General features: G+C 64.6%; 50 protein-coding genes and 5 pseudogenes (1 of these 55 running past the window's edge). 26 read left to right on the top strand and 29 right to left on the bottom strand.

All coding sequences use genetic code 11. The features are described 5' to 3' along the window. On the bottom strand, nt 1-42 hold the beginning of the coding sequence (locus tag AC3A6X_RS19565; protein ID WP_487843758.1) for a GntR family transcriptional regulator. It extends 681 nt beyond the left edge of the window; the window shows 42 of its 723 coding nt (coding positions 1-42); its start codon is at nt 40-42; its stop codon lies off the left edge, out of view. Nucleotides 43-307: 265 nt separating this feature from the next. Between AC3A6X_RS19565 and AC3A6X_RS19560 the strand changes: the two genes are divergently transcribed. From AC3A6X_RS19560 to AC3A6X_RS19525, 8 genes and pseudogenes are all read left to right on the top strand, one after another. Further along, the gene (locus AC3A6X_RS19560) at nt 308-1555 is read left to right on the top strand and encodes an enolase C-terminal domain-like protein (RefSeq protein WP_487844074.1); all 1248 of its coding nucleotides are present in this window, start codon (nt 308-310) and stop codon (nt 1553-1555) included. Nucleotides 1556-1566: 11 nt separating this feature from the next. Further along, nucleotides 1567-2334 (top strand): SDR family oxidoreductase, encoded by a 768-nt coding sequence (locus AC3A6X_RS19555; RefSeq protein WP_487843757.1) that lies wholly within the window; start codon nt 1567-1569, stop codon nt 2332-2334. A 27-nt stretch (nt 2335-2361) separates the two neighbouring features. After that, on the top strand, nt 2362-3384 hold the full coding sequence (locus AC3A6X_RS19550; protein ID WP_487843756.1) for a TRAP transporter substrate-binding protein: 1023 nt from the start codon (nt 2362-2364) through the stop codon (nt 3382-3384). An 11-nt stretch (nt 3385-3395) separates the two neighbouring features. Beyond that, a complete protein-coding gene (locus AC3A6X_RS19545; RefSeq protein ID WP_487843755.1) occupies nt 3396-4355 on the top strand; it encodes a tripartite tricarboxylate transporter substrate binding protein in 960 nt (319 codons plus the stop codon). Nucleotides 4356-4364: 9 nt separating this feature from the next. Next, nucleotides 4365-5399 (top strand): L-idonate 5-dehydrogenase, encoded by a 1035-nt coding sequence (locus AC3A6X_RS19540; RefSeq protein ID WP_487843754.1) that lies wholly within the window; start codon nt 4365-4367, stop codon nt 5397-5399. 36 nt (nt 5400-5435) lie between these two features. Further along, the gene (locus AC3A6X_RS19535; protein ID WP_487843753.1) at nt 5436-6032 is read left to right on the top strand and encodes a TRAP transporter small permease; all 597 of its coding nucleotides are present in this window, start codon (nt 5436-5438) and stop codon (nt 6030-6032) included. Next, the gene (locus AC3A6X_RS19530; RefSeq protein ID WP_487843752.1) at nt 6029-7309 is read left to right on the top strand and encodes a TRAP transporter large permease subunit; all 1281 of its coding nucleotides are present in this window, start codon (nt 6029-6031) and stop codon (nt 7307-7309) included. Before AC3A6X_RS19535 ends, AC3A6X_RS19530 begins: the two co-directional genes overlap by 4 nt. 116 nt (nt 7310-7425) lie before the next feature. Then, nucleotides 7426-7575: pseudogene (locus AC3A6X_RS19525) on the top strand (IS30 family transposase); the annotation flags it as partial. Here the strand turns inward: AC3A6X_RS19525 and AC3A6X_RS19520 are convergent. The 10 genes from AC3A6X_RS19520 to AC3A6X_RS19475 all read right to left on the bottom strand — a co-directional run bounded on the left by AC3A6X_RS19520 (nt 7576) and on the right by AC3A6X_RS19475 (nt 16595). Further along, nucleotides 7576-8202, bottom strand: coding sequence for a type II toxin-antitoxin system RelE/ParE family toxin (locus AC3A6X_RS19520; protein WP_487843751.1), 627 nt, complete (start codon nt 8200-8202; stop codon nt 7576-7578). Further along, nucleotides 8181-8447, bottom strand: coding sequence for a type II toxin-antitoxin system ParD family antitoxin (locus AC3A6X_RS19515; protein ID WP_487843750.1), 267 nt, complete (start codon nt 8445-8447; stop codon nt 8181-8183). The genes AC3A6X_RS19520 and AC3A6X_RS19515 overlap by 22 nt, the downstream gene beginning before the upstream one ends. 676 nt (nt 8448-9123) lie before the next feature. Next, on the bottom strand, nt 9124-9318 hold the full coding sequence (locus AC3A6X_RS19510; protein WP_487843749.1) for a hypothetical protein: 195 nt from the start codon (nt 9316-9318) through the stop codon (nt 9124-9126). Nucleotides 9319-9550: 232 nt separating this feature from the next. Further along, nucleotides 9551-10510 carry an NAD(P)H-dependent flavin oxidoreductase gene (locus AC3A6X_RS19505; protein ID WP_487843748.1) on the bottom strand — a complete coding sequence of 320 codons (960 nt, stop codon included), beginning with the start codon at nt 10508-10510 and terminating at the stop codon, nt 9551-9553. Between the two features lie 11 nt (nt 10511-10521). Further along, on the bottom strand, nt 10522-11724 hold the full coding sequence (locus tag AC3A6X_RS19500; RefSeq protein ID WP_487843747.1) for an ABC transporter substrate-binding protein: 1203 nt from the start codon (nt 11722-11724) through the stop codon (nt 10522-10524). Beyond that, entirely contained in the window at nt 11721-12671 is a 951-nt protein-coding gene (locus AC3A6X_RS19495) for a branched-chain amino acid ABC transporter permease (protein WP_487843746.1), read from the bottom strand. The genes AC3A6X_RS19500 and AC3A6X_RS19495 overlap by 4 nt, the downstream gene beginning before the upstream one ends. Before the next feature lies 1 nt (nt 12672). Next, complete coding sequence (locus AC3A6X_RS19490) at nt 12673-13542, bottom strand: branched-chain amino acid ABC transporter permease (RefSeq protein WP_487843745.1); 870 nt, start codon at nt 13540-13542, stop codon at nt 12673-12675. After that, the gene (locus AC3A6X_RS19485) at nt 13539-14264 is read right to left on the bottom strand and encodes an ABC transporter ATP-binding protein (protein ID WP_487843744.1); all 726 of its coding nucleotides are present in this window, start codon (nt 14262-14264) and stop codon (nt 13539-13541) included. The genes AC3A6X_RS19490 and AC3A6X_RS19485 overlap by 4 nt, the downstream gene beginning before the upstream one ends. After that, entirely contained in the window at nt 14261-15079 is an 819-nt protein-coding gene (locus AC3A6X_RS19480; RefSeq protein WP_487843743.1) for an ABC transporter ATP-binding protein, read from the bottom strand. Before AC3A6X_RS19480 ends, AC3A6X_RS19485 begins: the two co-directional genes overlap by 4 nt. 10 nt (nt 15080-15089) lie before the next feature. After that, nucleotides 15090-16595, bottom strand: coding sequence for an AMP-binding protein (locus AC3A6X_RS19475; protein ID WP_487843742.1), 1506 nt, complete (start codon nt 16593-16595; stop codon nt 15090-15092). Nucleotides 16596-16734: 139 nt separating this feature from the next. Here AC3A6X_RS19475 and AC3A6X_RS19470 point away from each other — a divergent pair, with 139 nt between their 5' ends. After that, complete coding sequence (locus AC3A6X_RS19470; RefSeq protein ID WP_487843741.1) at nt 16735-17760, top strand: cupin domain-containing protein; 1026 nt, start codon at nt 16735-16737, stop codon at nt 17758-17760. Nucleotides 17761-17892: 132 nt separating this feature from the next. Next, nucleotides 17893-18720: a reverse transcriptase domain-containing protein gene (locus AC3A6X_RS19465; RefSeq protein WP_487843740.1), complete on the top strand. Its 828-nt coding sequence runs from the start codon at nt 17893-17895 to the stop codon at nt 18718-18720. 385 nt (nt 18721-19105) lie between these two features. On the opposite strand, the gene AC3A6X_RS19460 is transcribed toward AC3A6X_RS19465, so the two are convergent. The 3 genes and pseudogenes from AC3A6X_RS19460 to AC3A6X_RS19450 all read right to left on the bottom strand — a co-directional run. Beyond that, a complete protein-coding gene (locus tag AC3A6X_RS19460; RefSeq protein ID WP_487843739.1) occupies nt 19106-19489 on the bottom strand; it encodes a type II toxin-antitoxin system VapC family toxin in 384 nt (127 codons plus the stop codon). Beyond that, a complete protein-coding gene (locus AC3A6X_RS19455) occupies nt 19489-19701 on the bottom strand; it encodes a type II toxin-antitoxin system VapB family antitoxin (protein ID WP_487843738.1) in 213 nt (70 codons plus the stop codon). Before AC3A6X_RS19455 ends, AC3A6X_RS19460 begins: the two co-directional genes overlap by 1 nt. Nucleotides 19702-19796: 95 nt before the next feature. After that, nucleotides 19797-20609 (bottom strand): annotated as a pseudogene (locus AC3A6X_RS19450) (site-specific integrase); the annotation flags it as partial. A 711-nt stretch (nt 20610-21320) separates the two neighbouring features. Between AC3A6X_RS19450 and AC3A6X_RS19445 the strand changes: the two are divergent. After that, nucleotides 21321-21587: a hypothetical protein gene (locus tag AC3A6X_RS19445; RefSeq protein ID WP_487843737.1), complete on the top strand. Its 267-nt coding sequence runs from the start codon at nt 21321-21323 to the stop codon at nt 21585-21587. Nucleotides 21588-22281: 694 nt separating this feature from the next. On the opposite strand, the gene AC3A6X_RS19440 is transcribed toward AC3A6X_RS19445, so the two are convergent. Beyond that, on the bottom strand, nt 22282-22740 hold the full coding sequence (locus tag AC3A6X_RS19440) for a sensor histidine kinase (RefSeq protein WP_487843736.1): 459 nt from the start codon (nt 22738-22740) through the stop codon (nt 22282-22284). A gap of 121 nt (nt 22741-22861) precedes the next feature. Here AC3A6X_RS19440 and AC3A6X_RS19435 point away from each other — a divergent pair, with 121 nt between their 5' ends. The 3 genes from AC3A6X_RS19435 to AC3A6X_RS19425 all read left to right on the top strand — a co-directional run bounded on the left by AC3A6X_RS19435 (nt 22862) and on the right by AC3A6X_RS19425 (nt 26935). After that, on the top strand, nt 22862-23065 hold the full coding sequence (locus AC3A6X_RS19435) for a CoA transferase (protein WP_487843735.1): 204 nt from the start codon (nt 22862-22864) through the stop codon (nt 23063-23065). A gap of 209 nt (nt 23066-23274) precedes the next feature. After that, nucleotides 23275-25512, top strand: coding sequence for a LamG-like jellyroll fold domain-containing protein (locus AC3A6X_RS19430; protein WP_487843734.1), 2238 nt, complete (start codon nt 23275-23277; stop codon nt 25510-25512). Nucleotides 25513-25618: 106 nt separating this feature from the next. After that, complete coding sequence (locus AC3A6X_RS19425) at nt 25619-26935, top strand: hypothetical protein (RefSeq protein WP_487843733.1); 1317 nt, start codon at nt 25619-25621, stop codon at nt 26933-26935. Between the two features lie 157 nt (nt 26936-27092). Here the strand turns inward: AC3A6X_RS19425 and AC3A6X_RS19420 are convergent. Both AC3A6X_RS19420 and AC3A6X_RS19415 read right to left on the bottom strand, forming a co-directional pair. Continuing rightward, nucleotides 27093-27668, bottom strand: a pseudogene (locus AC3A6X_RS19420) (NmrA family NAD(P)-binding protein); the annotation flags it as partial. 242 nt (nt 27669-27910) lie between these two features. Next, a complete protein-coding gene (locus AC3A6X_RS19415; protein ID WP_487843732.1) occupies nt 27911-28951 on the bottom strand; it encodes a Kelch repeat-containing protein in 1041 nt (346 codons plus the stop codon). A 104-nt stretch (nt 28952-29055) separates the two neighbouring features. Between AC3A6X_RS19415 and AC3A6X_RS19410 the strand changes: the two genes are divergently transcribed. The 3 genes from AC3A6X_RS19410 (at nt 29056) to AC3A6X_RS19400 (ending at nt 31977) form a co-directional block, all read left to right on the top strand. After that, nucleotides 29056-29952 carry a LysR family transcriptional regulator gene (locus AC3A6X_RS19410; protein WP_487843731.1) on the top strand — a complete coding sequence of 299 codons (897 nt, stop codon included), beginning with the start codon at nt 29056-29058 and terminating at the stop codon, nt 29950-29952. Between the two features lie 403 nt (nt 29953-30355). Continuing rightward, complete coding sequence (locus AC3A6X_RS19405) at nt 30356-31390, top strand: IS110 family RNA-guided transposase (RefSeq protein WP_487843730.1); 1035 nt, start codon at nt 30356-30358, stop codon at nt 31388-31390. 374 nt (nt 31391-31764) lie between these two features. Further along, nucleotides 31765-31977, top strand: a complete 213-nt coding sequence (locus AC3A6X_RS19400; protein WP_487843729.1) for a hypothetical protein — start codon at nt 31765-31767, stop codon at nt 31975-31977. A 119-nt stretch (nt 31978-32096) separates the two neighbouring features. Here the strand turns inward: AC3A6X_RS19400 and AC3A6X_RS19395 are convergent. Both AC3A6X_RS19395 and AC3A6X_RS19390 read right to left on the bottom strand, forming a co-directional pair. After that, a pseudogene (locus AC3A6X_RS19395) lies at nt 32097-32402 on the bottom strand (ISKra4 family transposase); the annotation flags it as partial. 1146 nt (nt 32403-33548) lie between these two features. Beyond that, nucleotides 33549-34487 carry a LysR family transcriptional regulator gene (locus AC3A6X_RS19390; protein WP_487843728.1) on the bottom strand — a complete coding sequence of 313 codons (939 nt, stop codon included), beginning with the start codon at nt 34485-34487 and terminating at the stop codon, nt 33549-33551. A gap of 110 nt (nt 34488-34597) precedes the next feature. Here AC3A6X_RS19390 and AC3A6X_RS19385 point away from each other — a divergent pair, with 110 nt between their 5' ends. The 4 genes from AC3A6X_RS19385 to AC3A6X_RS19370 all read left to right on the top strand — a co-directional run bounded on the left by AC3A6X_RS19385 (nt 34598) and on the right by AC3A6X_RS19370 (nt 40104). After that, complete coding sequence (locus AC3A6X_RS19385; RefSeq protein ID WP_487843727.1) at nt 34598-35572, top strand: Bug family tripartite tricarboxylate transporter substrate binding protein; 975 nt, start codon at nt 34598-34600, stop codon at nt 35570-35572. A gap of 2 nt (nt 35573-35574) precedes the next feature. Next, nucleotides 35575-36378: an alpha/beta fold hydrolase gene (locus AC3A6X_RS19380; RefSeq protein WP_487843726.1), complete on the top strand. Its 804-nt coding sequence runs from the start codon at nt 35575-35577 to the stop codon at nt 36376-36378. An 8-nt stretch (nt 36379-36386) separates the two neighbouring features. Beyond that, nucleotides 36387-37658: a lipase family protein gene (locus tag AC3A6X_RS19375; RefSeq protein WP_487843725.1), complete on the top strand. Its 1272-nt coding sequence runs from the start codon at nt 36387-36389 to the stop codon at nt 37656-37658. Nucleotides 37659-38142: 484 nt separating this feature from the next. Then, nucleotides 38143-40104 (top strand): DUF6351 family protein, encoded by a 1962-nt coding sequence (locus AC3A6X_RS19370; RefSeq protein WP_487843724.1) that lies wholly within the window; start codon nt 38143-38145, stop codon nt 40102-40104. Nucleotides 40105-40131: 27 nt separating this feature from the next. On the opposite strand, the gene AC3A6X_RS19365 is transcribed toward AC3A6X_RS19370, so the two are convergent. From AC3A6X_RS19365 to AC3A6X_RS19345, 5 genes are all read right to left on the bottom strand, one after another. Further along, nucleotides 40132-40836 carry an ABC transporter ATP-binding protein gene (locus AC3A6X_RS19365; RefSeq protein ID WP_487843723.1) on the bottom strand — a complete coding sequence of 235 codons (705 nt, stop codon included), beginning with the start codon at nt 40834-40836 and terminating at the stop codon, nt 40132-40134. A gap of 14 nt (nt 40837-40850) precedes the next feature. Further along, nucleotides 40851-41603, bottom strand: coding sequence for an ABC transporter ATP-binding protein (locus tag AC3A6X_RS19360; protein WP_487843722.1), 753 nt, complete (start codon nt 41601-41603; stop codon nt 40851-40853). Continuing rightward, complete coding sequence (locus AC3A6X_RS19355; protein WP_487843721.1) at nt 41593-42600, bottom strand: branched-chain amino acid ABC transporter permease; 1008 nt, start codon at nt 42598-42600, stop codon at nt 41593-41595. The genes AC3A6X_RS19360 and AC3A6X_RS19355 overlap by 11 nt, the downstream gene beginning before the upstream one ends. Then, nucleotides 42597-43481 carry a branched-chain amino acid ABC transporter permease gene (locus AC3A6X_RS19350; RefSeq protein WP_487843720.1) on the bottom strand — a complete coding sequence of 295 codons (885 nt, stop codon included), beginning with the start codon at nt 43479-43481 and terminating at the stop codon, nt 42597-42599. Before AC3A6X_RS19350 ends, AC3A6X_RS19355 begins: the two co-directional genes overlap by 4 nt. A gap of 109 nt (nt 43482-43590) precedes the next feature. Further along, nucleotides 43591-44820 (bottom strand): ABC transporter substrate-binding protein, encoded by a 1230-nt coding sequence (locus AC3A6X_RS19345; RefSeq protein ID WP_487843719.1) that lies wholly within the window; start codon nt 44818-44820, stop codon nt 43591-43593. Between the two features lie 122 nt (nt 44821-44942). Here AC3A6X_RS19345 and AC3A6X_RS19340 point away from each other — a divergent pair, with 122 nt between their 5' ends. The 3 genes from AC3A6X_RS19340 to AC3A6X_RS19330 all read left to right on the top strand — a co-directional run bounded on the left by AC3A6X_RS19340 (nt 44943) and on the right by AC3A6X_RS19330 (nt 47460). Beyond that, the gene (locus AC3A6X_RS19340) at nt 44943-45632 is read left to right on the top strand and encodes a TetR/AcrR family transcriptional regulator (RefSeq protein WP_487843718.1); all 690 of its coding nucleotides are present in this window, start codon (nt 44943-44945) and stop codon (nt 45630-45632) included. 113 nt (nt 45633-45745) lie between these two features. Beyond that, nucleotides 45746-46219 carry a VOC family protein gene (locus tag AC3A6X_RS19335; RefSeq protein WP_487843717.1) on the top strand — a complete coding sequence of 158 codons (474 nt, stop codon included), beginning with the start codon at nt 45746-45748 and terminating at the stop codon, nt 46217-46219. Nucleotides 46220-46242: 23 nt separating this feature from the next. Then, nucleotides 46243-47460: an FAD binding domain-containing protein gene (locus AC3A6X_RS19330; RefSeq protein ID WP_487843716.1), complete on the top strand. Its 1218-nt coding sequence runs from the start codon at nt 46243-46245 to the stop codon at nt 47458-47460. A 537-nt stretch (nt 47461-47997) separates the two neighbouring features. Here AC3A6X_RS19330 and AC3A6X_RS19325 read toward each other — a convergent pair. From AC3A6X_RS19325 to AC3A6X_RS19305, 5 genes are read right to left on the bottom strand one after another with little or no spacing between them, the layout of a single operon-like run. Further along, complete coding sequence (locus AC3A6X_RS19325) at nt 47998-48570, bottom strand: antibiotic biosynthesis monooxygenase (RefSeq protein ID WP_487843715.1); 573 nt, start codon at nt 48568-48570, stop codon at nt 47998-48000. Between the two features lie 18 nt (nt 48571-48588). Further along, nucleotides 48589-49695 (bottom strand): oxidoreductase, encoded by a 1107-nt coding sequence (locus tag AC3A6X_RS19320; RefSeq protein WP_487843714.1) that lies wholly within the window; start codon nt 49693-49695, stop codon nt 48589-48591. Beyond that, on the bottom strand, nt 49692-50798 hold the full coding sequence (locus AC3A6X_RS19315) for an amidohydrolase family protein (RefSeq protein WP_487843713.1): 1107 nt from the start codon (nt 50796-50798) through the stop codon (nt 49692-49694). Before AC3A6X_RS19315 ends, AC3A6X_RS19320 begins: the two co-directional genes overlap by 4 nt. 49 nt (nt 50799-50847) lie before the next feature. After that, nucleotides 50848-51825 carry a Bug family tripartite tricarboxylate transporter substrate binding protein gene (locus tag AC3A6X_RS19310; RefSeq protein ID WP_487843712.1) on the bottom strand — a complete coding sequence of 326 codons (978 nt, stop codon included), beginning with the start codon at nt 51823-51825 and terminating at the stop codon, nt 50848-50850. Nucleotides 51826-51874: 49 nt separating this feature from the next. Continuing rightward, nucleotides 51875-53386, bottom strand: a complete 1512-nt coding sequence (locus AC3A6X_RS19305) for an aldehyde dehydrogenase (RefSeq protein ID WP_487843711.1) — start codon at nt 53384-53386, stop codon at nt 51875-51877. 884 nt (nt 53387-54270) lie between these two features. Between AC3A6X_RS19305 and AC3A6X_RS19300 the strand changes: the two genes are divergently transcribed. Beyond that, nucleotides 54271-54630, top strand: coding sequence for a hypothetical protein (locus AC3A6X_RS19300; protein ID WP_487843710.1), 360 nt, complete (start codon nt 54271-54273; stop codon nt 54628-54630). Between the two features lie 1239 nt (nt 54631-55869). Next, nucleotides 55870-56024 (top strand): annotated as a pseudogene (locus tag AC3A6X_RS19295) (IS110 family transposase); the annotation flags it as partial.

Below are 56024 nucleotides of genomic sequence, written 5' to 3'. Positions count from 1 at the left end.
CAGTTCTTCAATGCGCGCATAGGCCAGATCGGAAAGGCTCACCGGGCTTCGACGGCGAGGTGTGTCCTGGGCCGAAGCGCTCTTTGCGGTCAGCCGCGGTCGCGGACGGTGGGTTGAAGGCATACGGCTTGTGATCTGAAGGGGCCGTGCTAAGCGCACGATCCATACAGAAGCATAGCCTGATATTCAACAACTTCCGCAACGATTACGGTGTTGTCTCGAATGGAAGAGTGCAGAAGCGGCAGGGCGCCCGGCAATAGGGTAAACACGAAGAACTTTCGTGAAATATCACAGTATTCTTCGCGCCATGGCAGCCCTGATCTCCGACGTCAAAGTCATCCTCACGGCCCCGGAGGGGATCAACCTCCTTGTCGTCAAGGTGGAAACCAACCAGCCCGGGCTGTACGGGCTCGGCTGCGCGACCTTCTCCTATCGGCATCTGGCCGTGCAATGTCTGGTCGAGGAATACCTGCGGCCCTTGCTGATCGGTCGTGACGTGAGCGCGATCGAGGAGCTGTGGCAGCTGATGCACCAGAACGCCTACTGGCGCAACGGACCGATCGAGAACAACGCCATCTCGGGCGTCGACATGGCGCTGTGGGACATCAAGGGGAAGATGGCCAACATGCCCCTGTACCAGCTGTTCGGGGGCAAGTGCCGCGAAGGCGTGCCGATCTACCGACATGCTGACGGCCGGGACCTGGCCGAGCTCTGCGACAACATCCAGAAGTATCGGGAACAGGGCATCACCCACATCCGCTGCCAGAGCGGCGGCTACGGCGGCGGTGCCTTCGGACCGGCCCCCGCGACGGCGCCGAGGGGCGCGGCGGATGGCATCTACCTGGACGGCAAGACGTACATGCGCGACACGATCAAGCTGTTCGAAGGCATCCGGGCGAAGGTGGGCTTCGATGTTTCGCTGTGCCACGACGTGCACGAGCGGCTGAAGCCGATCGAGGCGATCCAGTTCGCCTGCGAGATGGAGCGATTCGATCTGTTCTTCCTCGAGGATGCAATTGCGCTCGAAGACGGCCGGTGGCTGCGTCAACTGCGAGACAACACCCGCATCCCGCTCGCCCAAGGCGAGCTGTTCAACAACCCGTCTGAATGGAAGACGCTGATCACCGACCAGCTGATCGACTACATCCGCGTCCATCTGAGCCAGATCGGCGGCATCACCCCGGGCAGGAAACTGCAGCTCTTTGCCGAGCAGTTCGGCGTGCGGACCGCATGGCACGGCCCAGGCGACATGTCACCGCTCGGCCACGCTGCCAACATCCACATCGACCTGGCGGCGCGCAACTTCGGCGTGCAGGAATGGTCGGGCACTGAACCCCCTAACTTCGTCATCCAGGAACTCAAGGGGCCGCGCGACGCGCTGCTCGACGTCTTTCCAGGCCTGCCGGCTTTCGAGAACGGCTATGTCTACGCGAACGACAAGCCCGGCCTCGGCGTCGATATCGATGAAGAGGAAGCCCGCAAGTACCCGTGCGAGAAGGTCGTGACCACATGGACGCAAACGCGCCTGGCCGACGGAACGCTTCAAACGCCCTAGGAACACAGACCATGTCCATTCAACTCTTCGATCTGACGGGCCGCACGGCGCTCGTCACGGGTTCCTCGCGCGGCCTGGGCTTCGCCATCGCCGAGGGCCTTGCCGCCGCCGGCGCACGGATCGTGCTCAATGGCATCGATGCGGCACGGCTGACCGATTCGGCCGCTGCGCTGCGCGGCAAGGGCTACGCGGTCGAGGCGTACGCCTTCGACGTCTGCAACGAGGGCGCAGTGGTCGGCGCGTTCGACCAGTTGGACGCGGCGGGCATCGAGGTCGACATCCTCGTGAACAACGCCGGCGTGCAGTTCCGCAAGCCCATGGTCGAGCTTGCCACGGAAGACTGGCGCCGCGTGATCGAGACCAATCTGACCAGCGCCTTCGTGGTTGGACGCGAAGCGGCCCGCCGCATGATCCCGCGCGGCCGCGGCAAGGTCATCAACATCGGCTCGCTCACCAGCGAACTCGCGCGTGCGACCGTCGCGCCCTACACCGTGGCCAAGGGCGGCATCAAGATGCTGACGCGTGCCATGACGGCCGAATGGGCCGGCCACAACATCCAGGCCAACGCCATCGGGCCTGGGTACATGCTGACGGACATGAACCAGGCGCTGATCGACAACCCGAGCTTCGATGCCTGGGTCAAGGGCCGCACGCCGGCCGGCCGCTGGGGCCGCCCCGAGGAACTGGTGGGCGTGGCCATGTTCCTGGCGTCCAACGCTTCCAACTACGTCAGCGGCCAGATCATCTACGTAGATGGCGGCATGGTTTCCGTTCTCTAACTACACATTCCATTCAGGAGACAGTCGATGAAACGAAGCATTCGCGCGGTCGTTGTTGGATTGACCGTTGCCGGCGCCTGCGTCGGTGCCGCGGGCACGGCATTCGCCCAGGACATCAAGGAGCGCAACATCAAGTTCGCCTTTGCCAATACGGCGGATTCGGCGCACGGGATCGGCGCCAAGCGCTTTGCCGAGGTGGTCGCGAGCAAGAGCGGGGGCAAGCTGAACGTGAAGCTCTACGGCAGCGGCACGCTCGGTGGTGAAGCCGTGGTGGCTTCGGCGATGCAGGGCGGCACCATCGAGATGTCGATGATGGGGCCCGGCCTCCTGACCGGAATGGACAAGGAGTTCGGTGTTTTCGACACGCCCTTCCTGTTCGACAACTTCAAGGAGGTCGACGCCGCGCTGGACGGGCCGGTCGGCAAGAAGCTGCTCGACAAGTTGCCCGCCAAAGGGCTGGTCGGCCTGTCTTACTGGGACCATGGCTTTCGCATCCTGACCAACAGCAAGCGCCCGATCGCAAAGTTCGAGGACATCCAGGGACTGAAGATCCGGGTGCAGCAGATCCCGGTGTTCATCGAGTCCTTCAATGCGCTGGGTGCCAATGCGGTGCCGATGCCGTTCCCCGAGCTGTACTCGGCCCTGGAGCAGAAGGCCGTCGATGGCCAGGAAAACCCGTTCATCTCGGTCGAGGTGACCAAGTTCTACGAAGTCCAGAAGCACGCGTCCACCACGCGCCACGCGTACTCGCCGCTGCTGGTGCTGATGAGCAAGAAGTTCTGGGATCAGCTGTCGGCCGATGAGCGCAAGGTGCTCACGGATGCGGCGAACGAGGTCAAGGGCTACGAGCGCCAGGTCTCGCGCGATCTAGACGCCAAGGCGCTCGACGCGCTCAAGAGCAAGGGCATGGTGATCACCGAAGTCTCGGCGCAGGAACGTGCGCGGATGCGCGACAAGCTCAAGCCGGTGATCGACAAGCATCGCCAGACCACCGGCGAACTGGGCAAGGAAATGACGGCCGAGGTGGAACGCATTCGTTCCGGAAAGTAAGAGACCAGACCATGAGCACTCGAACCATCCTTGGTGCCATTGCCGCGATCGCGGCGCTGTGGTCCCCTGTCGCGCCGGCCGCGGACTATCCGACCCGGCCGATCGAGATCGTCGTGCCCTCGTCGGCGGGCGGCGGCACGGACGTAATGGCCCGGCTCTTCGCCGAGGCCGCCAAGAAAAACGTGCCACAGCCCTTCATCGTCACCAACAAGCCGGGAGCGGGCGGCGGCATCGGCATGACGGAAGTGCAGCGCGCATCGGCCGACGGCTACAAGATCGGCGTGCTGATCTCCGAGCTGGCGATCATTCCCCATCTCGGCATGACCAAGGTCACGACCGAAGACTTCATCGCGATAGCGCGGCTCAATGGCGATCCGGGCCTGATCGCCGTGCGTGCCGACTCGCCATGGCAGTCGATCGACGACCTGCTGGCCGCCGCGAGAAAGCAGGAGGGCGCCGTGTCGATGGGCAACGCCGGCACCGGCACCATCTGGCACCTCGCGGCCGCCGCCGTCGAACAGAAGACGCGCGTGCGCTTCAACCACGTGCCCTACCAGGGCGCGGCACCGAGCGTGCTCGCGCTGGCGGGCGGCCATGTGGATGCGATCGTGGTGAGCCCGGCCGAGATCGGTTCGCACGTGGCGGCCGGCAAGGTCCGCGTCCTGGTGTCGATGGCCGAAGGCCGGCTCGCGGCCCCCTATGACAAGGTTGCGACCTTCAAGGAGAAGGGCGTGGACCTGGTGCTGGGCACCTGGCGTGGTCTGGGCGTACCCAAGGGCACGCCACCCGAGGTGGTGCGGTACCTGCGCGATGCGGCGCGCAAGACGTCCGAAGACCCCGCGTTCCGCGAAGCCCTGACCAAGGCCAACCTGCTTCCGGCTTACATGGATGGCGAACGGTTCCAGGCCTTCATGAACAGCCAATCGACCTATTTCAGGTCGCTGCTGGCGACCGTCGAGATCAAGAAGTAGGGTGCCCGCATGGAAGCCCTCGTCATCCACGCCCCCGGCGACCTGCGCGTCGAAGAAGTCCCCACACCCGAGCTCGGGCCCGGCCAGCTGCGCGTGCGCGTGCGCTGCGGCGGCATCTGCGGCTCGGACCTGCATTACTACCAGCACGGCGGCTTCGGCACCGTGCGCATCAAGGAACCGATGGTGCTGGGCCACGAGGTGGCCGGCATGATCGAGGCCGTGGGTGCCGGCGCGGGCAGCTTCGCGGCCGGCGATCGCGTCGCCATCAGCCCGAGCCGCCCCTGCGGCCTGTGCCGCTACTGCCAGCAGGGCCTGCAGAACCACTGCTTGGACATGCGCTACTACGGCAGCGCGATGCGCACGCCGCACGTGCAGGGCGCCTTCCGCCAGGAGATCGTGGTGGAGCACTGGCAGGCGCATCGCCTGGCCGACAGCGTGAGCGACGGCGAAGGCTCGATGGCCGAGCCGCTGTCGGTGGCGCTGCACGCGGTGCGCCGCGCGGGGCCGCTCCTGGGCAAGCGCGTGCTGGTGACGGGCTGCGGGCCGATCGGCGCGCTGGCGATCATCGCGGCGCGGCGCGCGGGGGCCACGCACATCGTGGCCACCGATGTCGGCGCGCACACGCTGGGCAAGGCGCTCAAGGTGGGGGCCGACGAGGTCGTGAACGTGGCCGAGGAGTCGGAAGGCCTGGCGCGCTTCACGGCCGACAAGGGCAGCTTCGACGTGCTGTTCGAAGCCAGCGGCAACCAGCGCGCGCTGGTCGGCGCCTTCGATGCGCTGCGGCCGCGCGGCATCATCGTGCAGCTGGGGCTGGGCGGCGAGATGACGCTGCCCATCAACACCATCGTGGCCAAGGAGTTCGACCTGCGCGGCGCCTTCCGCTTCCACGAGGAGTTCGCGGTGGCGGTGGAGCTGCTCAACAAGGGGCTGGTGGACGTAAAACCGCTGATCTCGGCCACGCTGTCCTACCGCGATTCGGCGCGCGCCTTCGCGCTGGCGGCGGATCGCTCGCAGGCGATGAAGGTGCTGCTCAGTTTTGACTGATATCGGGCGCGCGCCGCGCCTCATGAAGGGACGTCGATGAACCGATTGATCAATGGCTATTGCAGGCTGCTCGATGCGCTGGTCGTGCTGGCGCTCGCGATCATGGTGGTGCTGGTGTTCGGCAACGTGGTGCTGCGCTATGCGTTCAACACCGGCATCACCGTGTCGGAAGAGGTGTCGCGCTGGCTGTTCGTCTGGCTGGTGTTCCTGGGCGCCATCGTCGCGCTGAAGGAGCACGCCCACCTCGGCACCGACATGCTCGTGTCGCGTCTGCCGGTGGTTGGCAAGAAGATCTGCCTGGTCCTGGGTCAGCTGCTGATGCTGTACGTCACCTGGCTGCTCTTCTCCGGCAGCCTGGCACAGGTCAGGATCAACTGGGAGGTCGAAGCGCCTGTCACGGGCGCATCCGTCGGCATCTTTTATCTGGCCGGCGTCGTGTTCGCGGTGTCGGCTGGCGTGCTGTTGCTGCGCGAGCTGTGGCGCACCTTGAGCGGGCAGTTGCGCGACGACGAACTGGTCATGGTCAAGGAATCGGAGGAGGCCGCCGAGCTCGAGGAACTCCAGGCGCAGCTGGCGCGCGAGAACGCCCCATCGGCGCCTGTCGCCAACGGGCAGGCCAGGAGCAGGACATGACTGTCGCCATCTTCCTCGGCGCGCTGATCGGCACGATGGCGCTGGGCATCCCGATCGCCTTCGCCCTCCTGGCCACCGGCGTGGCGCTGATGTGGCACCTGGACCTGTTCGACGCGCAGATCTTGGCGCAGAACGTGGTCAACGGCGCCGACAGCTTCCCGCTGCTGGCCGTCCCCTTCTTCATGCTGGCCGGCGAGATCATGAACGTGGGCGGCCTGTCCAAGCGCATCATCGACGTCGCGCTGGCCCTCGTCGGCCACATCAGGGGAGGGCTGGGCTACGTGACGATCCTCGCAGCCATCCTGCTGTCGGCCCTGTCCGGGTCGGCCGTGGCGGATGCGGCCGCACTCACCGCGCTGCTGCTGCCGATGATGGTGGCCGCCGGCCACGACAAGGCGCGCTGCGGCGGGCTCATCGCGGCCTCGGGCGTGATCGGGCCGGTGATCCCGCCGTCGATCGCCTTCGTGATCTTCGGCGTCGCAGCCAACGTGTCGATCTCCAAGCTGTTCCTGGCCGGCATCTTCCCCGGCATCCTTATCGGTGCTTCGCTGTGGCTCACCTGGATGTTCCTGGTGCGCAAGGAAAAGATCTTGCCGCCGCCGCGCAAATCGGCGCGCGAGATCTGGACGGCGCTGCGCCAGGCAACCTGGGCCCTGATGTTGCCGGTGATCATCCTGGTGGGGCTGCGCTTTGGCATATTCACGCCGACCGAGGCGGCCGTGGTAGCGGCGGTCTACGCCTTTTTGGTGGCCACGGTGGTGTACCGCGAACTGAGGGTTGGCCAGCTGTACGCCGTGTTCGTGAGTGCCGCCAGGACCACGGCCGTCATCATGTTTCTCGTGGCCGCCGCGCTGGTGTCGGCGTGGCTGATCACGGTGGCCGATCTGCCGGGCAAGGTGATCGGCCTGCTCGAGCCTTTCATGGGCAACAAGACGATGCTGCTGATTGCGATCATGGTGCTGTGCATGATCGTCGGCACCGCGATGGACATGACGCCGACCATCCTGATCCTGACGCCGGTGCTGATGCCGGTGATCAAGCAGGCCGGCATCGACCCGGTCTATTTCGGCGTGCTGTTCATCATCAACAACTCGATCGGCCTGGTCACGCCACCGGTCGGAACCGTGCTCAACGTGGTGGCCGGCGTCGGGCGCATGAAGATGGACGATGTGACCAGGGGTGTGCTGCCCTTCATGGCGGCCGAGTTCGCGATCCTGTTCCTGATGGTGCTCTTCCCGCAACTCGTCACCGTGCCAGCCAAGTGGTTTGGCGGCTGAGGCGGCTGCACGTCGCGCCATTCATTTCATGGTTGCCCTCGGTCAGGTTAGTTCCCGAGGCGGCAATGCCGGCGATCTTTCTGCCACCCAGCGCGTCCAGCACCAGTCGCAGCGCGATCACCGGCAAGGACACGCAGACGGTGGTGAACGCGCTGGTCAAGAATGCTCGCAAGCTGCCACAGGAGCCCTACAAATCGCTGACCTGGGATCGAGGCAAAGAGATGGCGGGCCACAAGCAGTTCACCTTGGCGACCGACACGAGCGTCTCATGGCTGGTCTGAGCAGCCCAGTTTTTTTTCAGTCCCCGCGCACCCGGTACACCTGATGGTGTGGGGTGCGCCGGAGTCATTGGTGACAGCCATCCGTTGGACGCGTTCGATTGCGCCTACGCTCAACGGCTGGCTGACGCGGCACGCACGCCGGGCGCACGCCAGCGCGCCTGATCGTGTGCGCAAAGGCATGGGCAACCACCCGCTACCGGCGGTGGTCAACCTGCCAGGCTCACGGTCGACAAGCGAAACCAACACTGCCCTCGATGCGCCGGCGAGGCATGGTCGGTTAGACGAGGCTACTGGCCTTCGCTGAACACCGCATCGGTGTCGCGCGCCGAATGCAGGACCCCGCACCACGTCGATGCCGCCGTCGAGCGCTTGGTAAAAGATGACATAACGCGCGAACGGAAAGCTGCGCAGGCCAGGCGACAATTCATCGCGCGTGCGGCCCATCAAGGGCTGGGTTGCGATTAGTCTGAACTTTGCATCCAGTTGTTCGACCCAGCGGTCAGCCGCCGCGCAAGGCTGTCCTCCGCAATGTAGTCCCAGATATCGAGAATGTCCGCCGCCGCGAGCGGCCGCCGGGTGACGCGCGGCATCTATGCCTGAGCCGCCATGCAAGCACGCCGCGCACGCGCCTGTCGCTTGATGTCCGCTGCATCCCAGACCACGCTGGGACCACTGTCGAACCCTTTGCGAATGTCCTGCCGCGATTGTTCGAGCTTGGCCGCTCGGAGTCGGTCCTGCTCCTCCATTAGACGCAGTGCTTCGCGCACGACCTCGCTAGCGGACGTGTACATGCCCGACCAGACCTTGGTGCGAACCATCTCTTCGAGCTGCGGCGTGAGATTGACGTTCATGCCCATGCAGCGACTCCTTAACCGATGCCTGTTTTATCAAGGATTGTCAAGGATTGACACCCGTGCACCGGGCCGGCCGGCTGAGCCGGATTCCGGCAAGAAGCCCCGCTGGACGTCGTTGAGCGCTCTGTGTAGCGAGCAGGCGCTTTCTTCGGCGAGCGCCGCCAAGGCTCAGCGTCTTACTTCCGAACAAAGCTGCGTTCATCTTCCTGGCCCGCTTTGCCTTTAGCCGTGCAGGTAGCGGCGCGTTGGTACCGCTGGTGCGCTTGGACAGCACCGAGCGGCCCAGCACTGAGCGCGTTGGTCAATCCATGCAGGCAACCCCGGTGTGCCATGCAGCAATACGAATTCGCCCGCGAGCCGTCCCTTTTTGCTGTAGCAATCGATGATGAAGGCTTTCATATTTTTCTAACTCCGATGTTGATGTAAATGGGATGGATGACATTCACCTGGAAAGTCATTCCTCGCGGACCCAGACCTGCGTTCGTCCGAGCGTCGGTATGCCGATGTAGCCTGAGAATCGGCGCGAAATGTGCGAGCCTCTTGCGACGCCTGGGCGGGGCGCAAACCAGCAGGGGTTCTTAGAACGCAGTGCGGTCGTAGGGAGCGATGGACTTCGGCGGTTGCAGGAATGCCGTCAGGCCCTGGAACCACATTACCTCCTGGAAGTCGCCGCTGGTGATCAGGTCCTCGCTGCCCCATCCACGGAGGAACGCTGCCCGGTGTCTTTGTCCGAAAGGATCGCGTAGCCCTTCGCGGCATCCTTAAAGCTCAAGGTGAACTGGGGATTCGCCGCCAGGCCGGCCGAGGACCGCATCGCGCCGTCGCGGATGACGTAGTAGCGGCCCACGCCGGAGGCGGTGCGGATCTGAAACACCAGGCTCTTGCCATCGACGTAGCGTGCGCAGTCGGGGTTGTGCTTGATCTGTCGTTTCAGGAGCTGGGTGAACGCCCGCCGAGAACTGCGCGGCGACGTTGCTGCCGGCCTTGCTCGGGCCGCACGCGACGGAGGTGGCGGTCGCGAGCAGCATGCAGCGCGCGATTGCGCGGCGGGAGTGAAATGACATCGGGATGTCTCCTTCAGCTGTGGTTGACCGGGCAGGGATGGTTCAGGCGGCCAGCGCCGTTTCGGCCACGCGCTGCATCGCCGCGCCGTATTCGCGGCGCAGGCGCTCGACCAGCGCGGCGGCGGGCACCACCTCGGTCACCGCCGCGATGCCTTGGCCGCAGCCCCAGATGTCTTTCCAGGGCTTCTTGCGGTCGCTGCCGAAATTCATCCTGCTCGCGTCGCTCTGAGGCAACGCATCGGGATCGAGGCCCGCCGCCGCGATCGAGCCGCGCAGGTAGTTGCCGTGCACGCCCGTGAACAGGTTGGAATAGACGATGTCGCGGCTGGTGCTCTCGACGATCATCCGCTTGTAGGCGGCGTCGGCGCGTGCTTCCTCGGTAGCGATGAAGGCGGAGCCGATGTAGCCGAAGTCGGCACCGGCGGCCAGTGCGGCGAGCAGCGCGTCGCCGCTGGCGATGGCACCGCTCAGGGCCAGTGGCCCGCGGAACCAGCGGCGAATTTCGTGCAGTAGCGCGAAAGGGCTGACAGTCCCGGCATGGCCGCCGGCACCGGCGGCCACGGCCACCAGCCCATCGGCGCCTTTCTCCACCGCCTTGCGCGCGAAGACGTCGTCGATCACGTCGTGGAGCACGACACCACCCCACGCGTGCACGGCCTCGTTGATCTCGGGGCGCGCACCCAGCGAGGTGATCACGATCGGCACCTTGTAGCGCTCGCAGGCCGCCATGTCGCGCTCGAGCCGGTCGTTGCTGCGGTGCACGATCTGGTTGATGGCGAACGGAGCCGACGGGGCTTCCGGATGCCGGCGGTCGTGCGCCGCGAGTTCCTCGGTGATTTCGGCCAGCCAATCGTCGAAGCGTTCGGCCGGCCGCGCATTGAGCGCCGGCATCGAGCCGACGATGCCGGCCTTGCACTGGGCGATGACGAGCTGCGGCGTGCTGATGATGAACAGCGGCGCGGCCACTACAGGGAGTCGCAGCTTGCGAAAAGCGGTGTGCATGGGCGTGGGGATCAGTAGATGGAAACGAATGCGCCGAGGCGGTTCCAGCGCTTGCCGTCGAACTCGACCGGCTGGAGCGACTTGATCAGCCGGTAGTCGTCGGGGCTGCTGCTCACCACCACGCCGGGCAGGAACATCGGCAGCTGCACGGCCTTGATCGAGGCGGCTTGCCGCAGCACGTTCTCGCGGGTGAGGTTGTCGCCGCAGGCGCGCAGGATGTCGACCATCAGTTTCGCGCTGGAGTATGCGTAGACATGGGAGCCCAGGCGCAGGTCGGCTTCCGGGCGGTACTTCTTCATGAAAGCAAGCCACTCGCGGAACGCGGCGTCGTTCTCCCACTGCGTGTCGTTGGGGTCCTTGGAATACGCGGTGGAGATCACGCCGATGGCCTTCTCCGGCCCGGCTGGGTTGAACACCGCGCCGATCAGCGCGGCGCCCTGGGCCAGGTAGTGTGTCGGCTTCCAGCCGGTGTCGTGAATCCGGCGCAGCGTCTGGATCGCCGCCTTCGCGGTGCTGAAGCTCACCAGTACGTCCGCGCCCGCACCGCGCAGCTGCACGATCTGCGAATCCACCGTCGGGTCGGTCACTTCGTACGAAGCCTCCGCGACGATCATCGACTTGGCGCGGGCACCCAGTCCTTCCTTGAAGCCGCGCAGATAGTCGCGCCCGTAGTCGTCGTTCTGGTACAGGATGCCGATCTTCGCGCTGGGCTTGTGCTCCAGGATGTGCCGCGCATAGACGCGCGCTTCGGACGGATAGTCGGGGTAGAAACTCATGCTCCAGGGGTAGCGCTGCGGGTCGTTCCACTTCGAAGCGCCGGTCAGCAGCAGCAGCTGCGGAACCTTCTTCGCGTTCGCATAGCGTTGCACCGCGGAATTGGTGGCAGTGCCGAACATGCCGTACAGCAGCAGCACCTGCTCCTGCTCCACCAGGCGCCGCACGCCCTCCACCGTTTTCGGCGGCGAGTACCCGTCGTCGAGGCTGATGAAGTTGAGCTTGCGGCCGTTGACGCCGCCTTGGTCGTTGACCATGTGGAAGTAGGCCGCCTGCGTCTTGCCTACCTCGCCATAGATCGACGCGGCGCCGCTGTACGCCATCGTCTGCCCGATGCGGATCTCGGTATCCGACGCGCCGGGATCGTATTTCTTCTGCGCGGCAGCGCTGCCGCAGGCCAATGCCAGCGTGGCCGCCAGGCCCAGGACGAACATCTTCATGGCTTGCTCCTCGCAAGAAAGCGGATCTTCAGGTGACGGATGCCACCGGCCACGCCGGTGGGCCAGAGCAGCACCAGCACGATCAGGATGGCGCCGTAGACCGCCCAGGGCGCAGACTTCGAGACCTGCTCCGCCACGCGCGGCACGAACTGGATGAACACCGCGCCGTAGACCGCGCCCGGAAGCGACGACAAGCCGCCGACCACGGCGCCGACCAGCAACGTGATCGACAGGAAGATCGAGAAGCTGTCGGGCGCGACGAACTGGACCACGATGGCCGACAGCGCGCCGCCGACGCTGGTGCACAGCGCCGATACGCTGAACGCGAGCGTCTTGATCCGCGCGTTGTCGACGCCCATGGCCAGCGCCGCGATCGGGTGGTCGCGCACGGCGACAACGTTCAGGCCAATGCCCCCGCGCAGCAGGTTGTGCACGGCCGCGAACAGCGCGGCCGCCACCGCCAGGCAGAAGAAGTAGAGCCACTGGTCCGCATCCAGCGGCAAGCCGAACGGCACCTCAGGCTTCATCAGCACGAGACCCTGCGAGCCTCCGGTCCAGCCTTCCAGCCCCTTGTACTTCAGCAACTGCGGCGTCGCCACGCCCAGCGCGAAAGTCGCCAGAGCGAGGTAGACGCCATCGAGCTTGAGTGCGGGCCGGCCGAACAGCCAGCCGAGCGTCCCGCCCAGCAGCGCGGTGGCCGGCAGCGTCGCCCAGTACGGCCAGCCGGCATGCTCCATCAACAGCGCGGCTGCATAGGCGCCCAGCGCGAAGAACGCGCCGTGACCCAGCGAGATCTGCCCGTTGAAGCCGGTGAGCAGGTTCAGCCCGAGCAATGCCACCGCGTATGTGATCACGAGGGTGGCCTCGAAGACGGCATAGCTTGGCAGCGCAAACGGCAGCCCGCAGGCGATCGCAAGGAGGACGGCGGCAAGCAGGTGACGCTGCATTTCAGACCCTCACCACGACGGCCTTGCCGAACAGGCCGCTGGGCCGGGCCACCAGCACCGCGATGATCAGCACCAGGGCGACGGAGAGCTTGAGCTCGGCGCCCACCACGTAGGTGCCGACCAGGTTCTCGAGCACGCCGACGATGAATCCGCCCACGACGGCGCCTGGTGCGCTGCCGATGCCGCCGAGCACCGCCGCGGCGAAGGCATACACCAGCACGCCCGACATCATGTGGACGTCGAGGAAGACGACCGGCGCGATCATCATCCCGGCGACGGCGCCGATCGAGCCGGCGAGCCCCCAGCCGAGCGCCAGCATGCGATCGACCCGCACGCCGACAAGGCGGCTCGACACCGGGTTTTCCGCGGTCGCGCGCATCTGCAGCCCCAGTGGCGAGTGGCGGAAGAACAGGTACACCAGCGCGAGCATGACGAGCGTCACGCCGACAGCGCCGAGCTGATGGGCGGAAATGAGTCCGCCGGCCGTGCCGGCTTGTGGGAACGGGCTGGGGAACGGGCGGATCGCATAGCCGAACAGCCAGCCTGCGATGCTGTGCAGGATGACCAGTAGCGCGACGAACACCACCACGATCGACAGCACCGGCGCATGGCGCAAGCGCCGGATCAGCACGGCTTCGATCGCGGCGCCCAGGGCGAACGCGATCGCGACGGTGGCGAGGAAGGCCGCCCAATAGGGCCATCCGGCCTCGATCAGGAGGGACGCGATGAAGGTGCAGAACATCGCCATCTCGCCCTGCGCGAAGTTCACGTGGTGGGTGCTGCGGTACACCATCACCAGGGCCAGTGCCAGGCTGGCGTAGATCCCGCCGGTCGCCAGGCCCGCCGCGAGCTGCGGGAGCAATGTGTTCATGCGGTGTCTCCTCCCAGGTAGGCCGCGTGTACGGCCTCGTTGTTGCGCACGGCAGCCGCGGGCCCGTGGAGGACGATGCGGCCGGTTTCGAGCAGGTAGGCCGTGTCGGCCAGGTCCAGGGCGAGCCCGGCGTTCTGCTCGACCAGCAGGATCGCGACGCGCTGTTCGTCACGCACGCGCCGCATGATGCGGAAGATGTCCTGCACCACATTGGGCGCCAGGCCGAACGACGGTTCATCCATCAGCAGCAGCCGGGGCCGCAGCATCAGGGCGCGCGCGATGGCGAGCATCTGTTGCTCGCCGCCGGACAGCGTGCCCGCCTGCTGGTGGCGGCGCTCCTTCAACCGGGGGAAATACCCGTAGAGGCGTTCGAAGTCCTCGCGCACGCCGGCCTTGTCGGTCCGCGTGCATGCGCCCATGCGCAGGTTGTCCTCCGTGCTGAGGCCCGCGAACGTGCCGCGGCCGTCCGGAACGTGGGCGACACCGAGGCGCACGATGTTTTCCGTGGCGAGGGTGTCGATGCGCTGGCCGGCGAACGTGACCTGGCCACGCCGGCGCACCAGGCCGCACAGGGCCCGCAGCGTCGTCGTCTTGCCGGCACCGTTGGCGCCGAGCAGTGCGGTGACGCCCCCGGCAGGCACCTTCAGGTCGATGCCGAAGAGCACGCGGCTGTTGCCGTAGCCAGCCTCCAGGCCGCGCACGTCGAGCAGGACGTCGCTCATAAGGCAACCCTCCGTTCCGCCGGCTCGCCCAGGTAGGCTTTCACCAGCTCGGGGTCGCGCCGCACCTCGGCGGGTGGCCCCTCGGTGATCTTGCGTCCGAAGTTCAGTGCCACGATGTTGTCCGACAGAGCCATCACGAGTCCCATGTGGTGCTCCACGAGCAGCACCGTCAGCGCGAGGCGCTGGCGCAGCGCGCGGATCAGGACCGCGAGCTCGTCGACCTCCTGGTGATTCAGGCCGCAGGCCGGTTCGTCCAGCAGCAGCAGGCGCGGCGACGCGGCCAGCGCGCGCGCGAGCTCCACGCGCTTCTGCGTGCCGAAGGGCAATTCGCTGGCGGGTACCTCGGCCACGCCGCCGAGGTGCAGCAGGTCGATCAGCTCGTCGACGCGCGCCGCCTGTGCGGATTCCTCGCGCGCGACCGCGGGCAGGCGCAGTGCATGCGCAAGCCAGCCGGTGCCGCGGCGGCAGTTGGTGCCGACCGTGATGTTCTGCCGCACCGTCAGCGTCCTGAACAGCGCGAGGTTCTGGAAGGTGCGCCCGATGCCCAGGCCCGCCATCCGGTGCCGCGGCAGCGCACCGAGCGCCTGCCCGGCGAAACGGATCTCGCCTGAATGGTTCGCGTGCAGGCGCGACAGGCAGTTGAACAGTGTCGTCTTGCCCGCCCCGTTCGGCCCGATCAGCCCGCAGATCTCGCCGGGCGCGACATCGAAGGACACGCCGTCCAGGGCGACCACGCCGCCGAAGCGCACCGTGACGTCGCGCACTTCGAGCAGGGGTTTGGGCCGCGGCCTGCCGCCGGAGATGCCGTGCTTCATCGGCGCTCCTTCATCCGCGGACCTGCGCGCGCAGCACGTTCTTGAGCACCTTGCCGGCGCCCGACAGCGGCAGCTCGGGCACGAAGCTGAAGCCGCGCGGGCACTTGTAGCCGGCCAGCCGTAGGCGGCACCAGTCGCGCAGCACCTCGCTCTCGATCGGCGCCGAGCCGGTCCGCAGTACCACCACCGCGTGCACGGCCTCGCCCCAGCGGGCGTCGGGCACGCCGACCACCGCCGCCTGTGCCACCGCCGGGTGGCCTCGCAGGACGGTCTCGACCTCGCCGCCGTACACGTTCTCGCCACCGCTGATGATCATGTCCTTGAGGCGGTCGACGATGAAGAGATGGCCGCTTTCATCCATGCGGCCGGCGTCACCCGTGCGCAGCCAGCCGTCGCGAAAGGCTGCTTGCGTCGCCTCCGGCTGGCGCCAGTAGCCGCGCATCACCATGGGCCCGCGCACCACGACCTCGCCGACGTCCCCGCGCGGCAGCTCGCGGCCTTCTGCGTCGGCGACGAGGATCTCGGCGCCGAGGCCGGCGCGGCCCACGGAGTGGAGCAGCCCGCGCTCGCGCGCCCCTGCGCGGTGGTTGCCCGGCGGGTTCATGCACACGGCGCCCGCGCTCTCCGTCATGCCGTAGGCCTGAAAGAATTCGGCTTGCGGCAACGCATCCAATGCGCGCGCCAGCAGATCCGGCGGCATCGGCGCGGCGCCGAATGCGACGCGCGTGAGACCCTGCACGCGCTCGCGCCGAAACTCGGGGGCGTCGAGCAGCGACTGCAGCATCGTGGGGACCGCCACGATGTCGCTCACGGCGTGGTGCTCGATCGCGTCCAGCACGCGATCGGGCTGGAACCGTGCCAGCGTGTTGCATGTGCCGCCGACCAGGAGCTGGCCGATCAGCCGGCCCAGGCCGGCGACGTGGAACAGCGGCGCGACGAGCAGTGCCACCGAGTCCGGCGAATTTGGCAACTCCGCCCCGCGCGCGACCGAGGCGGCCCAGAAGTTGGCGTGCGACAGCATCACGCCCTTGGCGCGGCCGGTCGTGCCGCCGGTGTAGAGGATGGCGGCGAGCGCGTCGCCGCCCGTACGCGTATCGGGCAGCGCCCCGTGCCGGCGCGCTTGCGCCGCGAATGCGTCCAGCGTCAGCACCTGCGTTTGGAGCGGCGGCACAAGATGCGTGAGCGATTCGTCGGCCAGCATCAGCACCGCGGCGCTGTCGGACAGCGCGTCGGCCAATTCGGGAGCGCTCCAGCGAATGTTGAGCGGGCAGGCGACGGCCCCGAGCCACCAGCAGGCCAGCAGCGCCTGGACCAGGCGATCATCATTGGGCGCGAGCAATGCGACGCGATCGCCCGCGCCCACGCCATTGCCGGCCAGCGCGGCCGCCTGCCGCGCCGTGCTTTGCAGCAGCTCGGCGAAGCTCAGGCGCCGCGGGGCGCCGTCGCCGAGGTGGATCAATGCGTCCTTGCCGGGGTGGCGCTGGAGCGAGCGGTGCAGTCCTTGTGTGAGGTACATAGGGTCGGTTCAGAAGACACCCGCAGCTTCGCGCCGAACTGCGCACCCGGATATCGGAAATGTGCAAGCCGGAGGATTGCGTGCAGGCACTGCGGTTTCCCCCATTGCCCAGCGCTGCGGTCGATCCCAGAGTGCAGCCATGCGCGTTTCCACCCTGCCTTCCCGGATCGAATTCGCCGGCCATCGGATCGCCGGCCTGCGCCTGGCGGACTGCCGGGACGTTGACCAGTCCAACGAGCTTTCCGCCCGCCTGTTCGGCTCTGCGCGCATGCGCCGGTTGCGCGCCGGCGGTGCTTTCCACTTCACGCACGACCACGTGCCATTCGGTGCTGTTTCGTTCGACCGAATGAGCTGGGGTGCCCATACCTCGCTCGTCCCCAAGGCCGAGTCGCTGCCGGGGTACTACCTCGTCACCCTGCCCATCCGGGGCGCGGCGCGTGTGCGGCAGGATGCGCACGTACAGCCGCTGGCGCACGGCACGTGCGGGGTGTTCAGCCCGTTGCGCAGCTTCGAGATCGAGGCCTACGAGGGGTTCGACCACCTCCTGGTGCGCATCGATGCCGCGTTCCTGGCGCGCGCATGGCAGGGGATCTCGGGCCGGCCGCTCACCGCGCCGCTGTTCTTCGAACCCGCCATGCCGGATTCGCCGGCCCTTGCCGCGAGCTGGATGTCTTTGGTGACTCTGGGAGAAAGCGTGGCAAGGCTGCCCTTGGGCACTGCGCCACGCGAGTATGCGCAATCGGCGTTTGCCGCCAGCGTGGTCTCGGTCCTTTTGACACAGCACCCCCACAACCATCGCTTCCTGCTGGAGTCCGACGGCAAGGCGGCTGCGCCCCGCGTGGTCCGGCTGGCCGAGGAGTTCATGCAGCATCGGCTGCGTGAGCCGGTGACGGTGGCCGAGGTCAGCGCTGCCTGTGGCGTGTCGCGCCGCTCGCTGTTTGCCGCCTTCCAGGCGCATCACGCCACCGGCCCGATGGCATGGCTGCGCCAGCGCCGCCTGGATGCCGCACGCGCGATGCTCGAGAAGCCCGCACGTGACGTCTTGCGCGTGGCGGATGTGGCCCTGGAATTCGGCTTCTTCCATGTAGGCGAATTCGCGGCCGCCTACGGGCGCGCATTCGGCGAAACGCCGTCGATCACGTTGCGGCGCGGCCGGCTGGGTTAACGGCGCAACCCGCTGCGGTTCGACGCACGGCGACCACGCACAAGCCGCGCGCGGTGATCGATCGCATCTCGTGCTTCTACGAGCACGAGAGCTTCAACATCCACCGCGCCGCGCGCGAGCTGGCGGCACGCGATGAACGCCATTTATGAGCAGGACTTCCTCGATTGCTCCTACGGCTTCCGACCGGGACGCGGTGCGCAAGATGCGCTGGACGAGGTCGGCCGAGTCATCTGTCAAAAGCCGACAGCGTACGTGCTGGAGATGGACATCGCCTCGTACTTCGACTCCATTGTGAGAGAGCAACTCATGGAGATGATCGAGAAGCGGATCAGCGATGCCAGCATGCTGAGGTTGCTACGCAAGTGGATCAACATCCGGGAAGGTTTGCTTTTGAGCGAGACAGGCACGGGACAGGGGCAGATCATCAGTCCGCTGCTGGCCAACGTGTACCTGCACTTCGTGCTCGACCGATGGTTCGAGACCGAGGTGAAGCCTCGGCTCAAGGGCCAAGCCTTTGCGATCCGATACGCCGATGATGGTCTGCTGTGCTTTGAGCGCCGGGAGGATGCTGAGAAGGTGCTGGCGGTGCTTCCCAAGCGGTTTGCGAAGTACGGGCTGACGCTCCATCCGGAAAAGACGCGCCTGGTGAAATTCGGGCGCTCCGCGCTTGCACAGGCGGAACTGGATGGGACCAAACCCGCAACCTTCGACTTCCTCGGCTTCACGTATCAGTGCGCGCGAAGCCGGCGCGGGAAGTTCACAGTTCACGTCAAGTCTGTGGCAGTTCTACCGCGGCGTGGGGTACGTCTGGCGAAAGTGGCTGACCCGCCGGTCAAGGGGCAAGACCCTTTCGTGGGCGCGCTTTGTCATGCTTCTGCAACGCTATCCGCTCCCGCTTCCCAGAATCGCGCGGCCTTGGACCGGGGCAGCGAATTCAACCTGAGGAACCCACTGTGGTAGTCCCGCACGGTGGGGTCTGTGAGGGGCGAGAGGGGTCCCTCTCGTCTACTCGGAAGCAGCTCCTTTGTGGCGGTCGACCGCGAGAGCGACGCGTGATCGGACAGCGCCAGCGTGCTGCTCGACCAGCCGTGCTGCACCGTCTGCGCTGCATCCCATTCACGCTCAGCGGTGTTGCCGAGCGGGGTCAGCAGCGTGACGAAGTGGAACCACGGCGATTGGTCAGCAGGCTGCTGACCAACTCGGCCGTCGGGGCAATGTGGGCGTCGCACATGGGGCGGGTGCAGGCGCTACTACACTGCCAGTTCGCATGCGTTGCCGTTGCCATGGACTGCCTTGTCGAGCGAGCGGCGCATCGCCATCACGCGCCGCGGCGGATCGCGCGAACTCAGTGCAGTGCTGGCCGATGCATAACGCCAAAGCGCACGGCAAGGGCACCAAGTTTTTTGTCGAGCGTCCAGAGTTCGGCGGGCCGCATGAGCATCGTGGATGCGAGCAAGGAGAGATCCACCAGACCGCAACCGAGCCCGTAGAGGCGTTCCCGTTCGATGAAGTCCCTGACCTCGGTGAGAGTCGCCTGCTGAACGTTCTGCAAAAGGTCCAGGTCGCCCAGTGTTTGCCGTCGCGGTTCCGGCGGCGTCCCGCATGCCAGCTCGGCAACGATCATCGGATGTGTCAGAACGAGATCCGCCTGCAACAGCGCCATCAGGGCGTTGTTCCGGTGCCGGAAGTGACTGACCCACACGGAGGTGTCGACAAGAACGGGCCCCATCAGGAGTTCGTTGCTGGGCGCCGAGGGCGCCGGCGAGGAACACTTCGCATGCTAGGTGCAGACGAACCCAGCGCGGCGAGGCGTTTGGCAGCCCGGACGCGAACAAAGGTTTCTATGGCCTCGCGAAACAGCTCGGCCTTGTCCATCCCCGGATCCGCCACCTCCAGGGCTTTGGCGTAAAGCGCATCGTCGAGTGTCACAGTCGTTCGCATGTCAGCCACCTGAAATGATGCAATTGTGCATCAATCCGGATGCGAGTGGATAGACGAACGAAGCTTCTCTGGCTGCAGAATGCGGTAGAACATCTTCACGGTTTATCCAGCATCCGGCTGACCTTGCTGCCCAGCGCGCTTTCGGCGCGGAAGTAGCCCATCACGGTCGCGACGCTGTGATGCCCGGTCATGGCCATCGTCTCGGGCAGCGACATGTTCTGCCGGCCGGCTTCCGTCACAAACCCGGCCCTGAGCGAGTGCGCAGAAAATTTCCCTTCCACCCCCGCCAACGCACACCGCTCCTTCACGATGTCGCGCACGGCCGCCGGCGCGAGTGGCTCGCCGAGATGCCCCCCCTTGCGAATGCGGCGGAAGAGGGCGCCTTCCTGGATGCCGCTGGCGGCGAGCCACTCCTGCATGGCCGCAGCCGCGCTGCCGACCAGCGGCTTCACATCCTCCGGGCGCGCTGCGCCGGCCTGGTTGGTCTTGGAGTGCGCGAGCGTGTAGAGGTACGACTTCGCATCGACGCGCTGCAGGTTCTCGAGCGTGGCCGAGGCGACCTCGGAGCGCCGTCGCCCGCCGGTGGCCCAGGCGAACAGGAGGAGGGCGCGATCGCGCTTTCCGCGCAGGGTGTCGTCGCAGGTCGCCAGTACCGCCTGCAGCGGATCCTTGGTGAGCGCGCGCTGCTTGCGCGGGCGCGCGCCGCGCATGGCGTAGGCGCGGCGCGTCTGGGCCAGGAGCTCGCGCACCAGCGGGTCTGCGCAAGGATTCGGCGCCTTGGCCAGCTGGTGCGCCTTGGACAGCACCGCGATGCGGTGCACGAGCGTGTTGAGCGCCGGGGCGCCGCGCCGCGCCTTGTAGCCGTTGGCCACCAGTGCCTGGTCGATGTCCGGCGGCAGTTGTTGGAGTTCTCAGATCACGCTAGTCATGCTTGCGCCCGTTGGGCCGCAAGGCCATGTCGATGGCGCAGGCGCAAGTCGCAGGCAAGTTGCTTGGCCTTCACTGGACCACGGTGTACCGCCTTCGCAAGCGGTTCTTGGAGGACCCGGTCGCAACGGCTGTCTTGGCCAAGGCACCAGGACCGGGAGTAGGATCCAGGAGACTCGATCCTGAGGTCGAAGAAGTCATCCGAGAGACGTTGATTCGATGGCTGCCGCGCCAGCGAGACTTGGCCCATCCGCAACTGGACCTGACCCTTCAGATCCGCGCACGCTGCACACGTGCTGGCCTGACGCCGCCATCCCCACGGTTGTTCGTCGCTGGACACTGCATTTGGAGGAGGAAGCGGCGGCACGTCTGGGGACGCATGCCGCTGGCGGGGAATGCACGCGGGCAGCGATCGCTGGAGGCCGTCGATCGCGGAGCGTTGGAGGTGCGCCGGCCGCCGCCCTTCGTGCCGCCGCGCGCCTGGGCCGCGGACCGGAAGGAAGGGATAGGGCATTGATCGGTTCGCACGGCAGGATGGCGCGCCCTGTGGCGCTCGCTGGACGGGAGAAGTGCTTGGTGGTCATGCGGGAGGCCCTACGGCGTGTCGTCCTTCAAACCGTACATCTGCGCACCTGCCCCCGCATCGCGGGCCGTGTCGCACCATTTCAGGAAACTTTCCCGAGGCCACAGCCATGACAGACCCCAGCACGCCCATTTCCGACGGGCACTCCCTTGAATACCGCGGCTTCCGTTTTGAGCTTCACGCGGAGTCCGTGCGCGGCGGCTATCGGCCGGTCGTCGTTCTCGTCCGCACTCCCGCGGATGAGGAAGAGACGCAACTGCCAAACGACACGGAAGAGATCGTGTATGGCACCGAGGCGGAGGCGATCCGGCACGCAGAGCAGCAGTCCATGCGCTGGGTTCACGACCGGACGGGCACCGGCCAAGCGCAGTTCTGAGCGGACGCTAACTATGCTGCATCCGAAAAAAGAGAAGGGAGCGCCCATGGGACGTAGCTTTTCGTACAAGGATCCCGAAGCCACGGTTCGCCGACCCCGCGACATTCCCAAAGCTGGAAGGCACGCTGAGACCGTTGCCTACAACATGTTCACGCGAATGCTGGGGGCACGGCGCCACGCGTGGGCCAAGAGTTCTTTCACCGGCAACGCAGCTGACCAACCCTAGCCGAGTTCAAATTTCCACCTAGGAGCGAAGCATGTCCCGACCTCTGGATTCCTGTCTCCGAAATGCAAGCTTCCGCTGGGGGCTCGCCGCGCTGGCCGTCGCCATCGGCCCTGCGATGTCCCAACCTACCGGAAATCCCAAGGGGACTGCAGCGCCGGCAGTAGAAGGCACGGCTTCGAAGCCGCCGGCCACTGGCAACCGGGCCGCTCAGAACCAAGACCGCGGTTCTGACAGCGCCACCAAGCCTGAATCTCGCGCGGCACGAAGCGGCAATCTGCGGACGCCGGGAATCGGAACTTCGGGTGGCCTTTCGGGGCGGCATCCGGGTGATGGATCCGGGCGAGGCAACACGCAGACCAATCAAGCGCGACCCTCTAAGCCCTAAGGTCTCAGCCGAGATGCGCGCTTCCGGGTGGCAGCGCTGCAAGTCAACGCTGCGAGTACTCACGGACTTGTCGGACGAGTTGCCTACCGCCTTGTCGGCTTCGGCAGCTGGCATTCCGCGTAGTCCAGAGCTTGCGTCCAGTCACGGCCTTCATTCTTCGGCGCGATCGAGAACCGGGCGAAGCGGCAGCCTGACCGTGAACTCGCTCCTCGATGCTTGCCGTCGCATCTGACTTCGACAAAGCCCCGATGTGCGTCGACCAGATCCTTGACGAGCGACAGGCCGACGCCGAAGCCTCCGCCTGATTGGTGGGGATCCTCTTGGGTGAACAACTCGAAGATCCTTGGCAGCAACGAGGGCGCGATTCCAACCCCTGTGTCTTCGACCTTGATCACGGCATGGTCAGCTTCGGCCGTGCATTGCAGCCAGATGCGTCCCCCGGGCGGGGTGTACTTGATGGCGTTGTGCAGCAGATTGAAGACGATCTGATGGACACGCGCCTTGTCGGCGCTGACCTTAAAAGTGCGAGCAGGGGCGGACACCTCACGCTCGCATCAATATCTCCGAAGCCTTGCGCTGTTTCGCTGCTGCATCGCTAGATGTCGAAGGCGTGGCCACGAAGCCGGTCTGAACCTGCCAAGAAGTCCTGGGCCTGAGGCAGCAATGAGCGGACCACTTGCCGGCATCCTGGTTCTCGACCTGGCCTCCGTGATCATGGGGCCCTATGCCAGCCTCATGCTCGGCGACTATGGCGCCGACGTTGTCAAGATCGAGCCGCCCGGCGGCGACGTCATGCGCAAGTCGGGGCCCATGCTTCACGCGGACATGGGGCACTTCTGCCTGTCGCTGGGGCGGAACAAGCGCTAGGTCGAATCCTTGCGGGCATGGCGAAGGGGCAGTGACATTCAGTGTCGCGTCGCCGGCGTCTCATGTGACAACGAATGTCACTTGTTGCCGCGGCGCCTCCCTTGCAACGTGCGCAAATGCATCCATCGGTTGTACCGATTTCATTTCATAACCATTTCGAGGCGAATGGCACGTACCTTGCGGAAGTATTTATGTAGAAATTGCGACATATGACACATTCTTCGAGCGACGACGACAAGAATGCGGCCCTGCTGGACCGCCGCACCTTCTTCATCGGCACCGCGAGCGCACTGGCCCTGGGCACGACGGCTTGCGGTGGTGGTAGCGGGGGAGGTTTTTCGCCGCCAGGGGGAGCCACCGCGCAGCAGCCGCCACAGCAGACGCCGGCCGCCAACCCTGATGCAGTAGCCGGTGTCGATACCCCCAATACCACCGACACCCCGGCGCCCGAGCCGACAACCCCTGGGCCCGAAGTACGCAAGATCGTGCACCCCGGCCTGCTGGTCACCGAGACCGACCTGCAGCGTATCCGGGACAAGCTGGCCGCCAATGGGCAGCCCTGGGTGGGCGGCTGGAACATGATGCTCAGGACGAACAACACCAACCTCAACGCGACGCCGCGCCCCCTGGAGGTCGTGGTGCGCGGCGTCGATGGCGAGAACTATTGGCAGATGATCGGCGACATGGTGCGCGCCCTTCATCTCGCATTGCGTTGGAGGATCACGAACGACGAGAACTACGCGAAGAAGTCAGTGGAGTTTCTCAATGCATGGTCCTCGACCTTGACTGCCTTGGGCGGCAACTCGAACGTCTTCCTCGCCTCGGGCCTCTACGGCTACCAGTGGGCCAACGCAGCGGAACTGATGCGGACCTACTCTGGCTGGGCAAAGGAAGACGTCGCCCGTTTCCAGGCCATGCTGCTGAACGTGTTCTACCCGAAGGCCCACGACTTTCTGGTCAACCACAACGGCACGGAGACCAGAAAGGTCACCCACTACTGGGCGAACTGGGACTTGGCCAACATCTGCTCCGTCTATGCGATCGGCGTGTTCTGCGACCGGCCCGACCTGACCGCCGAAGCGATCAGCTACTACAAGACTGGCCGCGGCAACGGCGCGAGCGCCAACAACGTCTACTACGTGCATCCTGGCTATCTGGGGCAATGGCAGGAGAGCCATCGCGATCAGGGTCACTCGACCCTCGGCATCTCGCTGGCCGGCGCGCTGTGCGAAATGGCCTGGAACCAGGGCGAGGACCTCTTCGGCTACTGGAACAACCGGCTGCTGGCCGGCGCGGAGTACGTGGCCAAGACGAACCTGGCGGATGCCAACGGCAACGCCCTGTTCACGATGCCGTTCGCGCCCTACAACGGCGTCTTCGGACCGGGGACCGCCGCGGCGGGCACAAACCAGCTGCGGCCTTGCTGGGAGCTCATCTACAACCACTACGTGAACCGCAAGGGACTCGCGGCACCCTGGACCAGGGCGCTCGTAGACAAGCTCCGGCCGGAGCGCGTCGACGGCGGCGACCAGCCGGGCATGGGCACGCTGCTCTATGCGCGCGATCCGGTCCCTGCCGCCAAGCCCAGCGGCCTGAGCGCATTCCTGAGCAACGGAAAGGTGCAGCTGTCCTGGTGGGGCACCGCAGGTGCTTCCCAGTACCTCGTGCAGCGCGCGACTTCGCCAGACGGTCCGTTCACGACCCGTTCGTCGGTCACCGACCCGCGCACCTACACCGACGATCCCGTCCAGGGCACCTGGTACTACAGGATCGACGCGGTGACCAACGCCGGCAAGATCACCGGTGCGGAGACCTTGCGCGTGGCGGTCCCCGGTGAGCTGTGGCTGCACCTGCCGCTCAACGGCGATGCCAACGACGCCAGCGGCCGCGGCCTGCATGCGCAGTTGAAGGGCGGCACGAGCTGGGGCGAAGGACGCAGCGGCGGAAGAGCCGTGCAGCTCGACGGCCGCAGCGGTCACGTCCAGCTGCCCGACGGTGCCGTGTCGGCCCTGGGCGATTTCACGATCGCCGTGTGGGTCTATTGGGATGCGGCAGCGGTCAACGCACGAATTTTCGACTTCGGCTCCAACGACGTGGCCTACATGATTCTGATCCTGCGCGACGGCAACACCCAGCTGCGCTTTTCAGCCTCGCGCAATCAGTTCTGGAACGAAGAGTCGGTGTCCGGCAGCGCGGTACCCACCGGGCGCTGGGTGCACGTGGCGGTCACGCTCGCAGGCACCGGGGGCACGCTCTACGTGGACGGCGCGCAGGTCGCCACCGCGGATGGCATCTGGATCAATCCTTCCCAGCTGGGCAACACTACCCGGACCTGGCTGGGGCGCTCCCAGTACGGCAGCGATCCGTACTTCAAGGGCCGGATGCAGGACTTCCGCATCTACAGCGGTGCGAAGGACGCGGCCTTCATCGCGGACCTCGCCCGCTGAGCGCCATCGGGCGGCAGCGCTGGCCGGACAACCCTGAACCCGAACCGGCGCGCGCATGCACAAGCGCGCAGGTGCTTTTTTCACTTCGACCTTTCGGACTTCTCTCATGGACATTCTTTCTCGGCGATGCGTTTCCGCGCTGATGGCCTCGCTGCTGCTTTTCGGCTGTGGCGGAGGAGGTGGCGGCGGTGGAGGGGGCGTCATTCCGCTGGTCGGCAGCCCGACGGGCCAGTCTGGCAGTGGAGCGTCCGCCAATGCAGGCCAGGGCGGCGTCGCTCAAGACGGTGGCGGCACCTCGAACGGCGGCAATGCTCAAGGCGGTGGCGGTATCCAAAGCGGTGGTGGTACCCAGAACAGCGGCGGTGCGCCCGTCGCGGCCACGGTTGCGATGGCCAACAAGCTCGGCAAGCCCGCCCGGGTACTGGTCGGCCTGGGGTCGACGTCCATCGACGACATGAAGAGCCAGGACATCCACCCTGACATCGTGGAGCAATACCTCGTGGGCGTCGGCTCGGGCGCGTGGCCCACCTGGAACAGCCCCGATGGGGCCTACGTCACCTTCACCGCGCAGGCCGCACAGGCCTATGGTGCGGTGCCTATGTTCACGCTCTACCAGATGACGGCGAACGGCGAGGGCAACCTGAGCGGCATCAGCGATGCGACCTTCATGAACAAGTACTGGGGCCAGGTCCGTTTGATGTACCAGCGCATCGCGGAATGGGGCAAGCCTGCCCTGGTCAACGTGGAGCCGGACTTCTGGGGCTTCGCCGCGTCGCAGGCGCCCGGCCGCGACCTGACGAAGATGGCCGCCGCCGTGAGCGGCCAGCCGGAATGCAGCACTCTGCCCGACACCGTCGCGGGCCTCGGCCAGTGCTTCGTGCAGATGGGCCGCAAGGTTGCGCCGAAGACGCTGATCGGGTTCCCGCCCGCCTTCTGGAACGGCACGCCCGGCGAAGTCGCCGCGATGATGCGGGCGGCCGGCGCGAACCAGGCAGACTTCATCGTCGCTCAGACCAGCGACCGCGACGCGGGCTGCCGGGAGGCGGCATCGAGGCCCGCGGAATGCCAGAACGGAAGCGCCCCGTTCTACTGGGACGCGAGCAACCAGACCAGCCCGAACTTCCACGACAACCAGAAGCAGTATTCGGACTACCGCGCGACCCTGGGCAACGGCCTTCCGATCCTGTGGTGGCAGACGCCGATGGGCGTGCCTTCCGATACGCCCGGCGGCACCGACCAGCACTACCGCGACAACCACGTCCACTACATGCTGACCAACACCCAGGAGTACGGCAACATGCACACCATCGGGATGGTCTTCAGCGCGGGCGGCAGCCACCAGACCTCGATCAGCACGGACGGAGGCCAGTTCGCGCGCCTCTCGGCGCAATACCTCGCGCGAGGCGGCGCTGCGTTGAAGTAGCCGGTTCCTGTCTCCCTATCGCGCGGAGGCGCCGCCATCGACGGGGATGATTCCGGCCATGGCCACCCTACCACTCCGGCCGGTAGATCAGGGGACTTTGGCTGGACAGTCGGAATCATGAGTCCCCGTCGCGGCCCGAACTGAGGTTCGCATTGATTCAAGTTGCCACGTCGGTGACCGGTAGGGCGTGGCGTTCATTGAACGTCCCACTCTTGTCCCATGCGACACCCCGCCCTTGGGCAAAGGCCGCACGATACTTGCGCATCATGTCGTCCGGGTCGCGCGCCAGTTCGTCCAGCAAATACTGCTCGCTCCACTCTGAACGGCTGAACGGGCGGCCGAGTGCCGCTTGCAGCTTGTCGGCGACCTCGCCGTAAGTCACGGTGTCGCCGGCCAGATACACGATCTCGTTCCGGATACGGGGCTTGGCGAACGCAATCTCTGCGGTCAGCGTTCCGATATCGTCGGGAGTCGTCAGCGCCACAGCAGTGTCGAGGCTGCCCAGCGCATGAACTGCGTCGTTTTGCAGGTCAACGACACCGAATTCCGGCTCAAACAGGTAGCTCATGAACATGCCGGTCGAGATGAGGACCCACTCGGTCTGTTGCTGACTGCGCAGCAACTCGCGCACGTCCAACTGTGCGTCGAAGATGTCCTGTGGACTGCCGCGACCGATCACGTCGAAGTCGACTCCGAACTGCCATGGGAAGTACCTCGGGATTCGGCCTGCAAGGGGGACCGGCGGTGCACCGGATCCCGGGGCCTAGAGAGGAATCCTGGCGGGCTTCGATTGCCCTATGGACCTACGGTAGACACCTCGCTGATCCCAGCTGTTGCCTTCCGCCAAGGTGCATACACATTGCCGGCGCGCGTCGATTTGCCGACGTAGCGCGGGCGCTGGGCTCTGGCGGTTCTAAGTTGCCACGCCAGGTTGTTGGGTGTTCGACTGTCAAACGGGTGGCTGACCAAAGCCGCTCATGGCTCCCCGATTGTCAGAACTTCGTGGATGGCGGTTGCGGCGTTCCCGCCCACCGCCAGTCCACCCCCAAACACATGGATCCTGTTGTCTATCGTTGCGGCACCGAGACCATGGCGTGGCGTCGGCAAGGAGGGCAGCGCGCTCCAGCGGTCCGCTGTGGGGTCGTAAACCCAGCTCTCAGAGAAAACTTTCTGTTCCGGAACCCACTGCTCGCCGCCGAACACAAACAACTTGCCCGCGTGGGCTGCCGCGGCGAGGCCGCCTTGCGCTTGCGGCATGGGCGCCAGTGTCGTCCACTGGCCTGTGACGGGATCGAACATCTCGAGAGTGGCGACGTTCACCTGCCGCAGGCTGCCGTCCGGCTGCTTGATCGCCCGCCGTCCACCCACGACGTAGATCTTCCCCTCGATTACTGCCGACGCGGCGCTGTTGCGTGCCGTCGGCGCGGGCGCGGCGCGGGACCAGCGCTCGGCGCTGGTGTCGAACACCTCCGCGAGGGTGGTGTCCTCGTGGTCGTTGAAGTGACTTGCTTCCGCCTTTGCGCGAACGCGTCCACCAATGACATACAGCTTTCCTTGTACAGCTGCGACGACCCCCTCCGCGCGTGGCGTCGGCAGCGGCACGCCCGTGCGCCAGCGATCGGCTGCGGGGTCATAGACGAAGACGTCTGCCTGCGCCTGCCAACGGGGAAAGCCACCGCTGAACCCTCCGAGGCCGTAGATCATGCCGCCCTCAGCGGCCAACGCAATGTGATGCCGCGCCTCCGGCAACGTGGCCAGCCGGGTCCAGCTGTCCTGGACCGGGTCATACGCCTCGAAATGCGCGGAGTAGCCGGTGTTGGGGCTGAGGAGCCCGCCCGCAACGTAGATGCGTCCGTTCAGGACTTCGGGGTAAAGCTCCTGCCGGGCGACTCCAGCTGGCGCGGCCTGCGACCAAGCCGGCGGTTGCCGCGCGGGGACTTCTGGCGCTACTGCGGCGAGTGCTGCTGCTGCGAGTGGTGCGGCAAGGTGCCGCAGGAGGGATGCGGAGGTGGACATGCGCTTGTTTCCTGGTTGGCGAGTTGGATGAACGCATGCTAGGGAGCGCAGGGGTGCGCGGCTAGGTGGATAATTCCGGATAGGCTGTTAACCAGCGCTTCACAATGCGATCGCACCTCCCCGACCTCGAGCTGTTCGCCGCCGTTGCCCGGCATGGCAGCTTCACCCGCACGGCGAAGGAGAGGAAAGTGTCGACGTCGCTCGTGAGCCAGGCGATCCGCAAGTTGGAAGAGCAGTTGGGGATCGTGCTGCTGAGGCGTACGACCCGCAGCGTGGCACTCACGGCAGCCGGGGCCGACCTCCTTGCCAGCCTGGAACCCGGTCTACGCCTGATTCAGGATGCGGTCGAGGGAATCAACTCGCACCGCGGTTCGCCCATCGGCACCGTTCGGATCAATGCTCCGGCGCCGATCGCGCAATTCCGGTTGGCTGCACTGGCGGCGCGGTTCACGCGCGAACATCCTGACGTCACGATTGAGATCACGGCCGAAGCGGCGCGGCAGGACATCATCCGCGAAGGCTTCGACGCCGGCGTGCGGTTCGGCAACGACGTTCCGCAGGACATGGTTGCAGTACGCATCGGTCCGCCGCAGCGCTACGCCGTCGTTGGTGCGCCCGACTATTTCAAGAGGAAGCCGCCGCCGCGCACGCCGCGGGAGCTGTCTGGACACGAATGCATCCTGCGGCGCTTTCCGAGCGGGTCCATGCAGAAGTGGGAGTTTCAGCGCCGACCGGGCAAGGTGCAACTGCCGGCACCCCGCATCGTAGTTAACGATGCGCAGATTGCGGTCACCGCAGCCTCGGAGGGCGGCGGCTTGGCTTATGTGCACGAGAAATACGTGGAACGCGAGCTGGCGACCGGTGAGCTGGTGCGCGCGCTGGAAGCCTGGTCACCCGGCATCGGACCGCCTTACCTCTACTACGCACGCCAGAGATACCTTCCGGCCACCTTGCGGGCCTTCATCGACTTCGCGCGTGACGACCTGCGAGCAGGCGATTAGGCCTACGGGACCCCAGGCGGTCTGCTTTGGCAACACAAGCCAGGATTCCTGAAAGCGTCGCGAATCCCACTCTCACATCCATGGCTTGTGCGGGATCTGTCTGGGCCCCGCGATGATCGGCTTCATTGCCCAAGGTTGGTCATCGACCGCTGCGTTGTCGTTCGCCGTATCGGCATTGGGTTGTGCAGGCGTTGAGGTGGGGTCTCTTGCGAATCCGCGACGATCTGTGAGTCGCGACATGCAAGGCACGCATCGTGCCGACGCTGCCGAAGGCGCGTACGTTCTAGATGGGATGGACACCCGCCGCCCTTCGGGGCGGGCTGGGCAAGGATAGAGGCACCCCGGGACCGAACGGTGCCAAAGTGGCGTCTCCATCCACCACCTCAGGAACGGAGGGGCCGAAATGAATCGTACGACGTATGGTCTGGATATCGCAAAGCGCGTATTTCAGATGCACTGGGTCGATGCCGACACCGGAGAGATCGTGAATCGACGCTTCAGCCGGACGGAATTGGTTGAGTTCTTGTCGAAGAGCTCTGCAGGGAGGGTCGCGCTTGAGGCGTGTGGCAGTGGGCATTGGTGGGCGCGCAAGATTCGCGCGCTTGGCCACGAAGCAGTGTTGTTGCACGCCAAGTTCATCCGACCCTTTGTGCAAACCAACAAGACCGACGCTGCTGATGCCCGGGCGATTTGGACTGCAGTTCAGCAGCCTGGCATGCGTACGGTGGCGGTCAAGAGTGAGGAACAGCAAGCGGTGCTGGGGCTGCACCGAGTGCGCACCCAACTGACCAAGTTCCGCACGATGCAGATCTATCAGCTGCGCAGTCTGCTTTACGAGTTTGGCGTGACATTGAGAACTGGCAGGCAGGCCGGTTTGGCCGAGCTGCAAGATCGAATGGCTGACATTGAGGGGCGCGTGCCCGGTCTGCTGATGGACGTGCTGCGAGAGCAACTCGCGCGTGTTCACAGTTTGGACGAACAGATTTCGGTTCTCGAGAAAAGAATAGCAGCCTGGCCGAAACAGGAAGCCAGTTGCCGCTCGTTGTTGGCGATCCCAGGCATAGGCCCCTTGACTGCCAGCGCATTGGTCGCCACCGTGGGTGACATACGTACCTTCAAGTCGGGGCGCGAGCTGGCATCGTTCATAGGGCTGGTGCCGCAGCAGCGCGGAACCGGCGGCAAGATTCAGCTGGGCACGATCAGCAAACGCGGGGATCCGTACCTGCGCACCCTGCTGATTCATGGCGCCAGATCCGTGTTGTTCAGATCCAGCAAGCCGAATCCCTGGGCAGAGGAACTGAGCAAGCGGCGTCATGCCAATGTCGCGGTCGTCGCATTGGCCAACAAGATGGCACGAACCGCGTGGGCGATTCTCGCGCATGGTCAAGCCTACCAACCGGGTTACGTCAGCACCCGGCCACAGGCGCAGATGACCTAGTTCGATGAGAGTGCACCGAAGGTTGCGCAGGTTGATGATGAAGTGATGGCACGACAGGTCGGACCGCAAGAACTCAAACCTGAATAATGTCTTGCGCTCAAAGTGCGACGACTAGATGAGGCAGTTCTTGGCGAATTCCATCAGGGCCCGCAGGCGGAACCTGCATCCAAGGCCGAATGTAAGACTGCAGCCAGTACCCGATTGCCTTTCATCGCCACATCCACTTGCACAACGGCGGGTGTCCATGTAAGCCATCATGGTCGCTTGATGGGCAAGCGGGGGCTCGTCTCCAGTATCGTGGATTGCGTCCTCTGAGAGGCGCCGAGCCACATGCGGCGAGCGTAGCCAGGCCGCAAACCGTATGGAGACGAGCCATGGACGAGAGTATCAAGTCAGGCGGCTGCCGTGCTAGGGCAACTCTGGCCTGCGCCGGAGCTGACTGTTCGGCCTGGGACGATGCCGAGACCCGCAGGCGCACCGCAGACCTGGGCTTTTCCATGCACCTGCGCAAGCCCGTCTGCTTCGAGGTGCTGGAGGCCGCGCTGCGAGAACTCTCGCCGGTTACGGCTGTGCACGGCCGACCTTGACGCGCAGGGGGCGGCGACCTGTTCAGACTTTCCCTATCGCAGGCCGGCTTGGCGATGTATCCCCTTCCGGAGAGCATCTCATTCCTGGGGGTGTGCAGTGCAGCATCCTTGCTCCCTGCCTACGCTGCGAGCGGCGCCTGATCCTGAGCGCCGAAGCCCGGATACCATCTCTCGAAAGACGCGCGTAGCTCGTCGTTCAGCACCTGCGTGCGGACCTGAAGGAGCAGGTGGGCTCCGCGCGGCGTCCAGCGCATCTGCTGCTTCTTCACGAACCGCTTGGCGATCACCTGATTGACCGCGGACTCGACGAAGCCGGTGGAAATCCGTTCCCCGCATCGGTACCTCTCCCCGTAGTTGACGATGGCGCCGGCATTGTTGTCGACGTAGGTGGCAAATTCATCCAGCGCCCGATCACGTTTCCTCAGCACGAACGAGGGCGGCCGCCCAGCTTGCCTGTCCTGCTTGCGCACGCCGTCAATCTCTTCGAGCAGGTCGTACAAGGTTTCGTCGGCGCGGATCACGTTTCCATGCCACAGAAACCATTTGACGCGCTCGATGCCCTTGAGTAACTCCGGCTTCTCTGCGCCTTGCAACCCGCGTGTCGTCTGCAAGAGCTGCTCGATGCGCATCGCGACGTGGAACCAGTCCAGAATGTGCTCGGATCGCGGGTGCACGTACGCGCCAAGCTCACGCACCGTATCGCCGCCGTCACACAGGAAGGTGATGTGCTGTCGAGGCAGGATGCCTTGCGACTCAAGCACGGCGCGCAGGCGCCGCTTGGGTTTGCGGTCAATCCGATGAACGAAAGCGAAGACCTTGGCCGCACCTTCCTCCGGCATGCTCTTTCCGGCGATGACCTCGAAGCATGGCGGATGTCGAAAAAATGCTGCTGCTCTGTCTCGTGGGCTTCGTCGTTGTGGTGCTTGGAAATATACCGCGGCACCTCCTGCAGAAGCTTGTCGTTATCGCAAATGGAGATGTATTCTCGGCCTTCGAAGGATCTCAATGTCAGCCATCGAAAGACTGCAGGCGTTGCGCGGGGCTCATGCGCGACGCGAACCTCGACGCATTTGTTGGGGTCTCCACGAGCTACCACAACTCCACCGCCAGCGAATTCGATTTCCCATCTGCCCCTTGCCAAGAACGAGCGCAAGAGCGGCGGTATGTACGAGCATGCGGGGCCATCGCCGGTAATCTGGGGCGTGCACTGCCCACGTGCAGCTCGCGAAGGCGGGAAGCAGCCTCACGCGCACATCCTCGTGTACCCGTAAACGCCTGACGGCAAATTGCGGGAAGAGCCCAAGCAGGTGTTCAAGCGGCACGACCCTCACCAGCCTGAACGCGGTGGATGGCGGAAGGTTGTGGAGGCGCACCGCGGGAGGTGTTCCAGAAGCTCAAGGCGCAGCGGGCGGGAGCCTGCGAGATAACCAACGGCTACCTGGAGCGCAACGGATTCGAACAGAGACTCGACCACCGAAGCTGTGCGGACCGCAAGTCAAGAGAGTTCCCGGGGAGCACCTTGGGCCTAACAAAGCGCGACAGCAGCCCAAGTAGAAGGCCCACGCCTGGGCTTACGGAGCCTGTGAAAAGCTCCTGAGGAAATTGCTCAAGCGGTACGTTGCTTCTCTCGTATCTGTCTGGGGTTGGAGTACGCCGATCGGTTCCATGCCGGCTGTGTGTCCAATTCGGAGCTCGACGAGCTCGCCAGCGGAGAGCAATGGGGTCGCCAGGTTTCGCGGGAGCAAGGCCAGCAGCGGGTGGTCCAGAAGTAGCCGCCAGAGCAGCGGAAGCGAGCGGGTAACCACTGGATAAGCCCGTGGCGTCGTGGGTAAGCGCGTGGAGAATTCGTCGAAATGTGTGCGAGCCGCCAGGCCCGCAGGCATTAAGAGCCAAGTCTGCTCAGCCAGCTCTGAAGTGCTCACCGCGTCTGAGCAAGCGAGGGGATGACTCGCGCGGCAGACCACCACCAGCTGGTCTTCGCGAACGGGATGGAATTCCCATCCTTCCGGAACGATGGCCGGACGCCGGCAGACCACCAGGTCCACCTCGCCTCGCGCGATCGCGAGGAGCTGGTCTTCGCCTTCGGCTTCTCGCAAGTGGATCTGGATCGCGGGGTGCCTGTCGCCGAATTCAGGAAGGGCGCTGACCAGCAAGCCATTGATGGCTGCTGCCGAACCGATCAAGCGAACCGACCCTTCTCCTTGTCGTCGGCGCGCGGCCATGACCTCGGCTCCATTGGCGAGCCCTAGCATCAGCTGGCGCGCGATCGGGAGCAGGTCTCGGCAGGCGGGGGTCGGCCGCACCCCGCGTGCGTGCCTTTCGAACAGCGGAACCTCCAGGAGCTCTTCCAAGTAAGCCAGCGTCTGGGTGACGGAAGACTGCGTCATGCCGATCGCGGCGGCAGTACGCTGAATGCTGCCGAGCTCGGTGAGCTGCAGCAGGATCTGTACGTGCCGGAACTTTCCGCGTGCGAGCAGCCGGTTGAGGAGGGCAGAAGCGGAGGGCTGCAAGGTATCGGCAAGTCTAATCTCATCCGGCAGAAATTAATTTGCCGCCGATGGCTGTCCACCGGAAGATCGCCGGCAGACCGCGCCGGGAGCGCGCCAACCAGGAGACAACCGTGAAACTGCTTTGTTACGTGCTGGCGCTCGGCGCCGCCGGCCTCAGCCTGGCGTCCCCGTCCCAGGCGCAATCCGTGGATTGGCCCACGCGTGCAGTTCGCATTATTGTTCCGGCGCCGGCGGGCGGCCCGTACGACCGCATCATCCGTCCCGTGGCGCAGCACATGTCCCAGACGCTGAAGCAGCCGATGGTCGTGGATAACCGCCCAAGCGCGGGAAACATCGTTGGTACCCAAGTGGGCGCCACCGCTGCGGCCGACGGATACACACTGACGATGACAGGCATGCTCAACACGATCGCCCAGAGCATGTATGACAACGTGCCGTTCGACATCGCCAAGGACTTCGAACACATCGGCAGTATTGGTGAAGGTCCGCAATGGCTCGTGGTCCGCCCGGACGCAAACATCAACAGCTTCCAGGACCTGGTGCAGCAGGCCAAGCGTGAACCGGGAAAACTCAACTATGCGAGCTCCGGCGCGGGCAGCAGCGGGCACCTCGTCATGGAACTGCTGCAACGCGCTGCAGGCATCCAGCTGACGCATGTGCCGTACAAGGGCGGCGCGCCTGCCTTGCAGGATGTGCTGGCTGGCGTAGTGCCTGCGACGGTGCTGCCGATCAGCGCTGCGGTGACCCACGTGCAATCCGGCAAGCTGAAGGTTCTTGCCGTGACGAGCCCGCAGCGCAGCCCGCTGGTGCCAACTGTTCCCACGTTCGCCGAGCTGGGCTATAAGCAGCTGACTGTGAATTCGTGGGTCGGCCTGTCGGCGCCGAAGGGCACACCTGCTCCGGTGATCCGCAAGCTCAGTGCGGCGCTTCAGGGCGCAGTGAACGACCCGACGATCTTGAAGCAGCTCGATGTGGAAGGGCTCATCCCCCTGGTGTCCAGTCCCGAGCAGTACACGCAACTGGTCCGCAGCGACACGGAACGTTGGGGGCAGTTGGTGCGCAGCCTTCAGATCAAGGCAAACTGACGATGCCCTTCGTGGACTCCCTTCACCGGCGAATCTATTACGAACGCCACGGGCAAGGCCCCGCCGTCCTTTTCTGCCATGGCGCCGGGTCCAATGCCGCAACCTGGTGGCAGCAGTTGCCGACGTTTGCTGCGCGGCACACCTGCATCACCATGGACATCCGGTGCTTCGGCCGGTCTGCTGCCCCACTGGAAGAGTTCTCGCTAGACAACTTCGTCGCCGATGTCCTGGCCATTCTGGACCGGGAAGAGGTTCAGCGGGTCACCGACGTGGGTCAGTCGCTCGGCGGGTTCATCGGACTCCAACTTGCCCTGAGGCATCCAGATCGCGTGGCGGCCTTCGTCGCATGTGGCAGTTCAATGGCGCTCGACCATCCCGTGCTCCTGGATACGATCGCCAAGCGGCAGATATCCCACCAGGCCGTGAGTATCGAGCAGCGCTCGCTGGGCCGCTGGTTCCTCGAGAACCGTCCCGAGCAGGCGGCGCTCTACGCGCAAATCAACCATTTCAATCCCAGTGCGCACGACTTTGACGCGAAGGAGTGGGGCAGGGCACTGGCAGGACTGATGGCACCTTCCAGCTTGATTCCGATGCGTTCCCTGCGCGACGTCGCGTGCCCAACGCTTCTTCTCGTGGGAAACGAGGATCCGATCGTGCCTGTGTCGGTGATGGAAGAGGTGCAGGCTCTCATCCGCGGCAGCGAAGTCGTGGTCATCCAGGAGGCCGGCCACTCGGCGTACTTTGAGAAGCCGCATGAATTCAACAGCACCGTGCTCGATTTCATTGCGCGCCGCGCACGGTATTGAAGGCTCACATGCAGCTCTTACGCGTTTCCCTCCTGGCATTGACCATCATCTCGGCGGGCTGTGCGGCCACCCGCTCCGGCGGCACTCTGCCTACGGGGATCGCCGCCGGTGATCGCGTGCTTTCGGCTTTCTACGCGTGGACGGGGGCGCTGCCCCCCCGCCCTGGAGCCATGCTTCGCATGGAGCCGCAGCCGCCGCAACCCGAGTTTGCAGCAGCGGGCGTGCAGCAGCGAATCCTTTACAGCTCCACCGATGCGCGCTGGGGATCGGGCGTGCTGCCCGTGACGGGGACGCTGTACCTGCCGAAGGGCGAGCCGCCGCTCGGGGGCTGGCCGCTGGTTGCCTGGGCGCACGGAACCTTGGGGGTCGCCGATGTTTGCGCACCGTCATGGACCGGACATCGTCCGCGGGACGCCACCTACCTGAATCGGTGGCTGGAGCAGGGGTTCGCCGTCGTCGCCACCGACTACCAGGGTTTGGGCGGCCCCGGCCCGCATCCCTACACATTCTGGGAGGCGGAGGGCAGATCGGTGCTCGACAGCGTGCGCGCCGCCATCGCAGCGTACCCAGGCCGCATTGCCGATGAGATCGTAATCACTGGTCAGTCGCAGGGATCCGCGTCGTCCATAGCGGCGAGCCGCTTGGCGCCGACGTATGCGCCGGAGTTGCGTCTTCGCGCGACCATCGCCACCGGGTTGCTGCCATCCTTCCCGGATGCACGCTACAAGGCGCCCGAGGCAGCGACGAGCCCCAATGGCCCAGTTCGATTCTCGATGTTGCGCCTGGTCGGAGGCTCCATTCCCGACGGCGGGGCGTCGGCGGAGTCGCTCGTGGCGCCGCAGGCGCAGCCCCTGCTGCAAATGGCGCGCGAAACCTGTGTCGACGATATGCGCGGCTACGAGCAGCGGTACGGATTGAAGGCCGGCAACGCCTTCACGCGCGATCCCGCCGAGCTGGAGGCGCTGCTGGTCAAGACCACAGACATGAGCATGGTGCGCCTGCCCGCGCCCCTGTTCCTCGGAACCGGTCTGGCGGACCGTACGATTGCCCCGCGGCGGCAGTACGCTGCCGTTGCGGCGCTGTGCGAATCGGGCAATCCGCTGGTGTGGAAGACCTATCAGGGCATCACCCACAACGGCATCGTGAACGCAGCTTTCGAGGATGAATTGCGCTTTGTGCGCAGCGTATTTGCGAATGCAACGCAGCAATCGAACTGCGCGCTGATCGCGGAGCCGGGCGTGGCAGAACCTGCGACGCCGGGCATCAGGTTCAACGACTGAACACCTTCCTTCCCGCGCGATTTACTCACCTGTCTTCGGTAGCGCGCAGTCCGAGGTTTGAAGCTTGAGTGCCCTGGTAGCTCCCGGCGATCAGACCTTTAGACGATGCAGGGCATGCCAGCTGTGAGCCCTCTTTCGAGTCGCGACGGACGGAGGGAATCCTCTCGGGATTTTTAGTCCCGAATTGTTAAGGAGCAAACAAGCGACAAGGCCTGCCATTCTTACAGTGATCAAGCACGATCGAAATCGCTCGAGGCGTGCCGAAGCGAAGGACTGAAGCCCCCCCACCGGTGACCCAAGGAGACAAATCATGGCTCGGAGCCTTACACGCCAAAAGCACTTGTCGATTTTTGGCACTCTGTCTGTGGCTATCGTCGCATCCCTGACCGCGTGCGGCGGAGGAGGTAGTGACTGGTCGAGCAGCGCGCCTTCGTCAAGCAGCGCTCTTGCGTCAGCGCCGCGACTTAAGTCGGGAGTTTTCAAGATGAAAGCTCTCTCCACGTTGGCGGACATCGTGAGCGGGGGGAATGTGCTGGTCCAAGTGGATCTGCCGACCGGGATCGCTGCGCAGCTGGAGGCGAACAAGAACACGACTTTGTCGGACGTGGTGACGCTCCGCAGGAATGGTGTCGACATCACATCGACTCTCGTTCCCGGCGGTGCGCCTGGCTCGCTGGTTGCGCTGGTCGAGGGCCTGGACGTGGGGACCAATACGCTCACCGTGAATGCCAAGCGAGGATTCATCAACGCCGGAACGACACTGAGCGTGACGAACCATCCGATCTCCGGGCCGGTCTTCTCCGGCCCACATCAGCGTCCGTGGATCTGTGAAACCGCGGCCTCCGGGTTGGGCGCTCCGACAGGCGGCGATGTATGTGAGGCGCCTTCTAAGATCGAATGGTTCTATCGGACCACGGCTGGCAGTTTTGATCCCTTGACCACGCTGACTCAGCCTTACCCCGCCGACTTGGCGCAGACCACCACCATCGATGGCCTTACCGTGAATTACATCGTCCGCGTGGAGTCGGGAACGATCAACGAGTCAATCTACCGCATCGCGATCCTCGATGATCCTGCGAACACGATCTCCAGGCCCTGGTCCGCTGGTGGCAAGAAGCCTGGTGCCACCTGGAACGGGAAGCTGATGTATCAGTATGTCGGCGGAGCGGGCCCGGGCTATCGATCTGGTTCGAATTCCGCCAACAGCTCTCTCCAGGCGCAGGACAGCATCCGCTCCACTGACGACGCCCTCAACATGGGCTTTGCTGTCGCTACGGGCACCCGGAACGTTTTCGGTACTGGGCAGGACGATGTCTTATCGGCGGAGACCACGGCCATGATCAAGGAGCACTTCATCGAGAACTACGGGATGCCGAGGTTCACGATTGGTATGGGATCCTCCGGAGGGTCCATGCAGTTGCACCTGATAGCGCAAAATTATCCTGGTCTGCTTGACGGCATCGTTCCGGTGAGGACCTATCCCGACCAAGTCTCCGTGGTGGCGGACGTCTTGGATTGCAATGTGTTGGCGAACTACTTCGCCAAGGCTCCCGCGGGCACGTGGCCTGTCAGCAAGGTTTCGGCCGTTGATGGATACCCTGTGTCATCTGACAACTCGACTACCTGCCGTGGTTTGTGGCAAGGCTTCGCGAACGTATGGCAGAACCCTTCAAATGGCCAATTCGGTTCCGCTGTGACTGCCGACCTCCGGTACAACGCCACGACCAACCCGAAGGGCGCGCGGGGGGACTACTGGTCCGGTAACGTTACTACGTTTGGGGTGGATCCCGTCACAGGCTTTGCCAGGTCCGCGTACGACAACGTCGGCGTTCAGTACGGACTGCAGGCACTCAACGCCGGCGCTATCACGAAGGATGAGTTTCTGGATCTGAACGAACGAGTAGGGGGCCTGGACTTCGATGGCAGGAACATCCCCGTTCGTAGCGCGGCCGACCCCGAGGTCGTGGCGAAGGCATACAAGTCGGGACGGCTGAATTCCGGCATAAACCTTAACCTTCCGATGATCGACTACCGCAATTACGTCGACGACCAGAAGAACATTCATACGCGCCATCGAACCTTCGCGAAGGTGGAGCGCATGATCAAGACGAATGGGACGCGCGAAACAATGGTTGCATGGACGGTATCGGGCAACCCAGCACCTGGCACGAATCTCATCCGGCAATCCTTAACCACGATGAATCAGTGGCTTGAAAAGTTGTGGACGCGCCATGGTCTGTCAGGTGCACGAAGCGCTGGCGGGCCTCGGCCCGCCAGCGCTTCAACGTCTCTCAAACTGGGGAAATTTCAAACGGCCAAAGTGGGGAGTATTCAAGCGGCGGTGACACGCCACTCAGCAGATCATCCGTCTGCTCAAAGACACGCGGGCGAGCCGCAAGGCTGGTGCGCTGCTGCATCGAGTTGTTCGAATACCCCGATTCCCTAGGGCAAAGCAGTACAGTTCAAGACTGACTCATACTGCGCAGTAGCGCTCCTGGATCGCCTGGTCGGCCAGCATTTCCTTCGCTGTTCCCTGGTAAACAACCTCGCCCTGGTCGAGGATGTAGGCTCGGTCCGCGATGCGCAAAGCAAGTTCCACGTTCTGCTCAATCAGCAGGATCGTCACGCCAGACTGCTTCAGTGCTGTGAAATACGCGAACATCTCATCGACGAGCGCCGGCATGATGCCTTCTGAGGGTTCGTCGAGCAGCACGAACTTGGGCTTCGAGGCGACGGCACGGGCGATGGCCAGCATCTGTTGCTCGCCACCCGACATCGTTATAGCGCTCTGGTCCAGGCGCTCCTTCAGGCGCGGAAATGTTTCGGCTATCTCGTCGATGACCTGGGACTCGCGCTTGCGCAACAGCGAAGCCAGCAGGCCGAGCCGGATGTTCTCCCTTACCGTCAGGCCAGGAACGATGCGTCGTTCCTCCGGTACGTAGGCCAAGCCGCGTGCGAAGCGGGCGTGTGCCGGCATGCCGAGGATTTCTTCGCCCTCGAACTTAACGGAGCCTTTCACTTTGGGAATGAGGCCGGCAACGCTTTTCACCGTGGTCGTTTTGCCCGCGCCGTTGCGGCCGATGAGACAGACCAGTTCGCCTTGGTTTACCTCCAGGCTTACGTCTTGCAGGATGTGACTAGGTCCGTACCAGGCGTTGAGTTTCTCAATATGTAGCATTGCTGTGCTCCTTTTCAGTGACTGCCTTGGCCGAGGTAAACGCGCTTGACGAGGTCATTGGCCCGGATGTCATTAGGGGTGCCCTCGGCAATGAGTTCGCCATGGTGCAGAACGACGATGCGCTCGCTGATGCCCATTACCAACTTCATCTTGTGCTCGACCAGCACCACAGTGCGTTGCTGCACCAGCTTCTGGATGAGGTCCATCATCACCTTGGTCTCTTCCGGGCTCATGCCGGCGGTCGGTTCGTCCATCAGCAGCAGCTTGGGTTTCGCTGCCAGGGCGACGGCGATCTCGAGCGCGCGCTGTTGACCATGGGCCAGTTCACGTGCCGGTCGAGATGCGCGCTCCGCGAGTCCCACCGTTTCGAGCAGGGCAGCCGCCTCTTCGCGCAGGTTCTGAAGCGCGGCCCGGCGGCGCCACAAGCCGTAGCGCGACACATGGGCCTGCAAAGCAATGCGCACGTTCTCCATGGCCGTGAAGTTCGGAAACAGGTTTGTGATTTGGAAAGACTTGGCGATCCCGATGTGGGCGAACTGGTGCGGCCTCGTGCCAGTAATGTCCCGCCCCATAAAAAGCACTTGGCCCTGGCTGGGCGCGAACGCGCCCGACAGCACATTGAAGAAGGTGCTCTTGCCGGCACCGTTCGGTCCGATGATGGACGTGAGTGCTCCGGCGTGGATGCCCACGCTGACCCCGCTGAGCGCCTTGAAGCCGCCAAAGCTCATGCCCACGGCCCGGGTTTCGATAATGGCTTCAGCGACCATGACGGATCCTTTCGAGGGATGTGCCCCAAACTCCCTTGGGGAAGAACAGCACGAAGAAGACGAAGATGCCACCAACATATAACTGCCAGTGCTCTGTCCATGCGGAGGCGAGATCTTGGATGAGCAGGAACAGCGCTGCACCCACAAACGGCCCGAAATAGGTGCCCATGCCGCCTAACAGGCAGAGCATCACCACCAGACCTGACGTGGCGTAGTGCAGCGTCTCGATCGGCACGCTTGATAGATGGATGGCGCTGAGCGCACCTGCCAGCCCGCAGAATGCTGCCGAAAGCACGAAAGACAGCAGCTTGGTACGTTCGATATCGAAGCCACAGGCACGCGCGCGGGCTTCGTTCTCGCGCACCGCTTCGATCACGCCGCCGAACGCTGATGAAAGGATGCGCGACAGCGCTGCCATCGCCAGCGCCACGAAGCCGAAGATGAAGTAGTACTTCTGCATCGGGTCAAGCAAATTCAAGTGCAAACCGAATAGGTTCACGTTGCTTACATTGACGCCGCGCAACCCATTCTCCCCACCCGAGGCCGGCAACTGGTAGATCAGGAAGTACACGCACTGCGAAAGCGCCAGCGTCACCATCGCGAAGTAGATGCCGCGGGTGCGAATGGCAAACAGCCCCATCACCAGCGCTACGGCGCAGGCGGCCAGGATTGCGGCCGGAATCGCGGCCCACCACAGCACCCCATGCTGGGCGATGAGGATACCGGCGGTGTAGGCGCCGACACCCAGAAAAGCCGCATGCCCAAAAGAGAGCAGACCGGTGTAGCCGAACAGCAGGTTGAAGCCCACTGCGAACAGCCCGTAGATCAGGATGTTGATGGACAAGGACTGGTAGGGCATGAGCCAAGGAAAGACCGCGAAGAACAAGACCGTAGCCAGGATGCGGTGGTCCCCTATGCGGCGCAGCCCGCGAGACATGAAGCTGGAATCGGATGCTGGGACAGTAGTGATTGCGGGGTTCATGGTGAAGTCCTTCATGCCATCAGGCCGGCGCGGCCGAACAGGCCCTGTGGGCGCACTAGGAGCACTGCGGCCATGATGACGAACATCGAGACCTTGGCGGCCTCGGGAAAAAACAGAACGGCCAGGCTCTCGACCACGCCGACCAGCAAGCCTGCTACGACCGCGCCCATGAGCGAGCCCATGCCGCCGACCACCGTCACGACAAAGGCCACCGTAAGAACGGACGTTCCCATCTCCGGCGAGACGCCCTGCAGCGGCGCGGAGAGCACGCCGGCCAGCGCTGCAATGCCGGTGCCAACGCCAAAAACGATGAGCCAGACACGAGATACATCCACGCCCAGCACGCGGACGATGACCGCGTCACGCGCTCCGGCACGCACGATGAGCCCGAACGAAGTGCGTTCGATCAGCAGCCACAGTGCTACCAGTAACACGGCCACGACTGCGATAACGAATAGACGATAGGTCGGAAAGTCTGCGAAGCCCAGATTTGTCGCACCCTGCAGGACCTCCGGCGTGTCAAAAGGCATCCCGGACTTGCCAAACACCATGCGAACCGCTTCGACCATCATGTAAGCCAGCCCGAAAGTGAGCAGCAGCGGGTAGTCGATGCCGCGCCCATAAAGCGGCCGGATGAGCCAACGCTCGCACAGCGTGCCGACGGCGGCAACTGCCAGCGGCGCGAAAACCAGTGCAGCCCAAAAGCTGCCGGTCATCTCGGCGGCGAACAGGCCGACGTAGGCGCCAAGCATGAAGAACGCACCGTGTGCGAAATTGACGACGGTCAACATGCCAAATATCAGGGACAGGCCTACGGCCAAGAGCACGTAGATCGCACCCAGCGCCATACCGGTGAAAAGCTGCAGGGCGAGTAGCTGTGGGGTAATGCCATCCATGGTTGTCTCCGGGCAAGGGCCGTCAGGCCGCCTGCGGCGTCAGGTGGAGGCCGTGCAGGCCTTGCGGTTTTATCGATGAGGTCATGACGAGCTATAGAAAGTTGCCCGCTCACTTCAAGCCAAGTTCCTGGCACGAGCGCAGCAGCTTTTCGCTCGCAGGCTCGACGTGGAGCACCTTGAAGACATCGCTAGGGTCACGAGCGTCCTTGGCAGCCGATTCGATGACCAAGACGGATTGAACCGACTGGTTGTCGCAGGTGCGGTAGTACTGCTGACCTTTATAGGTGTCGTACTTGAGCGCGCGCAGTGCAGCGCCAACCTTGTCGCTGTCCGTGGAGCCGGCTGCCTTGACGGCCGTCAGCAGCGACTTGACGGCTGAATAGGCCATCGCACCATAGTCTGAGGGGTACCTGCCATCGTTCGCGGCGCGAAAGGCCGTATTGAAGGCTTTGGCCGTCGCGGTGTTGCCCTCGATTTCCCAGAAGTACTGCGTGCCGCCGACCACGCCCTCGTAGGCTGTGGCGCCGCCTGCGACACGGGACGTGTAGGTCATGATGGGCGTGGCGAACTTGATGCTCTTCTTCATGCCGAAGTCGCTGGCCTGCTTGATCGATATCTGGTTGTCGCGACCGAAATTGTTGAACACCAGCACGTCGGGCTTCATGGCCTGAATGCGCGGAAGGAACGTCGAATAGTCAGAGTGTCCGAGCGGGTGCTTGACCTCGCCGACCACTTCGGCGCCGACCTCCTTGGCCACTCGCGAGAAGCCCCGCGTCATCTCCTGCCCGTAGGCGTAGTCGGCGGTCAGAAACGCCACGCGCATCCCTTTCTTGAACACGTACCTGCCCACCGCCTGCGTCGTCATGTGGGGGTTCAACGCTTCGTGAAACGTGTAAGCGCTGGCATCGGCGGCTTCGTTGATCGCGTCGGACTGACTGATCGACACATAGATGACCTTGCGCTGCTTGGTAACGTTATTGATCGACAGCTGCGTCGCGGCCGAAAGCCCGCCCACAATGAAATTAACCTGATCCTTCTCAAGAAGCTCGAGCGTGCGAGTGGCCGCCTCACCCGGGTTGAGCTTGTCGTCACGGACCAGCAGTTCGGCCTTGCGTCCGCCCATGCCGCCCGCATCGTTGAATTCCTTGATTGCGAGCTCAGCGTTGCGAACTTGGTCCTTTGCTTCGGCGCCATACGGACCGGTCAGTGGCACGGGCAGGCCGATCTTGATCGGCTGGGCGTGGGCGGCAGCAGTGGCTGCGACAGCCAGCAGCATGGTGGCGGCGCCCTGCGTCCAGCGGACACGTGGGCGAAGGTAAATATGGCTGGCTTGGGTCATCGGGAGTCTCCGGGTTGCAGTTGCGAGGGGCGGCTGCTATGCTGTTGATCGATTGATAAGTTTTATGCAACTCTTCTTATTTGTCAAACGATAAATTAACTGGGACAAACCCGGAGATACATATGGCACTGGCAAGGCAAGACATCGCCCAAAGCACCACATCGACGCAGGGCAAATCGATCACTCGCCGGCGACTGGCGTCCGAAGACCGTGAGCATCAGATCCTGCAGGGGGCGATTGCATTCTTCGCGCGCCAGGGGTTCGACGCCAGCACACGCGATCTGGCCAAAGAACTCGGGATAACGCAGCCCTTGCTGTATCGATACTTCCCGACCAAGGAGGCTTTGGTGGACCGGGTCTATGAGGAGGTGTTCATCAGAAGATGGAACCCCGAATGGGAGGAGTGGCTGGTGGACCGGGCGGTGCCGTTCGCGGAGCGACTCAAGCGTTACCTGACGGATTACGCCCGCTTCGTGCTCAGGAGCGAATGGGTCCGCATCTTCATGTACGCGGGGCTGAGCCGGGCCGGTATCAACCAAAAGTATCTTGCGCGGTTGCGCGAACGTCACTTTCTTGTCATCGCTCGCGAAATGCGCCACGCCTACGACATCCCTGAGCCAGCCGACAGCGTCGCCGAGGAGGACGAAGTCGACCTCGTATGGGCCATGCACTCCAGCGTGTTCTACATCGGTGTCAGGAAGTGGATTTACGACATGCCCACACCGAAGAATCTGGAGAGGGTTATCAGCATGCGCGTGGAGGCGTTCGTATGTGGCGCGCCCGCTGCGCTCAAGGCAGCTAGGGCAGCTTGATAAGCCCGCGGGGCGCCTGCCGGCTGCAGCCCTTGAAAAAAGCCGCTTGCGGCCCCGCTGTTTTCGGCTTACTATTTATCTTTCGATAACTTAGCTGGATCTAGGAGCAATTCATGCCGATCAACAAGCTGGCCCATTTTTCAGTGCGCACGCCAGATCTCGATGCATCTAAACGCTTTTACGCGGAGGTGCTCGGCTTCCACGAGGGGTTCCGACCGCCGTTCAACTTTCCTGGCGTATGGCTTTATCGTGGCGACGACGAGGCTGACTTTGGGGTCGTTCATCTCATAGGCATCGACCCGCACGACCCGGACGGCTTGAAGGACTATCTCGGCGACAAGGGCGAAAACTTGCGCGGCAGCGGCGCCGTGGACCACTTGGCCTTCCTGGCTGCTGATCTGCTTGACATGCATGTTCGCCTGCGCCGGGCGGGGCTTGCTTATCGAGAGCGCACGGTCCCAAGTCTCGGGCTGCACCAGGTCTTCTTCGAAGATCCTTCGGGTGTCACCATCGAACTGAACTTCCCGGCTGCCGAAGCGGAAGTGCAGCGGTCACTGGGCGCCACAACTGAACAAGCCGGCGATTGAACGCACCAACAAGGAGACATTTCATGACACCCGGAAAAAAAGCCATTGTGGTCGGCGGCTCCTTAGGCGGCCTGTTCGCGGCCAATCTGCTTGTGCGAGCAGGCTGGGACGTGCATGTATACGAGCGCGTGGCCGAGGAGTTGGAGGGCCGTGGCGCGGGCATCGTGACACATCCCGAGTTGTTGGACGCGCTGGTCCATGCTGGCGTCACAGTCGATGACTCCATCGGCGTGAAGGTCGCGCAGCGTGTGACGCTCGGCCGTGACGGTGCCCAGGTTGGAGCAAGAGATTTGCCGCAGACTCTGACTGCCTGGAGCAGGCTCTTCAGCGTATTGAGATCGGCCTTTCCCAGCGGGCGGTATCACAACGGCAAGAGCTTGGTGTCGTTCGAGCAGGACGAGCGCTCGGTGACGGCACGCTTCGCAGACGGGGAAGTCGTCACCGCGGACCTGCTGGTCGCCGCGGACGGTTTGCGTTCGATCATACGCAGCGCCTTGGTGCCGGCGTCCAAGCCGCAGTACGCGGGGTACATCGCCTGGCGCGGGTTGGTGGAGGAGTCGGCGCTCTCCGAGCGCGCGAGAAAAGAGATGTTCCCGTACTTCGCCTTCGGGTTGCCGCCGCAGGAACAGATGATCGCTTACCCGGTAGCGGGCAAGAACAATGCGGTCGAGCTTGGCAAGCGTCGCTACAACTTTGTCTGGTACCGTCCTGCGGACGAGTCGACCACCTTGCGCGACATGGTGACCGATGCGACCGGCAAGCACTGGCCCGATGGCATTCCGCCTCCGCTGATCCGGCCCGAATTGTTGGCGCACACTCGGCAAGCCGCGCGCGACGTGCTTGCACCCCAGTTTGCGGAGATGGTCGAGAAGACCGAAAGCCTCTTTTTTCAACCCATCTTCGATCTGGAGTCTCGGCAACTCGCCTTCGGCCGGGTGGTCCTGCTGGGCGATGCAGCGTTCGTGGCACGCCCGCATTGCGGCATGGGCGTCACCAAGGCTGCGGGCGACGCGGTTGAACTTGTCAAAGCACTGGCGGATAACGCGGACATCGTGGCCGCGCTCAAAGTCTATGAGAAGCTGCGGGTCCAGTTCGGCGAATTCATCGTCGAGCATGCCAGAGCATTGGGCGCCTATATGCAGGCGCAGATTCGCACGCCGCATGAGCGCGAGATGGCCGAGAAGTACCGCACCAGCGAGGCTGTGATGAAGGAAACAGCCGTACCCCTTTACATGGGATGAGGGTGCGGCCACCGCAGCGCTTGGCCGAGCACGAGATCAACTCCCGGCGCCCGAGTTCGCGCACCAACGATGCGGAGCCCGCGGACTCCCCATCGCAGATTGTGGATTCGCGTCACGGAAGTGCATTCGCCGCAATCACTTGCGGCTCGCGCGTCGTGATCCGGTTCGATTGATGCAGGTCGCGCTGGTCATCACCGCGCATTCCGTTCGCCCGCGGGGCGGCGATCGGCACGTGTCGAGCGGCGTCCGGCCAATGCGCTTGAATCTCCCAATGCGCATTCGCGCATGGGAACTGCTACCACGCTCCATTCGCGGTCGAATGTCGCGACCGGACCCACGACAAGGAATGCCCAGCACGATGGCCCTGCTGCATCAGCTATAGGCCTTCCAGAGCTGATCGACGTCAATTCTGCTCGCGCATAGATGGTCCGGATAGTTGGGCAGATGCCAGTGGTTAAGGTTCTTCCGCGCCAGGCGGCCCGCGCGGGGCTCCGCGTTGCCGGCTGCGGAGGCGGCCCAGGCAGCTTGCCCCGGCATTCATTCGCGTCGGTACAACCACCCGGACAAAGCACGAACGACCGATGGCATGACGACCCACGTCATCACCGCGACGATGCCGACGGCGACCAGTAACTGATGAAGCAGCAGCGGCAGCGCGAGGCCGAGCGACGCCAGCGCCGCCTGCAAGGCGGCTGGCACCAGCAAAGTCAGTGGATAAATCGCCGCGGCGGTCACCGCGAACTGCTTCCAGCGCACCGGCGTGCCCTGTCCGCGCTCGAACCACAGTTCCAAACCAGCGAGGGTGTGGATGGCTTCGTCAACCGCCAGCAGTGGCTCGGCCTCGCGCATCAGGGCGCGGCGGGTCGCTGATTCGAACCACGCCCTGGCGAAGCCGACCGACGCAAAGCGCACGGTCACGGTATAGCGTCGCCGCCCCGTTGGTCCGGGACGGATCACATGCACGCCCCGGTGGCCGGCGAAGTCCGCGGCCACCGGCATGATGCGCGCCAGCCATGCCTCGTAGCGCTCCACCGCATCGGGTCGAACCTCGTGCTGGATCACCGCCAGGACGGGCTCGACGTCGGCCGCTGGCTCGGCTTGAGCGGTCACCTCGGGGGCTCCTTGCCGTCAGGCCGTTGGAGTGGCGCGAAGACCCCTGGCGCGTTCGTACGAAGGCGGATACCAGATGCGCTGGCCCTGTTCCTCGGCGGCGCGCCAGACCCAGCGCGGGTCGGCTAGGAAGGCGCGTGCGAGGGCGACCAGATCAGCCTCGCCGCGCGCAACGATCGTCTCGGCCTGCGACGGATCGGCGATCGCACCGACCGCCCGCGTCGTGATGCCCGTTTCGCGGCGGATGCGCGCGGCGAACGGAACCTGGAACCCCGGCGCGAACGGGATGCGCGTGCCGGCATCGACGCTGCCGCTGCTGACGCAGACGTAGTCCGCGCCGATACGCTGCAGCGCCCGGGTGAAGTCCAGCGCGTCTTCGATCTGGAGGCCGCCCGGGGTCCACTCGACGGCGGTGATGCGCGCGCCAAAGGCGACGTGCGTCGGCAACGCGGCCCTGACCGCGGCGGCGACACGCAGCGGGAAGCGCTGGCGGCCTTCGGCGGTGCCGCCGAACGCATCGTCGCGCCGGTTAGACAGCGGCGAGAGGAACTGGTGCAGCAAATAGCCGTGCGCGCAGTGCAGCTCGACCACATCGAAGCCCAGCGCCACCGCAGCGCGCGCCGCAGCGATATAGGCCGCCTCTATGTCATCGAGCGCTGCGGCGCTCAGGGCGCCGGGCCGCGCGCAGGCGCCGAAGGGCAATGCCGACGGCGCGACGGTCGGCCAGGGCAGGCCCTCGGCGGCTGGGTCGCCTTCGGACAGATGCTGTCCGCCTAACCAGGGAACCCGAGTCGATGCCTTTCGCCCGGCATGGCCCAGCTGGATGCCCCAACGCGTACCAGGCGCCGCGACAGGCCGCACGCTCGTCATGACGCGCTCGAGCGCGGCCTGCGACTCCGGCGAATACAGGCCTAGGCAGCCATGCGTGATCCGGCCGCGCTGTTCCACCGCGGTTGATTCGAGCATCACCAGGCCTGCGCCGGACATGGCGAGTTGCGACAGATGCTGCTGGTGCCAGTCAGCGGCTTGGCCGCCCTCGGCGATGTATTGGCACATCGGCGAGACGACGATGCGGTTGGTCAGGCCTACGGGCCCGAGCTGGTAAGGGGAGAACAGGGCGCTCACTGGAACCTCGACATGTTGGGCACGCTGGCCAGGCCGAACACATGCGCCGCGTTGCGCCCCATGATGCTGGCGCGCTCGGCATCAGACATCTGTGGCACGGCGGCGATCAACCCCACCGGATCCTCCTCGCCCATGTCATAAGGGTAGTCCGTGCCGAGCAGGACGTTCTGCGCGCCGTATTGTGCGACGAGGCCGCCGAGCAGCACCGGGTCGAATAGAACGCTATCGAAGTACATGCGACGCAAGTAGTCGCTTGGGGGCCGGTTGATGGCGCCTCGGCAGTCCGGCCGGGCATGCCACGCATGGTCCATGCGCGCCCAGTAGTGCGCAAGGTAGCCGCCACCGTGCGCCAGCATGAACTTGATGCGGGGGTATCGGGCGGGTATGCCAGCGAAGATCAGGTGGCTTGCGGCCACTGTGGTTTCCAGCGGATTTCCGATCACGTTGTTGAAGTAGTGTTCGGTCAGGCGGCCGCCGTCACTGTAGCCGACCGGGTGCAGGAACAGCACCGCGCCGAGTTCGTTGGCGAGCGCGAAAAACGGCTCCAGCCCGAGGTGGGGGTCCGTCAGGTCCATGCCGTTGACGTTGGTGCCGATCTCCAGCCCCTTGAGCTCAAGCTGCGTCATGGCGTGGGTCAACTCCCGCATCGCCAGCGCCGCGTCCTGAAGGGGCACCGTGCCAAGTGCCGCGAACCGGTCTGGGTGACCCGCCACCAGAGCCTGCAGCCCCTCGTTGATCTCACGCGACAGCGCCGCGCCCTTGTCAGCGGGCGCGAAGTAGTGGTACTGGAACGGCGCCGGGCTGACCACCTGCATGTCGATCCCCATGCGGTCCATGTCGGCGAGGCGGCGGTCGACGTCCGTGAGCTGCGGGGCCCGCTCGCTCATCTGGCGAACGTTGGTCTCACGCGTAAGCGCGTTCGCGAAGATCGTGCTTGGATCATGCTTGGCAGGTTCGAGCACGGCGGCCTTCTTGGCGACGGACGAATCCAGCCGGTGGCAGTGCACATCGATCGTGAAGGGCCGAGGCGCCGCACTGGTCCAGCCCGTCGGGCCGTGGCGATGGCGTGGATCCCGACAACCGGGTGCGCAGGTGTAAAGCATTGGTCTTTTCCTCGAAACATCGAAGGGTCGCGGGGTGCGTGAAAGGCCGTCAATCCAGTTCTATGGCGGCATCGCGGACGATCTTCGACCAACTCTTGTAGTCGACATCTACCTGCTTGCGCAAATCTGCCGGCGTGCCGGGTCGAGGCTCGAAGCCGTTGGTGCGCAAGCGCTGCTGGAAGGCGGGCAACTTCACGACCTGCTGCAAGGCGTCGGCCATCCGGGTCACGACCGCGTCACCGGCCCGTGAAGAGGCGAACATCCCGATCCAGCTCGTGCACTCGTAGCCGGGCAGCAACTGCGGGAGCAGGGGCACCTCGGGCGGGAAGATGGACGGGCGGTAGGGCGTGCTCGCGCCGAGCGCCAACAGCTTGCCGCTCTGAAAAAACGGTGCCGCCGTCGCATACGGCTCCCACGACGTATCAACCTGGCCACCCACGACACTGGTGATGCTTCCAGTCGTGTAAGGCACATGCAGCAATTTGACGCCGGTCTGCGCGACCAATTTTTCGCCGCACAGGTGTGGCCCGCTGCCTACGCCGAGCGAGCCGTAGCTGATCTGCTTCGGCCGCGCGCGCGCGGCGGCGAGATACTGATCCAGCGTGCGAAACGGCGCGTCGAGCCGAGCGACCAGCACATATCCGGCGCTGCCGACCAGACCGATCGGGGCGAAATCCTTCACCGGGTCGTAGATCATCTTCTTGTACAGGTGCGGATTAATCACGACGGTGTTGTGCGTCGTAACCATGAACGTCGTCGCCGGGTCGGTAGTCCGCGCCAGTTCGGCGCCGCCGATCATCCCAGCCGCCCCGGGCTTGTTGTCCACGATGATGTTTTGGTTGAGCACGCCACGCATTTCCTGCGCGATGTCGCGGGCCGCGACGTCAAGCGGCGTGCCGGGGCCGAACGGCACGATGATGCGAATCACCTTTGGCTCCTGCGCGGCGGAAATCGAGGCGCTCAGCGGACCGAGCGCGGCGATGAGAAGAGGGGCGGCGGCGCGGCGCCGCAGGCAAGCGTTCAGCATGGAAAAGTCTCCTGATTGCGTGGGGATTACGTCGTCGGCCGGCGCACGATCAGTTCAGCCGCGTGGTGGCTTGCATGTCGAACCAGTCGAAAGGTTCATCGCCGACATTGACCATCACTGCTTTGGTTTCAAAGTAGCCGTCGAACGCTTCCTGGCCGAATTCACGCCCGATGCCCGAGAGCTTCACGCCGCCCCATGGCGACGCGGCGTCCACGCGGTGGTGGTCGTTGACCCAGACAATTCCGGCCTCGAGCGCGCGCGCAACGCGGTGTGCACGGGCGACGTCACGCGTCCGAACGGCGGCGGCCAGTCCATACTCCGAACCGTTGGCGATAGCCAGTGCCTCGGCCTCGGTGTCGAAGGGGATCACCACGGTAAGCGGGCCGAAGACCTCCTCGCGTGCGATGCGCATAGTGGGTGCGACGTCGGCGAACACGGTCGGCCGCACGTAGAAGCCCCTGGAGCTGCGCAGCGACGGCGGAACCACGCCGCCTGCGGCGAGGCGGGCGCCCTCAGCCAGACCAACCTCGACGTACTCCAGCACGCGCTGACGTTGGCGTTCGGAGATTACCGGACCCATCTGCGTGGCCGGATCGGCGGGGTCGCCGACCACCAGCGCGTCGGCCTTCTCGGCAAGCCGGGCGACGAACTCGTCGTAGACCGGGCGCTGCACGATGTGGCGCGCCGCGCACACGCAGGTCTGCCCGGCGCCTGCGAAGGCCCCGAAGGCCGCGTAGTCGACCGCCTGCTTGACGCTGTAGTCGTCGAAGACGATCACCGGTGTCTTGCCACCGAGTTCGAGCGTCTGGCGCGCGAAGTTTCGCGCCGCGGCCGAGCCTGCGTTCCGGCCGGCCTCGGTGCCGCCCGTCAATACGAGTTTGTCGATGTCAGGGTGCTCGGACAACGCGCGACCAGCCGCAGCGCCACCCGTGACCACATTGAAGACGCCGGGCGGGAGGCCCGCATCTGCGAACAGCCGGGCCAGGCGCAGCGTGGTCAGTGGTGTCAGTTCCGACGGCTTGACCACCGTGGTGCAGCCAGACGCGAAAGTCGGCGCTAGGTTGCGGCACGCAATAAGCAGCGGATGGTTGAACGGCGTGATGTTGGCGACGACGCCCAGCGGCGTCCGGACCGTGAACGCGTGGTAGTCACCCTCCACCGGGATCGTCGCGTCGCGCCGCGCCAGCGCCAGCGCGGCGTTGTAGCGGAAGAGCTCTGGCACGCGCCCAAGTTGCGCGCGGGTTTCGCGTAGCGGGCGGCCATTGTTGAGCGATTCGAGCTGATACAGCTCGTCCATGTTCGCCTCCATCACGTCGGCCAGCTTGTTGACCAGGCGGCCCCGGGTGCGCACCGACATGTCGCGCCACTCTGGCGATACAAAGGCGCGTCGAGCACTGGCCACGGCGGCGTCCACATCCGCCGCTTGGCCGTCGACCACATTCGCGATGATGTCGCCGCTGCCGGGTGCGATGATGGGCATCGTGCCGCCGGCCAAGGCGGTGCGCGGCGTCCCGTCGATGTGCAGGCCGTGCGCGGCCTCGGGGTTCAGGAAGTTCGACATCGTGACTCTCCGGTTGAGTGCGCGCCGCGGCGCGACGCACACTGATATTTATCGTTCGATAAGTTTAGCCGGAGCGGTCTTTATTTGTCAATCGATAATTGGTGCATTGCAAGCGCTGGTGTTCTTCGTCACGTAACCATCGCTGCCGGACCGGCGCGCGAGCGCAAGCAAGCGCCGGACAGGCAGCCGGCGTGTCTTTTCGCGACCGCTTCGACGCCAGCACCCGGCCCCTGACCCGCGAACTCGGCATCACGCAACGCTGCTGTATCGTTACTTAGGCAAAGGAGGCGCTGGTCACGGCTGCGGCGCTAACTGAAGGACTCGCGCCGTACGTGCTGCGCAATGAGTGGGTGCGCATCGTGTTCGAGGCCATGAGCCGGGTCGGCATCAACCAGAAGTACCACTGGCGCCTGCGTGGGCGCACCTTTTTTGATTGCGCGCAAGCTGCGCCACGTCTTCGACTTGCCGGAACCGCAGGAGCGCGGAGGCCGAGGACGAGCAGGTCGAAGCTTGCCTGGTCGTTGCATTCGAGCGTTTTTTCATTGGGATGCGCAAGTGGATTCACGACTGCCGCGCTGCGCAAGCTCGACCGGCTCCCTCGATCAGTGCGTAGCGGCCTTCCTGGCCGGCTTTCCTGCGGCGTCTGGAGTAGGAGCCGTAGCGCGCCACCCCTGCAATACGCCGCGCGCCACCTTATTAATGATCGTACGATCATCAAAGGAGTCGTCGTCCCCGTCACCAGACTTGCCCTTTCCTCGCTTCGCACCACCGGCCCGGCCGCCTCGCTTGGTGAGCGCGCGCTGCTTGCGCGGGCGCGCCCAGCCGCGCCTTATACCCGTTGGCCACGTGTGCCTAGTCCATGTCCGGCGGCCCCACGCCCGGCCTTGGAAGCCGCATCCGACGCCTTGCGCGCGACGATGTCGGCGATGAACTGGACAGCGACCGGAACCGGGGACCGGCAGGCCCTTCGCGTGGCCATAGGTAAGGTCATCGAGGCAGGCGACGAGTTTCCATTCCCGGCCCACGCGCCGATGGAACCGCTGAATGCGGCGGTGCGCATGAACGCGGACGGCGATCTGGAGATCTGGGGCGTGCACCCCGTACCAGGACAGCTACCAGGCATTGGCGGCCAAGGTGGCCGGCATCCTGCCCGAGAAGATGATCGCACGTTGCGCGCGGGCCACAGCGAAAAGGAACTGGCTGCTGGGCCCGCTGGGGGGAGTTTGCGCGCACCGTTGATGTGAGAACCCAAATGCTGACCCCGGAAGAGGCGGCGCAACGCGGTCGGGCGGCCGGCAAGCTTTGGAAAGGCGGCGTCTTTGCTCCTAGCGACGGAATTGCTAGCCCGTGCCGCACTCCCCCGACTGCAGCGCGGGCCTTTTTAGACTTGGCGGAACAGTGCATCAGGGCTGCGCGGCGCCAGGCGTCGAGACTGAGGGTGGCCGGCTCTCTGCACTGACCACCGAGAAGGGAACGATCCGCACCCGGCCCTAGCGCCAAGCGCGAAGTTTCGCCCGCGGGAGGGGGACGGCTTCCATTGTTGGGCCACGCTGTTCCTGGACTTCTACACGCGACCCCCCAGCTCTTGATCGAGCGGCAGGTCCCCTGCGTCGTGACAGCCGCCTCCTTGAGGAAGCGAAGCGCCTGAGAACTGCTGCACGGCACGGTCTCCGATGAGCCTCCTTCTATGGCTCCAACGCAAGTACCAGCAGTTTGCGGATAGCGAGTGCGCGAAGCGGCTAGTTCAAACCGGCTGCGCGGGCGAACATCAATGCACGCAAAAGGAGACCGCCGTGAACGCTTCATCTGATGCCGCAACCCCGCGTTTCGCCCAGGCTAAGAGAAGCTGTGCACGATCTCTTACCCCTCGCGGTGACGCCTCGCAAGTAGCCAACATTGCTTCCAGAGGATCGCGCGTCAGAGCTGCCTGCTGGCGCGGATGGACCTGCCGCCGTGCATAGCCGACCCGCACCGTTCTCAACAGCTCGCGTACTACGGCATGCGCGCAGGGGTTCACAACATGCAGGACCTGATGTGCCTTGGAAAGCACGGAAACGCGGTGCGTCAGAGTGTTCAGAGCCATCGGCCCCGACCTTGCCTTGAAGCGAGTGGCCACAAGTAGTTGGTCAATTGCATCTGGCAAGTCGTGCACGAGCCGCGCAGGGTTGCTCGTTTGCCATCGTTGCCGTGCAGGCGCTGGGCGTGGTCAACTATGAACTGGAGCACGACCGGTAGGGGATCGACGCGCCGACGCGATGCCATGACAACGCTCCTGGGCTAGTCCGAGAACATGATGCTAACCGTGCTAGCGCCAGGATGGGGGGCGGCGTTGCTCCGTGCGTCAGATGGTCGATAATCCGAGCCCTTATCGAATGGAAGGGACTTCCCCGTCCCGATTAAGCCGCTGCGTATTGCGGCTGCCGGCAACAAAGTGCCACGATGGGATTGCGAAGTTCCATCAACTCACTCGGAAGGGGAAGTCCATGGCTATTTTGTATGTCGGCATCGATCTCGCCAAGTCCGTTTTCGCCGTGCACGCAGTCAATGAAGCCGGCAAACCAGAGTTGGTGCGTCCGAACGTGGCGCGAGCCAAGCTCCTCGCCTTGATCGCTTCTCTGCCGCCTTGCGTGATCGGCAT

The organism is Variovorax sp. Soil_C_12, assembly GCF_057657375.1.
This window is presented reverse-complemented; position numbering and strand designations above follow the sequence as displayed.

Bases quoted from the DNA above. Each gene is read 5' to 3' on its own strand.
- AC3A6X_RS19475 (WP_487843742.1), bottom strand. From the start codon at position 16,595: ATGTACCTCACACAAGGACTGCACCGCTCGCTCCAGCGCCACCCCGGC.
- AC3A6X_RS19455 (WP_487843738.1), bottom strand. From the start codon at position 19,701: ATGCGAACGACTGTGACACTCGACGATGCGCTTTACGCCAAAGCCCTG.
- AC3A6X_RS19340 (WP_487843718.1), top strand. From the start codon at position 44,943: ATGGCACTGGCAAGGCAAGACATCGCCCAAAGCACCACATCGACGCAG.
- AC3A6X_RS19365 (WP_487843723.1), bottom strand. From the start codon at position 40,836: ATGCTACATATTGAGAAACTCAACGCCTGGTACGGACCTAGTCACATC.
- AC3A6X_RS19345 (WP_487843719.1), bottom strand. From the start codon at position 44,820: ATGACCCAAGCCAGCCATATTTACCTTCGCCCACGTGTCCGCTGGACG.
- AC3A6X_RS19400 (WP_487843729.1), top strand. From the start codon at position 31,765: ATGGACGAGAGTATCAAGTCAGGCGGCTGCCGTGCTAGGGCAACTCTG.
- AC3A6X_RS19350 (WP_487843720.1), bottom strand. From the start codon at position 43,481: ATGGATGGCATTACCCCACAGCTACTCGCCCTGCAGCTTTTCACCGGT.
- AC3A6X_RS19335 (WP_487843717.1), top strand. From the start codon at position 45,746: ATGCCGATCAACAAGCTGGCCCATTTTTCAGTGCGCACGCCAGATCTC.
- AC3A6X_RS19480 (WP_487843743.1), bottom strand. From the start codon at position 15,079: ATGAAGCACGGCATCTCCGGCGGCAGGCCGCGGCCCAAACCCCTGCTC.
- AC3A6X_RS19505 (WP_487843748.1), bottom strand. From the start codon at position 10,510: ATGCACACCGCTTTTCGCAAGCTGCGACTCCCTGTAGTGGCCGCGCCG.
- AC3A6X_RS19490 (WP_487843745.1), bottom strand. From the start codon at position 13,542: ATGAACACATTGCTCCCGCAGCTCGCGGCGGGCCTGGCGACCGGCGGG.
- AC3A6X_RS19315 (WP_487843713.1), bottom strand. From the start codon at position 50,798: ATGCTTTACACCTGCGCACCCGGTTGTCGGGATCCACGCCATCGCCAC.
- AC3A6X_RS19495 (WP_487843746.1), bottom strand. From the start codon at position 12,671: ATGCAGCGTCACCTGCTTGCCGCCGTCCTCCTTGCGATCGCCTGCGGG.
- AC3A6X_RS19515 (WP_487843750.1), bottom strand. From the start codon at position 8,447: ATGGGCATGAACGTCAATCTCACGCCGCAGCTCGAAGAGATGGTTCGC.
- AC3A6X_RS19545 (WP_487843755.1), top strand. From the start codon at position 3,396: ATGAGCACTCGAACCATCCTTGGTGCCATTGCCGCGATCGCGGCGCTG.
- AC3A6X_RS19405 (WP_487843730.1), top strand. From the start codon at position 30,356: ATGAATCGTACGACGTATGGTCTGGATATCGCAAAGCGCGTATTTCAG.
- AC3A6X_RS19530 (WP_487843752.1), top strand. From the start codon at position 6,029: ATGACTGTCGCCATCTTCCTCGGCGCGCTGATCGGCACGATGGCGCTG.
- AC3A6X_RS19555 (WP_487843757.1), top strand. From the start codon at position 1,567: ATGTCCATTCAACTCTTCGATCTGACGGGCCGCACGGCGCTCGTCACG.
- AC3A6X_RS19540 (WP_487843754.1), top strand. From the start codon at position 4,365: ATGGAAGCCCTCGTCATCCACGCCCCCGGCGACCTGCGCGTCGAAGAA.
- AC3A6X_RS19470 (WP_487843741.1), top strand. From the start codon at position 16,735: ATGCGCGTTTCCACCCTGCCTTCCCGGATCGAATTCGCCGGCCATCGG.
- AC3A6X_RS19560 (WP_487844074.1), top strand. From the start codon at position 308: ATGGCAGCCCTGATCTCCGACGTCAAAGTCATCCTCACGGCCCCGGAG.
- AC3A6X_RS19430 (WP_487843734.1), top strand. From the start codon at position 23,275: ATGACACATTCTTCGAGCGACGACGACAAGAATGCGGCCCTGCTGGAC.
- AC3A6X_RS19330 (WP_487843716.1), top strand. From the start codon at position 46,243: ATGACACCCGGAAAAAAAGCCATTGTGGTCGGCGGCTCCTTAGGCGGC.
- AC3A6X_RS19550 (WP_487843756.1), top strand. From the start codon at position 2,362: ATGAAACGAAGCATTCGCGCGGTCGTTGTTGGATTGACCGTTGCCGGC.
- AC3A6X_RS19535 (WP_487843753.1), top strand. From the start codon at position 5,436: ATGAACCGATTGATCAATGGCTATTGCAGGCTGCTCGATGCGCTGGTC.
- AC3A6X_RS19500 (WP_487843747.1), bottom strand. From the start codon at position 11,724: ATGAAGATGTTCGTCCTGGGCCTGGCGGCCACGCTGGCATTGGCCTGC.
- AC3A6X_RS19460 (WP_487843739.1), bottom strand. From the start codon at position 19,489: ATGGGGCCCGTTCTTGTCGACACCTCCGTGTGGGTCAGTCACTTCCGG.
- AC3A6X_RS19435 (WP_487843735.1), top strand. From the start codon at position 22,862: ATGAGCGGACCACTTGCCGGCATCCTGGTTCTCGACCTGGCCTCCGTG.
- AC3A6X_RS19360 (WP_487843722.1), bottom strand. From the start codon at position 41,603: ATGGTCGCTGAAGCCATTATCGAAACCCGGGCCGTGGGCATGAGCTTT.
- AC3A6X_RS19465 (WP_487843740.1), top strand. From the start codon at position 17,893: ATGAACGCCATTTATGAGCAGGACTTCCTCGATTGCTCCTACGGCTTC.
- AC3A6X_RS19485 (WP_487843744.1), bottom strand. From the start codon at position 14,264: ATGAGCGACGTCCTGCTCGACGTGCGCGGCCTGGAGGCTGGCTACGGC.
- AC3A6X_RS19425 (WP_487843733.1), top strand. From the start codon at position 25,619: ATGGACATTCTTTCTCGGCGATGCGTTTCCGCGCTGATGGCCTCGCTG.
- AC3A6X_RS19355 (WP_487843721.1), bottom strand. From the start codon at position 42,600: ATGAAGGACTTCACCATGAACCCCGCAATCACTACTGTCCCAGCATCC.
- AC3A6X_RS19380 (WP_487843726.1), top strand. From the start codon at position 35,575: ATGCCCTTCGTGGACTCCCTTCACCGGCGAATCTATTACGAACGCCAC.
- AC3A6X_RS19310 (WP_487843712.1), bottom strand. From the start codon at position 51,825: ATGCTGAACGCTTGCCTGCGGCGCCGCGCCGCCGCCCCTCTTCTCATC.
- AC3A6X_RS19410 (WP_487843731.1), top strand. From the start codon at position 29,056: ATGCGATCGCACCTCCCCGACCTCGAGCTGTTCGCCGCCGTTGCCCGG.
- AC3A6X_RS19415 (WP_487843732.1), bottom strand. From the start codon at position 28,951: ATGTCCACCTCCGCATCCCTCCTGCGGCACCTTGCCGCACCACTCGCA.
- AC3A6X_RS19370 (WP_487843724.1), top strand. From the start codon at position 38,143: ATGAAAGCTCTCTCCACGTTGGCGGACATCGTGAGCGGGGGGAATGTG.
- AC3A6X_RS19445 (WP_487843737.1), top strand. From the start codon at position 21,321: ATGACAGACCCCAGCACGCCCATTTCCGACGGGCACTCCCTTGAATAC.
- AC3A6X_RS19305 (WP_487843711.1), bottom strand. From the start codon at position 53,386: ATGTCGAACTTCCTGAACCCCGAGGCCGCGCACGGCCTGCACATCGAC.
- AC3A6X_RS19375 (WP_487843725.1), top strand. From the start codon at position 36,387: ATGCAGCTCTTACGCGTTTCCCTCCTGGCATTGACCATCATCTCGGCG.